The organism is Streptomyces sp. NBC_01306, from assembly GCF_026340465.1.
In the GTDB taxonomy this organism is placed as follows: Bacteria; Actinomycetota; Actinomycetes; order Streptomycetales; family Streptomycetaceae; genus Streptomyces.
The window spans coordinates 226,370-273,879 of sequence record NZ_JAPEPC010000003.1 but is presented as its reverse complement, the minus strand read 5'-3'; the positions used below and the strand labels follow the sequence as shown (position 1 = coordinate 273,879).

47 protein-coding genes and 8 pseudogenes (1 of these 55 cut by a window edge) are annotated in these 47,510 nt (G+C 68.0%); 24 read left to right on the top strand and 31 right to left on the bottom strand.

The window, feature by feature from the left end; all coding sequences use genetic code 11:
* Positions 1-1,098 precede the first annotated feature (1,098 nt).
* Positions 1,099-3,762: a DEAD/DEAH box helicase gene (locus tag OG385_RS37010; protein WP_266860508.1), complete on the top strand. Its 2,664-nt coding sequence runs from the start codon at positions 1,099-1,101 to the stop codon at positions 3,760-3,762.
* A 56-nt stretch (positions 3,763-3,818) separates the two neighbouring features.
* On the opposite strand, the gene OG385_RS37005 is transcribed toward OG385_RS37010, so the two are convergent.
* The 3 genes from OG385_RS37005 to OG385_RS36995 all read right to left on the bottom strand — a co-directional run bounded on the left by OG385_RS37005 (position 3,819) and on the right by OG385_RS36995 (position 6,048).
* Positions 3,819-4,430 (bottom strand): hypothetical protein, encoded by a 612-nt coding sequence (locus OG385_RS37005; protein WP_266860507.1) that lies wholly within the window; start codon positions 4,428-4,430, stop codon positions 3,819-3,821.
* Between the two features lie 188 nt (positions 4,431-4,618).
* The gene (locus OG385_RS37000) at positions 4,619-5,827 is read right to left on the bottom strand and encodes an IS701 family transposase (protein ID WP_266860505.1); all 1,209 of its coding nucleotides are present in this window, start codon (positions 5,825-5,827) and stop codon (positions 4,619-4,621) included.
* Positions 5,828-5,859: 32 nt separating this feature from the next.
* Positions 5,860-6,048: a hypothetical protein gene (locus tag OG385_RS36995; RefSeq protein ID WP_266860503.1), complete on the bottom strand. Its 189-nt coding sequence runs from the start codon at positions 6,046-6,048 to the stop codon at positions 5,860-5,862.
* 297 nt (positions 6,049-6,345) lie between these two features.
* Between OG385_RS36995 and OG385_RS36990 the strand changes: the two genes are divergently transcribed.
* From OG385_RS36990 to OG385_RS36965, 6 genes and pseudogenes are all read left to right on the top strand, one after another.
* Positions 6,346-7,347 carry a helix-turn-helix domain-containing protein gene (locus tag OG385_RS36990; RefSeq protein WP_266860501.1) on the top strand — a complete coding sequence of 334 codons (1,002 nt, stop codon included), beginning with the start codon at positions 6,346-6,348 and terminating at the stop codon, positions 7,345-7,347.
* Between the two features lie 27 nt (positions 7,348-7,374).
* Positions 7,375-7,639, top strand: a pseudogene (locus OG385_RS36985) (helicase); the annotation flags it as partial.
* 19 nt (positions 7,640-7,658) lie between these two features.
* The gene (locus OG385_RS36980; RefSeq protein ID WP_266860499.1) at positions 7,659-7,835 is read left to right on the top strand and encodes a hypothetical protein; all 177 of its coding nucleotides are present in this window, start codon (positions 7,659-7,661) and stop codon (positions 7,833-7,835) included.
* Between the two features lie 520 nt (positions 7,836-8,355).
* Entirely contained in the window at positions 8,356-9,252 is an 897-nt protein-coding gene (locus tag OG385_RS36975) for a hypothetical protein (protein WP_266860497.1), read from the top strand.
* Positions 9,253-9,418: 166 nt separating this feature from the next.
* A complete protein-coding gene (locus tag OG385_RS36970; RefSeq protein WP_266860495.1) occupies positions 9,419-9,661 on the top strand; it encodes a hypothetical protein in 243 nt (80 codons plus the stop codon).
* A 651-nt stretch (positions 9,662-10,312) separates the two neighbouring features.
* Positions 10,313-10,516: a terminal protein Tpg-like protein gene (locus tag OG385_RS36965; protein ID WP_266860493.1), complete on the top strand. Its 204-nt coding sequence runs from the start codon at positions 10,313-10,315 to the stop codon at positions 10,514-10,516.
* 38 nt (positions 10,517-10,554) lie between these two features.
* On the opposite strand, the gene OG385_RS36960 is transcribed toward OG385_RS36965, so the two are convergent.
* The 5 genes and pseudogenes from OG385_RS36960 to OG385_RS36940 form a co-directional block, all read right to left on the bottom strand.
* Positions 10,555-11,664 carry a hypothetical protein gene (locus OG385_RS36960; protein ID WP_266860491.1) on the bottom strand — a complete coding sequence of 370 codons (1,110 nt, stop codon included), beginning with the start codon at positions 11,662-11,664 and terminating at the stop codon, positions 10,555-10,557.
* A 13-nt stretch (positions 11,665-11,677) separates the two neighbouring features.
* Positions 11,678-12,070 carry an ATP-binding protein gene (locus tag OG385_RS36955; protein WP_266860489.1) on the bottom strand — a complete coding sequence of 131 codons (393 nt, stop codon included), beginning with the start codon at positions 12,068-12,070 and terminating at the stop codon, positions 11,678-11,680.
* 353 nt (positions 12,071-12,423) lie between these two features.
* Complete coding sequence (locus OG385_RS36950) at positions 12,424-12,699, bottom strand: hypothetical protein (protein WP_266861334.1); 276 nt, start codon at positions 12,697-12,699, stop codon at positions 12,424-12,426.
* A 193-nt stretch (positions 12,700-12,892) separates the two neighbouring features.
* Positions 12,893-13,246 (bottom strand): annotated as a pseudogene (locus OG385_RS36945) (transposase); the annotation flags it as partial.
* On the bottom strand, positions 13,197-13,634 hold the full coding sequence (locus tag OG385_RS36940; protein ID WP_266860488.1) for a hypothetical protein: 438 nt from the start codon (positions 13,632-13,634) through the stop codon (positions 13,197-13,199). The pseudogene OG385_RS36945 and the gene OG385_RS36940, both read right to left, overlap by 50 nt.
* A 1,172-nt stretch (positions 13,635-14,806) precedes the next feature.
* On the opposite strand from OG385_RS36940, the gene OG385_RS36935 reads away from it, so the two are divergent.
* A complete protein-coding gene (locus tag OG385_RS36935) occupies positions 14,807-15,043 on the top strand; it encodes a hypothetical protein (protein WP_266862480.1) in 237 nt (78 codons plus the stop codon).
* A gap of 96 nt (positions 15,044-15,139) precedes the next feature.
* Here OG385_RS36935 and OG385_RS37500 read toward each other — a convergent pair.
* The 5 genes and pseudogenes from OG385_RS37500 to OG385_RS36920 form a co-directional block, all read right to left on the bottom strand.
* Positions 15,140-15,319: pseudogene (locus OG385_RS37500) on the bottom strand (MmgE/PrpD family protein); the annotation flags it as partial.
* 335 nt (positions 15,320-15,654) lie between these two features.
* Positions 15,655-15,987, bottom strand: a complete 333-nt coding sequence (locus tag OG385_RS36930) for a hypothetical protein (protein ID WP_266862479.1) — start codon at positions 15,985-15,987, stop codon at positions 15,655-15,657.
* A 130-nt stretch (positions 15,988-16,117) separates the two neighbouring features.
* Entirely contained in the window at positions 16,118-16,600 is a 483-nt protein-coding gene (locus OG385_RS36925) for a hypothetical protein (RefSeq protein ID WP_266862478.1), read from the bottom strand.
* Positions 16,601-16,779: 179 nt separating this feature from the next.
* Positions 16,780-16,908: pseudogene (locus OG385_RS37445) on the bottom strand (TetR family transcriptional regulator); the annotation flags it as partial.
* Between the two features lie 2 nt (positions 16,909-16,910).
* Positions 16,911-17,303, bottom strand: coding sequence for a helix-turn-helix domain-containing protein (locus OG385_RS36920; protein WP_266862477.1), 393 nt, complete (start codon positions 17,301-17,303; stop codon positions 16,911-16,913).
* A 158-nt stretch (positions 17,304-17,461) separates the two neighbouring features.
* Between OG385_RS36920 and OG385_RS36915 the strand changes: the two genes are divergently transcribed.
* From OG385_RS36915 to OG385_RS36905, 3 genes are all read left to right on the top strand, one after another.
* Positions 17,462-18,421, top strand: coding sequence for an NADPH:quinone oxidoreductase family protein (locus tag OG385_RS36915; RefSeq protein WP_266862476.1), 960 nt, complete (start codon positions 17,462-17,464; stop codon positions 18,419-18,421).
* A 734-nt stretch (positions 18,422-19,155) separates the two neighbouring features.
* Positions 19,156-20,064 (top strand): Ku protein, encoded by a 909-nt coding sequence (locus OG385_RS36910; protein ID WP_266862475.1) that lies wholly within the window; start codon positions 19,156-19,158, stop codon positions 20,062-20,064.
* A gap of 495 nt (positions 20,065-20,559) precedes the next feature.
* Entirely contained in the window at positions 20,560-21,096 is a 537-nt protein-coding gene (locus OG385_RS36905; RefSeq protein WP_266862474.1) for a GNAT family N-acetyltransferase, read from the top strand.
* 348 nt (positions 21,097-21,444) lie between these two features.
* Here OG385_RS36905 and OG385_RS36900 read toward each other — a convergent pair whose 3' ends face one another.
* The 4 genes from OG385_RS36900 to OG385_RS36885 form a co-directional block, all read right to left on the bottom strand.
* Positions 21,445-21,597: a hypothetical protein gene (locus tag OG385_RS36900; RefSeq protein ID WP_266862473.1), complete on the bottom strand. Its 153-nt coding sequence runs from the start codon at positions 21,595-21,597 to the stop codon at positions 21,445-21,447.
* A gap of 233 nt (positions 21,598-21,830) precedes the next feature.
* A complete protein-coding gene (locus tag OG385_RS36895; RefSeq protein WP_266862472.1) occupies positions 21,831-22,106 on the bottom strand; it encodes a hypothetical protein in 276 nt (91 codons plus the stop codon).
* A 118-nt stretch (positions 22,107-22,224) separates the two neighbouring features.
* Positions 22,225-22,773, bottom strand: coding sequence for a hypothetical protein (locus tag OG385_RS36890; RefSeq protein ID WP_266862471.1), 549 nt, complete (start codon positions 22,771-22,773; stop codon positions 22,225-22,227).
* Between the two features lie 159 nt (positions 22,774-22,932).
* On the bottom strand, positions 22,933-23,139 hold the full coding sequence (locus tag OG385_RS36885; RefSeq protein ID WP_266862470.1) for a hypothetical protein: 207 nt from the start codon (positions 23,137-23,139) through the stop codon (positions 22,933-22,935).
* A 738-nt stretch (positions 23,140-23,877) separates the two neighbouring features.
* Between OG385_RS36885 and OG385_RS36880 the strand changes: the two genes are divergently transcribed.
* Positions 23,878-24,120 (top strand): hypothetical protein, encoded by a 243-nt coding sequence (locus OG385_RS36880; RefSeq protein ID WP_266862469.1) that lies wholly within the window; start codon positions 23,878-23,880, stop codon positions 24,118-24,120.
* Positions 24,121-24,178: 58 nt separating this feature from the next.
* On the opposite strand, the gene OG385_RS36875 is transcribed toward OG385_RS36880, so the two are convergent.
* The 4 genes from OG385_RS36875 to add all read right to left on the bottom strand — a co-directional run bounded on the left by OG385_RS36875 (position 24,179) and on the right by add (position 27,939).
* Positions 24,179-24,658 carry a VOC family protein gene (locus OG385_RS36875; protein ID WP_266862468.1) on the bottom strand — a complete coding sequence of 160 codons (480 nt, stop codon included), beginning with the start codon at positions 24,656-24,658 and terminating at the stop codon, positions 24,179-24,181.
* A 307-nt stretch (positions 24,659-24,965) separates the two neighbouring features.
* A complete protein-coding gene (locus OG385_RS36870) occupies positions 24,966-25,409 on the bottom strand; it encodes a cupin domain-containing protein (RefSeq protein ID WP_266862467.1) in 444 nt (147 codons plus the stop codon).
* A complete protein-coding gene (locus tag OG385_RS36865; RefSeq protein ID WP_266862466.1) occupies positions 25,406-26,842 on the bottom strand; it encodes an APC family permease in 1,437 nt (478 codons plus the stop codon). The genes OG385_RS36870 and OG385_RS36865 overlap by 4 nt, the downstream gene beginning before the upstream one ends.
* Positions 26,839-27,939, bottom strand: a complete 1,101-nt coding sequence (gene add / locus OG385_RS36860) for an adenosine deaminase (RefSeq protein ID WP_266862465.1) — start codon at positions 27,937-27,939, stop codon at positions 26,839-26,841. Before add ends, OG385_RS36865 begins: the two co-directional genes overlap by 4 nt.
* 225 nt (positions 27,940-28,164) lie before the next feature.
* Here add and OG385_RS36855 point away from each other — a divergent pair, with 225 nt between their 5' ends.
* From OG385_RS36855 to OG385_RS36845, 3 genes and pseudogenes are all read left to right on the top strand, one after another.
* The gene (locus OG385_RS36855) at positions 28,165-28,752 is read left to right on the top strand and encodes a TetR/AcrR family transcriptional regulator (RefSeq protein WP_266862463.1); all 588 of its coding nucleotides are present in this window, start codon (positions 28,165-28,167) and stop codon (positions 28,750-28,752) included.
* 650 nt (positions 28,753-29,402) lie between these two features.
* Positions 29,403-29,552 (top strand): annotated as a pseudogene (locus OG385_RS36850) (response regulator); the annotation flags it as partial.
* 295 nt (positions 29,553-29,847) lie between these two features.
* Positions 29,848-30,021, top strand: coding sequence for a hypothetical protein (locus OG385_RS36845; RefSeq protein ID WP_266862513.1), 174 nt, complete (start codon positions 29,848-29,850; stop codon positions 30,019-30,021).
* Between the two features lie 4 nt (positions 30,022-30,025).
* Here the strand turns inward: OG385_RS36845 and OG385_RS36840 are convergent, their stop codons facing one another.
* The gene (locus OG385_RS36840) at positions 30,026-31,081 is read right to left on the bottom strand and encodes a B12-binding domain-containing protein (protein WP_266862461.1); all 1,056 of its coding nucleotides are present in this window, start codon (positions 31,079-31,081) and stop codon (positions 30,026-30,028) included.
* A complete protein-coding gene (locus OG385_RS36835; RefSeq protein WP_266862459.1) occupies positions 31,078-32,679 on the bottom strand; it encodes a PP2C family protein-serine/threonine phosphatase in 1,602 nt (533 codons plus the stop codon). Before OG385_RS36835 ends, OG385_RS36840 begins: the two co-directional genes overlap by 4 nt.
* Before the next feature lie 174 nt (positions 32,680-32,853).
* Here OG385_RS36835 and OG385_RS36830 point away from each other — a divergent pair, with 174 nt between their 5' ends.
* Both OG385_RS36830 and OG385_RS36825 read left to right on the top strand, forming a co-directional pair.
* Positions 32,854-33,051 (top strand): hypothetical protein, encoded by a 198-nt coding sequence (locus OG385_RS36830; RefSeq protein ID WP_266862458.1) that lies wholly within the window; start codon positions 32,854-32,856, stop codon positions 33,049-33,051.
* A 193-nt stretch (positions 33,052-33,244) separates the two neighbouring features.
* Positions 33,245-36,282 (top strand): annotated as a pseudogene (locus tag OG385_RS36825) (Tn3 family transposase).
* Positions 36,283-36,354: 72 nt separating this feature from the next.
* Here the strand turns inward: OG385_RS36825 and OG385_RS36820 are convergent.
* On the bottom strand, positions 36,355-36,945 hold the full coding sequence (locus OG385_RS36820; RefSeq protein ID WP_266862456.1) for a helix-turn-helix domain-containing protein: 591 nt from the start codon (positions 36,943-36,945) through the stop codon (positions 36,355-36,357).
* A 109-nt stretch (positions 36,946-37,054) separates the two neighbouring features.
* Here OG385_RS36820 and OG385_RS36815 point away from each other — a divergent pair, with 109 nt between their 5' ends.
* A complete protein-coding gene (locus OG385_RS36815) occupies positions 37,055-37,990 on the top strand; it encodes a S9 family peptidase (RefSeq protein WP_266862455.1) in 936 nt (311 codons plus the stop codon).
* Between the two features lie 134 nt (positions 37,991-38,124).
* Here the strand turns inward: OG385_RS36815 and OG385_RS36810 are convergent.
* Positions 38,125-38,289 (bottom strand): annotated as a pseudogene (locus OG385_RS36810) (site-specific integrase); the annotation flags it as partial.
* Between the two features lie 1,236 nt (positions 38,290-39,525).
* On the bottom strand, positions 39,526-39,846 hold the full coding sequence (locus tag OG385_RS36805; RefSeq protein ID WP_266862453.1) for a helix-turn-helix transcriptional regulator: 321 nt from the start codon (positions 39,844-39,846) through the stop codon (positions 39,526-39,528).
* Between the two features lie 155 nt (positions 39,847-40,001).
* Between OG385_RS36805 and OG385_RS36800 the strand changes: the two genes are divergently transcribed.
* The 3 genes and pseudogenes from OG385_RS36800 to OG385_RS36790 all read left to right on the top strand — a co-directional run bounded on the left by OG385_RS36800 (position 40,002) and on the right by OG385_RS36790 (position 41,775).
* Positions 40,002-40,607: a bifunctional 2-polyprenyl-6-hydroxyphenol methylase/3-demethylubiquinol 3-O-methyltransferase UbiG gene (locus OG385_RS36800; protein ID WP_266862451.1), complete on the top strand. Its 606-nt coding sequence runs from the start codon at positions 40,002-40,004 to the stop codon at positions 40,605-40,607.
* A gap of 58 nt (positions 40,608-40,665) precedes the next feature.
* Positions 40,666-41,175: pseudogene (locus OG385_RS36795) on the top strand (lasso peptide biosynthesis B2 protein); the annotation flags it as partial.
* A gap of 45 nt (positions 41,176-41,220) precedes the next feature.
* The gene (locus OG385_RS36790; RefSeq protein WP_266862509.1) at positions 41,221-41,775 is read left to right on the top strand and encodes a GNAT family N-acetyltransferase; all 555 of its coding nucleotides are present in this window, start codon (positions 41,221-41,223) and stop codon (positions 41,773-41,775) included.
* 131 nt (positions 41,776-41,906) lie between these two features.
* Here OG385_RS36790 and OG385_RS36785 read toward each other — a convergent pair whose 3' ends face one another.
* The gene (locus tag OG385_RS36785; protein ID WP_266862449.1) at positions 41,907-42,500 is read right to left on the bottom strand and encodes a hypothetical protein; all 594 of its coding nucleotides are present in this window, start codon (positions 42,498-42,500) and stop codon (positions 41,907-41,909) included.
* On the opposite strand from OG385_RS36785, the gene OG385_RS36780 reads away from it, so the two are divergent.
* Together OG385_RS36780 and OG385_RS36775 are read left to right on the top strand one after the other, a co-directional pair.
* A complete protein-coding gene (locus tag OG385_RS36780; RefSeq protein WP_266862447.1) occupies positions 42,490-43,101 on the top strand; it encodes a hypothetical protein in 612 nt (203 codons plus the stop codon). The two genes, OG385_RS36785 and OG385_RS36780, sit on opposite strands and share 11 nt — an antisense overlap.
* Positions 43,102-43,228: 127 nt before the next feature.
* Entirely contained in the window at positions 43,229-43,636 is a 408-nt protein-coding gene (locus OG385_RS36775; RefSeq protein ID WP_266862446.1) for a hypothetical protein, read from the top strand.
* A gap of 40 nt (positions 43,637-43,676) precedes the next feature.
* On the opposite strand, the gene OG385_RS36770 is transcribed toward OG385_RS36775, so the two are convergent.
* The 4 genes from OG385_RS36770 to OG385_RS36755 all read right to left on the bottom strand — a co-directional run bounded on the left by OG385_RS36770 (position 43,677) and on the right by OG385_RS36755 (position 46,805).
* Positions 43,677-45,140, bottom strand: coding sequence for an amidase (locus OG385_RS36770; protein ID WP_266862444.1), 1,464 nt, complete (start codon positions 45,138-45,140; stop codon positions 43,677-43,679).
* A gap of 67 nt (positions 45,141-45,207) precedes the next feature.
* Positions 45,208-45,465 (bottom strand): hypothetical protein, encoded by a 258-nt coding sequence (locus tag OG385_RS36765; RefSeq protein WP_266862442.1) that lies wholly within the window; start codon positions 45,463-45,465, stop codon positions 45,208-45,210.
* Between the two features lie 153 nt (positions 45,466-45,618).
* Positions 45,619-46,044 carry a Rid family hydrolase gene (locus OG385_RS36760; protein WP_266862440.1) on the bottom strand — a complete coding sequence of 142 codons (426 nt, stop codon included), beginning with the start codon at positions 46,042-46,044 and terminating at the stop codon, positions 45,619-45,621.
* Between the two features lie 62 nt (positions 46,045-46,106).
* A complete protein-coding gene (locus tag OG385_RS36755) occupies positions 46,107-46,805 on the bottom strand; it encodes an HD domain-containing protein (RefSeq protein ID WP_266862438.1) in 699 nt (232 codons plus the stop codon).
* 72 nt (positions 46,806-46,877) lie between these two features.
* On the opposite strand from OG385_RS36755, the gene OG385_RS36750 reads away from it, so the two are divergent.
* Positions 46,878-47,510, top strand: the 5' portion of a protein-coding gene (locus OG385_RS36750; protein WP_266862436.1) for a GlxA family transcriptional regulator. It continues 312 nt past the right edge of the window; 633 of the gene's 945 nt are visible here — the first part of the coding sequence; it begins with the start codon at positions 46,878-46,880; the stop codon falls past the right edge of the window.

Sequence of the window (47,510 nt, the reverse complement as noted above, 5' to 3'; positions counted from 1 at the left end):
AACCACCGCGCTGCGCGCGGTGGCTGCGCTTCCGCTCCGCGGAAGCGCGAGCGGGACGCTCCGCGTCCTGCTCAACTGGGCTGCTGCGCAGCCCAGTTGCTGCCCCGTCCGCTGCGCTCCCGGGGCAGCGGGACTGTGTCCCGTAGCAGGCTTTCGCTTCGCTCTAGCCTGGCAGGCAGGTCCGCTGCGCTCCCCTGCCTGAACGGTCCTTCCGGCTGCACCTCCAGAACCGAGGCCCGCTAACGCGGGCCAGTCTGGCTACGGAAGAGGGGTATCGCGCGGACCTTTCAGCGTCGTCTTTTGAAATAACCGTGCTGATGCAGCTTGTAGATGATCACTGGGGCCAAGATGAGCCACACGGCCAGGAAGGCCCGTTTGAACCATGGATGGCCGTCCGGCCTGGCGCCCTGGGTCAGCTCTGAGGCGGCCACACTGAGTCGAGTCATGCTTCTCCAGTGCCCAGCCAACAGGCCAACACGCAGCCTCTGTATCCGAGTTGTGGAGGTTGGGGCTTGCGATGCACTCCGGTTTCCAGTAGGGGTCGCTCGTTCGTGAAGGTTCCCGTGTGGTGGCTGCATCAAACTGATTCAGCATGTAACGTTGGTAGAAATACAGGACACCTCCCCTCGTCGGGGAACCTCCCTGAAATTCCGAGAGGAACGACCACAGATGGCCTGGCGCCACGAACCTACCGGACCCGATTCCGCGCTGAGCAGCCATTCTTTGGGCCGGGTGAGTCGGTATCAGAGGGCGGGCGCCAAAGCCCGGTTGAGGCTGTTCGCGCTCTTGGCCGCCCACGGCGTGCCCGCGAGCGAGGCGGATGACCTGGTGGCCGCGCTGGAGGCTGAAGAGCGGTCGCGAGGGCGCAGCGCGAGGTGGCGAAACTGGAAGGCATGGCGTCGCGCTCGTGTGGCTCGGTGTTCGAGGACGGCTGCGACGATGCGGTACCGGCCGTGAGCGAGGCCTTGGTGGGCATCGTGGACCACGGTTGGTCGCGGTGTGGTGGCCGGTCGGCCGGCGCCGTTGAACTGGCCGTACACATCGCGGAACGAGGCCCTCTGAAAGACCACGGAATTCAGCGCTCGGGGAGGCAAGGAAATGTCAGCGATTCAGCTCAAGGAACACCAGGTAGATCAGCGCTCCGTGTTTCGCAGGTGGGTGGGATTCCCTGCAAGGTCATCTGTGCCCCCGCAGGGTGCCCGGGGAACGATCGTGTCAGCGACCGGTTCAGGCAAGACGATCACGGCCGCCGCGTGCGCGCTGGAGAGCTTCGCAGACGACCGGATCCTCGTGACCGTGCCGACCCTGGACCTGCTCGCGCAGACCGCCCAGGCGTGGCGCCTGGTGGGCCACCGGGCCCCGATGGTCGCGGTGTGCTCGCTGGAGAACGACGCGGTACTGAACGAGCTGGGCGTGCGCACCACCACCAACCCGATCCAGCTCGCCCTGTGGGCAGGGCACGGACCGGTCATCGTGCTCGCCACGTACGCCTCTCTTGTGGACCGCGAGGACATCGACGCACCGAAAGGCCAGCGGAAGATTCGCGGGCCACTGGAGACCGCTCTGGCGGGCGGAGAGCGACTGTACGGCCAGCGCATGGCGGGCTTCGACCTCGCGATCGTGGACGAGGCGCACGGCACCGCTGGTGATCTTGGTCGTCCGTGGGCGGCGATCCATGACAACGCCCGCATCCCCGCCGACTTCCGGCTCTACCTCACCGCGACCCCGCGCATCCTCGCCGCGGCCCGCCCGCAGAAGGGCGCGGACGGCCAGAAGGCGGAGATCGCATCCATGGCCGACGACCCGGAGGGCACGTACGGCGCGTGGCTCGCGGAGCTGGGTCTGAGCGAGGCGATCGAGCGGGAGATCCTCGCCGGGTTCGAGATCGACGTGCTGGAGATCCGCGACCCCTCCCCCGTTCTCGGGGAGTCCGAGGAGGCCCGGCGGGGCCGGCGCCTGGCGCTCCTGCAGACCGCCCTGCTGGAGCACGCGGCGGCGTACAACCTCCGTACGGTCATGACGTTCCACCAGAAGGTGGAGGAGGCCGCCGCGTTCGCGGAAAAGCTGCCGGAGACCGCTGCCGAGCTGTACGTCAACGACGCGTCCGACGCCGACCTGGCCGCCGCTGACAAGCTGCCGAAGTCGTCGATCGACGCGGAGTTCTACGAGCTGGAAGCCGGCCGCCACGTACCCCCAGACCGCGTGTGGTCGGCGTGGCTGTGCGGCGACCACCTCGTCAGTGAGCGGCGCGAGGCTCTGCGGCAGTTCGCCAACGGCATCGACGCGGCCGGGCGCCGGGTGCACCGGGCGTTCCTCGCCAGCGTTCGCGTCCTCGGTGAGGGCGTGGACATCACCGGCGAGCGGGGCGTGGAGGCCGTGTGCTTCGCGGACACCCGCGGATCGCAGGTGGAGATCGTGCAGAACATCGGCCGGGCGCTGAGGCTCAACAAGGACGGCTCCACCAAGGTCGCCAGGATCATCGTGCCGGTGTTCTTGGAGCCCGGCGAGGACCCCACCGACATGGTCGCCAGCGCCAGTTTCCGCCCCCTTGTAGCGGTCCTCCAAGGACTCCGCAGTCATGATGAGCGTCTGGTCGAGCAGCTCGCCTCCCGCGCCCTCACCAGCGGAAAGCGCAAGGTCCACGTCCGGCGTGACGAGGACGGCCGGATCGTCGGGGCCGGCGGCGCGGGCGACGGCGAGGACCAGGACGACGACACGCAGGCCGCCGCCGAAGCCGCCCTGCTCCACTTCTCCAGCCCGCGCGACGCGGCGACGATCGTGGCGTTCCTCCGTACGCGGGTGTACCGGCCGGAGTCGCTGGTGTGGCTGGAGGGATACCAGGCCCTCATCCGGTGGCGGGCAGAGAACGAGATCACCGGCGTCCACGCCGTGCCCTACGACGTCGAGGTCGAGGTGGGGGTCACGAAGGATTTCCCGCTTGGCCGATGGGTCCACCAGCAGCGGAAGGCGCTACGGGCCGGGGAGCTGGAGGAGCGGCGCAAGACCCTGCTGGACGCACCCGAAGCCGGGATGGTCTGGGAGCCGGGCGAGGAAGCGTGGGAGAACAAGCTCGCCACGCTGCGGTCCTACCGGCGGGCCATGGGGCACCTTGCTCCGCGTCAGGACGCAGTGTGGGGCGAGGGCGAGGCGATGGTGCCAGTCGGGCAGCACATGGCGAACCTGCGGCGCAAGGGCGGCCTGGGGAAGGACACGGAGCGGGCGGCGGAGCGCGCGAAGCATCTGACCGCGATCGACCCGGACTGGAACTGCCCGTGGCCGCTGGACTGGCAACGCCACTACCGGGTACTCGCCGACCTCGTCGACGCCGACGGCGTTCTGCCTGCCATCGAACCCGGGGTGCTGTTCGAAGGCGACGACCTGGGCAAGTGGCTGGAGCGGCAGAAGAACCCCGGCACCTGGGCGCAGCTGTCGACCAAGCAGCAGGAACGGTTGTCGAAGCTGGGCGTACAGCCCATCCAGGCGTCGCCTCCCGCCCCGGCAGCCACTCGTACGACCAAGGGCCCGACCAGGGCCCAGCAGGCGTTCCAGCGCGGCGTACAGGCCCTCACACAGTGGGTCGAGCGGGAAGGCGCGGATCGGCCTGTGCCGCGCGGTCATGGCGAGCAGATCGCGGTCGACGGTGAGGCGGAGCCGGTGCCGGTGAAGCTGGGCGTATGGCTCTCCAACACCAAGACCCGGCGGGACAAGCTCGCCCAGGAGCAGCTGGACGCGCTGCGAGAGCTGGGCGTCGGCTGGGCGTAGAGCCGGTCTTTGGGGCGGCTGCCAGCGCTCGCCCCAAAGACCGGCTCTGCTGCAGATCAGTAAAGCCCGATCGCGTCCACGATGATGGCCGGACCGGCGATATGGGAGTGAACGTCCTCAGTGGGGAGATCCAGGTTGAAGTGGCTGACCAGCTCTCGCACGTGATCGTCTACGTCGAGCATCATGAAGCGCCGCATCATGTGTTCCCAGTCGTGGAGGAGCCACTGTTCGGCGCTGAGGTATCCATCGCTGCCCCCTGGAATCAACCTGCTAACGCTTCCCAGAACGCGGAGTTCTCCTTCGATACGGTTCGCTGAAGCCTCGCCCAGGAAGTGGTCCGGCGGCACATTGATGTAGACCTTCTGCGGCAGGTTCGACCCGGTCAGTTCCAGGAGGGTTGGAATGGGGAGGAGCTCGTTCCGGAGGTACACCTGCTGCAACTGCTCGGCGAACGGCAAATCTGCAATCTCGAGATTGCGGAGGCTGTCCAGGTCGGCCTCTACGGTGTCCATCAGCCGACGAAGGATGAAGAACATCTTCCCTGCCAGGCTGGCCGCGGTGATCCTCGTCGTTCCCTCGATCTGGACCAGATCGTCCCTGACGAGGGGAGTTTCGCCGTCCGGGTCGACTTTGACCGCGCCAGCGTCGTTGATCAGCGCATCGATCAACTTGCTGAAGGTGGCCTTCTGCTTGGGGGCAAGACTGTAGGTGGATTGGAACTCAACGTCGGCCCCCCTAGTAGGGCTTTGTTAGGTGGTGTCGTAGGTCTGCCATGGGGTGGGTTGTCGGCAGGTGGGGCAGGTTCCGGTCCAGGTGGCTAACAGGTGTTGGAGGAGTGCCAGGGCCTGGTAGAGGGTCAGGCCCTGGCAGGGGCTTTTGGGGAGGACCGCTGTTCGGTCAGGAAGAGGTGGGCGGCGGTGACGAGGGTGACGTGGCGGTGCCAGCCGGTGAACGAGCGGCCCTCGAAATGGTCGAGTCCGAGCGTCGTTTTCAGCTCGCGGTAGTCGTGTTCGATGTGCCACCGTAGTTTCGCGAGGCGGACGAGATCCCGGGCCGGAATGTCGGCCGGAAGGTTGGAAATCCAGTACTTGACCGGCTCGTTCTCCCCTTCGGGCCACTGCGCGATCAACCACCGAAGAGCGATGGCACCGTCCGGGGCGGGTTTCGGGCGGCGGCCGGCGAGGCGGACGCGCAGGAACACGAAGCGGGCGGACACGGCTGCTTTGGAGCCCTTGCGCCAGGTGACCGTGACCGCTCGTGCACGTCCGGCGGCCAGGACGTGTTCGCGCAGGCTGATGGGCCGGGTCCGGTAGCGGGCCAGCGGACGCGGTCCGAGCCCGCCGTAGGGCGGCTGGTGTGGCACGGCCGATTCGGTATGGGCGGTCATCTCGCCCTTGACCCGCAGGGCGTAGGCGAGGCCGCGGTCCTCCAGGCCGTGGCGGAAGTCGGCGTTCGCTCCGTAGCCGGCGTCCGCGACCAGCACCGCGGGCCGCAACCCCAAGGCCGCCAGTTCGTCGAGCATGTCCAGCGCGAGCCGCCACTTCGGCCGGTGCTGTTGCTCATCAGGAATGCGGCAGCGGGCCCGACGGCCGGCAGCTTCGGCCCCGTCCCAGCTGCCGGGCAGGAACAGACGCCAGGACAGTGGGCACGACGCGGTGTCGGACGCGGCGTGGACGCTGACCCCGATCTGGCAGTTCCCGACCTTGCCCAGGGTGCCGGAGTACTGCCTGGCCACCCCGGGCGAGGACGTCCCGTCCTTCGGGAACCCGGTGTCGTCCACCACCCACACCTGCGGACGCACCACCGCCACCGCCCGGCGGGCCAATCCGGCACGAACCGTGTCCACCGGCCAGGTCGACGACGTCATGAACTGCTGCAACTGCTGATGGTCCACCCCGAGTCGCCCGGCCATCGGCTGCATCGACTTCCGACGCCCGTCCAGCAACAGACCCCGCAGATACAGCCCGCCCTTCACCCGCTGATCAGCACGCGCCAAAGGCGCGAACACCTCCCCAGCGAACTCCTCCAACCGACCCCGGCACGCCGCGAGTTCATTCGCCCTCATACCAGCAGGAAACCACCAACGCGCCCACTTGCCTAGAGACGTAACAAAGCCCTACTAGAGCCTTCCAGCGCGAACGCGCCCACGCCAGCCTTGCCGCCGCCGGTCTGCCTCCGAATGGACTTCTCGACGATCTCGGCTTGGTGAGGAATCTCGATTTCGTAGTACTCCGCCTGCGACAGCAGGGTCTCAGTGTCGAGGTAGATCGGTGATAGCAGCGCCATGCACAGAAGTGTCTCAGTGCCCTCTGACACTCCGGCCCGTGCGCGCTCCAGTGCGACCAGCGGAGCTCTGAGCGCGGAGAGCCGACGGTTCGCGCGCGCCGGCACTGGGGGAACGATCTCCCAGGTGAGGGCACCACCACAGCCGAGCAGGCTGCACCGGAGTTCCTGGTGAACTTGAACATGATCGCCAGGTGGATCGAGGGGTGCTCCGCGGAGACCGCGCCCTGCTTCCTACCTGAAGACCACATCTGAGCAAGTGGCCTTGATCGTGAACAGGGCCTGGGGACGCCGGCGCGGGTGGATGCTTTGCCGGTGACAAACATTGATGAGGTACGCCGGGCCCTGGAGGAGTCCAGGTTCGATGTTCTGCTGGGGCTGGAGGAGTCGAGCTGGCTGGACGTCAAGAGCGGGATCTACCACCTGGGCAATCCGGAGCACGAACAGGAACTCCTCAAGGACGTGGCCGGCTTCGCCAACACTTCCACCGGTGGACTGCTGGTAGTCGGCTTCAAGACCGAGCAGCCCCACGATGTCGAGATCGTTTCCGAGCTCAATCCCGTGCCGCGGAAGCTCGTCGACCTCGACCGGCACCGCAAGCTGATCGACGGAAAGCTGATACCCACGGTGCGAGGTCTGAGCGTCAACTGGATCGGCTGCGGTGAAGAAAAGGGCGTACTGGTCATCGACATCCCAGCCCAGCCGCCCGCTTCCCAGCCTCTCGTAGTACCGGGTCCGACCAAGGGCGCACCACCCGATTCGGTCGCCGTACCGATGCGGCGAGGAGACCGCACCATATGGCTCCCCCGGGCACAGATCCAGGCGCTGCTCGCCACAGGGTGGGCGGTGACCGGTGCACCTGCTGAACCAGCAGCCTCGCGCACTGCGGACCGTGCGAAGAGCGGCCGCGTCTTCGACGCGCTTCTTCCCGATGCCCGATGGATCAAGGTACTGGCCGAAGGAGCCCCGCTGTATCGGGTGCCCACCTGGCTGGCGGGCGCCGTCTACGACGCGTACGACACGCTCACAGTCGACGTCGTGGACTTCATCGACGCGGAGGCGGCTGAAGAGCACCAGGCCCTGGTAGAAGCGCTGGGTGATCTCCACGCTGAGTTCATCGGGACCTTCCCGCCTGGCGGGGTGAGCGGCTACAAGTACACGGAAGTACCAGCCGAATGGAAGGGCACAGACCCCGCTCGCTACTACAAGGCGCTTGAAGACTTGTCGACGGCGAGGCAGAGGTTCCTGGACCTGTACAGGCAGTTGAGCAACATACTGACCAGAAAAGGGTTGCTGTCCTGACGGCCCTGGGCTGTCCCCCGAGGCAGGGAGCGCCACTACCGGGTGCTCGCCGATCTGGTCGATGCCGACGGCGTTCTGCCCTACATCGCGCCGGGCGTCGTCTTCGAGGGCGACGACGTGGGCAAGTGGCGGTGGCAGCAGAGGCCGGGCACACGGGCGCAGATCCTCCCCGAGCAGCGGGAGCAGCTGGGCGTCAAGCCGCTTGAGGCGCCGTCTCCCGCCCCCGGCGGCCACGCGTACGGCGAAAGGGGGCCCGAGCAAAGCGGAGCAGGCGCTCCAGCGGGGTCTGGCGGATGAACGAACTGATGCGCATGGCATACGCAGGCGGTCTGGTGAACCACAACTCCCGCGAAAAGTGGCAAGCGGACGAAATCGCCTCCGCTGTCGTGGACATCGAACTCCGTACTGCCGACCGCCCCGACCCCGCCCGCCGCAGTCAGCTCGCGGCCCGTTCCGGCGAAGCCGCTGCTGGAGCGGGGCCACCATGACGATTGCGAGAAGGAGTTGTACGAGGGCGGCACCTGCACCTGCGACCTCGTCGAGCCTTCGGGCCGCCCTCCGAACGGGACGACTACTGAACCTTTCTCTTGACTGCGCCCTTCTCACCACGCTGGACCCCGGGCCCATCTTTCAGGCCCGGGGTCTCGTGCCGTCGGGTTCGGGACGGGTGCAGTCGTTCGGATCGCGTAGGCCACATACAGCCACGGAAAGAGACGTCACCGGTGACCGGATCGAACGGGACTCGCCGCCGTGTTCTGCCATGTGCGCAGTCACGGCGTGAACTATCCAAGAGTTCGGCTCCAGAACATCAAAGATCACCATCTGAAGCGTTAAAGGTTCCAGGTGCAAAGTAAGCGCCTGCCTGCGGCTTCGGGCACCAATGGTTTCCTATCGGGGTCATCTGTTATCCCATGTTTTCCGATAGCCCGGTCTGAACGGGAGGCGGCCAAGCGGCCGCATCGGAATTCGGCACCCGCTTCGTATGACCGATCGGTGAACATGGACTCCGTGAACACCGAACTGACCGTGCTGAAGCGGGACATGGCCGTGAGCCAGGACGACACGATACGGATGCTGCTGGAGCAGTCCAAGCGCACCGGCCGTGCCGTCCTCATCCGGCGTGCCTTCGTCCAGGATGCCGATCCCGGCCTCCGTCTGGTCACGCGGCCCGGCCCGTTCTCCAAGATGCTGCGCAGTAACGAGCGGCTGGACCTTTTCCTCCTGATCCACTGCGTCACCGCGCGCGCCGACTGGGGTGTCGCTCACCGGTCCGAGACCTGGGGCCGCGCCGCGGGGATCTCCTTCGCCACCAATGGAACGGCAAGCGCCGCGGTCTCCCGGCACCTGCACAAGCTCAAGGAACTGAAGCTGATCAGCACCGAGCCTTACGGCCGGATGACGAAGATCACCAAGTTGCTCGAGGACGGCTCCGGCGACCCGTACACGCTGCCGTCGGGCGACAAGGAGGGCTCCCGCAAGAGCACCTACTTCAAGGTGCCGTTCGCGTACTGGGAGCAGCGCTACTACCGGTCGCTCTCGATGCCGGCGAAGACGATGCTGCTCATCCTCATGAGCCAGCGCAGCCCGTCCTTCGCCCTGCACAAGGCCAGGGAGTACGCGCTCTGGTACGGGGTCTCCCCGTCAACGGTCGGGCGCGGCATCGAGGAGCTGAAGAAAAAGCGCCTGCTGTACGAGTTCCTCTCCGAGCAGCAGTTGGACGGCTTCTCCGTCCTCGGGCAGAGCACGCATGTCCGCTGGGCTCTCGCCGCGCCGTTCGACCTGAACGTCAACAAGACGGAGCGCGAGGCGGCAGAGGCCGCCTGGACTCCTGAGGGCGTCGCCCGCACCGCGCTGCGGATCGGCACCCGTATCCCCGCGCTCTCGGGGGCCACGATTCCGCAGTGAGCACCGCCGGGGCGCTACGGCCCTCGGCCCCACGACTCCCGGCCCGGCACACCTGGGTCGGGCGCGGCGCAGGACGCCGCCCCGAAACGGGCGACGGCCCCCTGTTCCAGCAGGGAGCCGCCCAGTGAAGAAACCGACAGTCACTCCCCAAGGAGGCACCATCAGCATGCTCAACGAGGCTAAAGGCACCGACCCGCCGACGTCGACCCGGCATCACCAGGGCAACGGCAAGCTGTGCCCCATCCGGTCCGAGATCCGGACCCGGCTGCGGCAACTGCTGGACGGCGGCCGCCACCGTTGCCTGCGCGCCCTCGCCCGTACGGCGGGCTACGGCGTCCTCCGCGGCTCCGCCGGCGCCGTGGGCGCGAGCGGGACCGGGTGGATCATCTGGTGGATCCAGCAGCGCTGAGTCGGCGCACCCACTGATCCCGTCGTACACCGCCGCTGGCGACCCCGGACTCAGCACCGGGGCCGGGGCCGTCAGCGGCGCGGCGGCACCAAAAGAAAGCCGGGTCGGAACCCGCGCGGGAGCCCGGCACGGCAACGACGCACACACGCGGCTGCTGCTAGTCGTCGGCTCCAGCTCTCTCGTAGCCGACGTCCGCCAATCCTGTCCCGAAGATGTTGGAACTGGCGGGCAGCGCCAAGCGGTGTGGGAGAACTGTCGCTGCGGGGAGCATGCCTTGTCGGGTTGGCCGGTGGGAGAGGTGGACGTGGGACAGATCGAGCAGGGGCTGGGGCGTGCGTTGCGCACCCGTCCCGTTCCCTCAAGTACCGGGGCCCGCCTGCGGTTTCTGCTTATGCACCAGGGTTCCACCCGGAGGGTAGACGCCGTACTGGGGGTGTCGCAGCGCACCGTGCAACGGTGGGCTGCGAAGAAGCCGGGAGCGCGCCGCCCGCCGGGTCCGCTGCAGGTCCGGGCGATCGAGGAAGCGGTCCTGGCTCGGTGGCAGCCCCGAGTACGGGCCCGCCGGCGTGCCCAGGCAGAGGCGGACGGCTTCGTCTTCCATACCCGGGCGCGATTCGGGTTTGCCGCGCCGGCTCCTCGGACGATCCGCGGGTGCGATGGATCACGCAGGACCTGCCGGGAGAAGTAGCCCGGGAACTGTTCGCCGCTCGGGATGCCGGCGCGGGCGAGCAGCAGCAGACGGTGATACTCGCCCGCGCGTTGGGGCACTCCTACTTTCGCGAGTGGGGCCGCCGGGCCCACGGGCTGCACATCGCTTTCAGCGACGTCGAGTTCGCCGACTTCTCGATCGGCTGAGCCTGGCCCGTCGCGTAACAGCGTCAGGGTGCTCAGCGTCATGGGGACCTGGCGTGGCTTGTCGGCATGGCTTCGTACCTCTCGGCTTCCTGCCGCTCGCGCCAGTCCCACTCCACACGGCTGACCGGGCCTTTGCGGCGGACCGCGGGTGGCTGGGGTGGGCGCAGTCTGGCCGTCTCCGCCACGCGCAGCAGGTGCGTACGGTCGCCTGGCGCGGCGAGCAGTTCTTGGTCTTCGCCGGATGCGAGCCGCGTGAAGCAGACCGTGGCCCGTAGGAAAGTGCCTGCCCAGTCGGGTACGGGGTAGGCGGCGCAGCCGTCGGTGTAGCGGGTGCGGTCGTGCAGGGCGAGCGTGGCCGCGGCGTCGTCGTAGTCGCGGGGGCGGGCGGTGGCGAGTTGCTGGAGGGAGGCGCCGGTGAACAGTGCGGAGGCGATAGCTGCGGCCAAGCGGGGGTGCGCGGTTGCCGCGTGCAGCCGGTGGGCGACTTGCTGGGCGGTGTGTGCGGTGAGAGGCACGGGTGGTGGGCGGTGCCGGAAGGCGATCGGGGGCGGCGTGCACGGGTCGGCGCAGGGGCGGGGGCTGTCGTAGGAGACGAGGCGGTCCAGTGCGGGCAGGGTGAGCCAGCGGTCTGCCGGCCCGGCGGGTTTGTCTGCGGGCGGGGGTTCGGTGATAGGCGTGCCGTAGTAGTGGCGGCGGGCTGCCTCGAAGTCGGTGGTGACGGAGTAGTCGGCCGTCCGCAGGGCCTGGTGCAGAGCGGCGGGAAGGTGTGGACGGCGGTGGCAGACCAGGGTCAGGTGGATACCGGTGAGGGTCTGTAGCTGGAGGAGGCGCATCGTGCGGCGATTGGTGAGGCGGTGGGCGCGCAAGACGGTCAGCCGGCTCACGGACAGAGCGGTCATCCAGGCCGTGGCGGCTTCCCACGCGGGCTGACGGCCGGCAGGGAAGCGGCCCGGGAGCAGTGGCGGCTTTCCCAGAGCGGCGAGAAGGTCGTGGGCAAGGCCGGTTTCACTGGTGGTGCCCGGTCCGGGGTGCAGGGTGACCCGGCCGGACGGCGGATGGTGGGCGGCCAGGGCAGTGTGCGTGTGGAGCACGTCGTCATGGCGGTCGATGACCACGGTGACAGGCGACGGTGGCGCGGCGAGCGGCATGGCGGTGCGGTGGTCAGGCGAGGCGGCTGAAGGCCCAGCGCAGCAGTTCCTGGTCGACGCGAGGGCGGCCGGTGCGTGCCAGGGCGGTGCGGGTGTGGGCGGTCAACTGGGCCCAGGCGCGGAAGTTGCCGTGCGCGGCATGCTGGTCGGCGAAGGTGATGTCCTCGGGATCGGCGTCGGCCCAGACCGGGTGGAACAGCGGGATGACGTCGAGGACCTCGCTGGGAGTGAGGCGGGTGAAGTGCTGCCAGATGAAGATCCGGGAGGAGAGCATCGGCTCGCGGCGCAGCACGGTGTGGCAGCCCTCGCCGCCGACGAAGACGACCGCGAAGCGGGTGGCGGGCTCGTCCCACAGGTAGCGGAAGTACTCGAACGCCTCCCCGTTGAGCCACTGGGCCTCGTCCACGAGGAAGGTACGGGGGCGCTCGGCCAGGCGTTCTTCAGCAGGCGGTCAAACTCGCTGGGGTGGCGGGGCGGCTCGCCGGGCAAGTCAAGGGCGGTGAACAGCTCGTAGCGCACCGCTCGGGCGGTGGGGCGGGCGCGGAAGGTGACCCGGCGGACATCCTCGTCCGGCTCGAGTGCGCGCAGGCAGGTGTTGACCGCGAGAGTCTTGCCGAAGCCGGCACCGCCGTGGATGGATACACATCATGGCCCGCGCAGCGACGGTGTCGGCGATGTTCTCCCGGGCGGTGAGCAGGGCGCGGGTGGTAACCACGGAGGCATCGGGCAGGTCGACGTACTGGTAGGTGGCCGCGGTCATCAGACGTCTCCGTCTTCATCAGTGGTGGGACGTGCGGCCGGCCCGTCGCGGCGGTCCGGGGCGGCTTCTTCATCGCTGCCGGACGGGAGCGGGACGGGCTGGCCTGGTGTGGTCAGCGCGGTCAGGGAAGCAGGAGTGCGCCACCCGGCCGGAGGCGCGGTCGGCGGGATGAGGTCCGGCAGCGCCTCCGGCAGGTCGGTGTCGGTGGCCTGGGCGAGTTCGGCCCCGGCCTGTGCACCGGTCAGGGCGCCGAGCCGCCGAAGGGGCTCGGCCATGGGTAGCGGCGGCGTAGCACTCGCGCTGGGAGGCTTCCAGGTCGTTCTTCAGGCGGCGGGCACGAGCGGCCCGGGTTCTTCGTACGGCGCTGATCTGCTCCTCGGTGGCCTGGTCGGCCAGGTCCGCTGGGCCGAGGTAGCGGCCGGTGGCTGCGTGGTAGACCTCGATGCGGTGGTCGTGGTGGGGCATGAAACGGACCCGGACCTGGATGCCAGCCTGGCCAGTCATCCACGACCCCACATAGTCGCGTCTCCTGAAGCGGATGCCGCGGGTGGTCAGCGAGCGGGTACCGGCGTCCTCCAGGGTGAACGTCCACAGATCCGCGGCCGGCACGTCCCGCAGCGGGGTCGGATCGTCCTGCCACGCTTCAAGCGGGGTCCTGCCCCGCAAAGGTGCGGGCTGATGTTCGGTGTTCCACCACCGTGTCCAGTCCAGCAACCGGGCGGTGAAGTCCTCGAAGCTGAGCAGCACCTCGCCCTTCGGGCGGGTGAGGCGTTTACCGGGGCGCGGCTGGCGGGCGTAGCCGGGCAGCGCGGCCAGGAACATGCTCTCCACCGCACGGTTCAGGCCCTCCACGGTGACCTTGAGGTGGGGGGGTGTAGACGGGCAGGCCCTCCACGGTGACCTTGAGGTGGGGGGTGTAGACGGGCAGGTCCTCCACGGTGACGTCCAGGAGATCGAACGCGGCGGTCACCGTCCGGGACAGGAAGTCCTTGCCGCGGTCCACCCGTACCTTCTCGGGCACGCCGCCGAACGGACCGTAGGGGTCCTCGCGCAGCACCGCGGAACGCAGCGCCGCGAGGACCGATTCCCGGGAGGGATGTACCGGGGTGACCGCCACCCCCGTGATCGCGTTGGTGGCGCAGTCGGTGAACCACGTGATCCACGGCCTGCGGGCGGTGCCCTCGACATCGACCAGGACGGGGGCCTGCATGTGGTCGGTCTCCCACACGTGGTTGCGCCAGCCCCGCGGTCGGGCCGGGAACACATCATGCTTACGTGCCTCGCGTTCACCGCCCGCGAGCCCGGCCCGCCCCCCGGCGTCAGATCCCGACGGATCGCCCGGTGCAAGGTCGGGACCGACGGAGGCGGCTCCCCCTCGCCCCTGGCCGCGCGAGCAGTCATCTCGCGATGAACGGCGGCAACGTTCCCCCTCCACAGCCCGAGCAGGGCACGGACCTCCTCAGTGACAGTGAACCTCCCGTAGTACCGGGCCCGCTCTCCCGGCGCCGCAGCCACGGTCTCGTCCTTCTCAGCAGCGGCCAGCCACCGCCAACCGCCCGCTCCCGCACTCCCAACGCATCCGCCACTGACCTCACATGCCCGGTGGTGAGCTTGCCCTTCTGGCGCAGAGCCAGCAGCCGGCGCACCGCCGGCCCGCGCAAGGCCCGAACCGATTCAGTCGGCAAAGCAGCGCCCACGCCGCCGCCCGACCCCTTCGGCAGCTGGAGCCGTCCTTCCTGATCCACCCCACGATCACACCAACGCCCGCCGGCCAGCGGATCAGAACTCACGAAACTGACACAGCGTCACCCTCACACGATAACGCTCCACGACAACGATGCCCCGTGGATCTCTCACCTCCAGGACAGCGACCCCTCAGCCCCGAAACAACCCACGACCAGCATCAACACCCTCAAGCCCCGCTGTCTCCCACTCCACTGACACAAAACCGAGAGAACGCACATGCACTCCTGACCGGCACCACTGACCCCGGCATCCTCCCGCCCGTCGGCGTCAGCGCAGCGTTCTCCGCAACCGGCACGGCTGTCTCCTCGACGTCAGCACCCCCGACCCGGTCCGCGACTTGCCGCGTGGCGAAGTCGGCACGATCCGTTGAACGCCCTTGAGCGGGTCAAGAAGTCCATGCCTTAATCACTGACAATTTCTGACTTTTCGCCCCGAAGTGGTGAAGGGCTGCCAAGTCCTGTTTCGCAAGCGTCTGCCTATCCCCCCTTGTCAGGGGCTTGTAACAAGGGTCCTGGGGGCTTTGGGGCGCGTAGTGCCTGTGTGTTCAACTGACGAATGTCCGAAGATCTTCGGGCGCAACGTTGACCTGACGCGGTTGGCCGGTCCCGGTCCGGCCCCTTGCTTGAGGAGAGATGTATGAAGTCGTGGCGTAAGCGAATGACCTACGGTGCCGCTGTTGCTGCCGCTCTGGTCGCGATTCCGCTGGCGGCCGGTTCCGCCTCGGCCGCGAGCTGGCACGACATCGCCGGTGGTCCCGAGATGTACCCCAACATGGCCGCGTGCAAGGCGGACATCCCCCGGGCGAAGAAGCAGTACCAGGACGCCACCTGTGTCGACAACAAGGGGCGCATCTCCCTCTGGGTGCTGTACTGATGGCGTAGCAGCGCCCGATGGACGCGCACAGCCCCGCCGCTCCGTTCGCCGGGACGGTGGGGCCGCCGTTCGTGAGCGTGCGCCGGCGGGTCCGGTGAAGCCGGCCCCGGCGAGTGTGGCGGCGGTGATGCCGAAGTGAGCGGCCCAGCCCGGATGGAGGCGCTTGAGTGAGGATCCGGCGAGTTCCAGAGTGCCTGCGGCCTGGGTGCCGCAGATGTCGAGTGCCGAGGTGATCGCCGAAGCGTCCAGGCCACGCAGTTTCCCGGCAACGGCCGCCGCCGCGAACGTGCACGGGTCTTCCCGCGCAGCCGGTCGTGGAACTCGTTAACCAGGCCCTTGTCCCGCCAGCGGCGCGGGTTCGATTCCCGTCACTCGCTCCATGACAAAGGCCCAGGTCATCGACCGGGGCCTTATTTGTTGTCTGGAGTTCTCTCAAGGCTCCCCGCCCTCTGCGTGCCCGAAGTAGCCTGAAGGGGACGGCTGTCGGGGTGTTCGCGGCCCAGTTCAGCGAGTGAGCAGCCGACGTCGGAGGAGCATCTCCGGAAACCGATCAATAGCGGTGCTGCTCACCGCAGTCGGAGGGCCCGGCCCGTCGGGGCATTGCCCACGTGCTACGTAAGGGCGTGAACCGGCCGGACGTTGCCGCGGAACCGACCGTCCGCTTGCCCCGCTTGCAGGTGGTCGAAGAAGTCCTCCCAGAAACCGGGTCGCTGCCACTCTTGGGGCGCCAGGGTCAGCCTGCCGTCGTTCAGCCCCGCGACCCAGCAGGTCGGCATCCGACCGGACACCACCTCGAACTTGGCCGCGTCCCACAGCCCAGGGGACTCGATCTCGTCTCGCCTCGCACTGCGGTCAGGAAGGCGGACCAGGGTCCGGTGTTGGGCGGCGAGCACTTCGAGGACCGGGTACTCCTCGCCGATCCGCACACCCGGGTGCTCGCTCACAACCGCCGAGGTCCCGGACCGGATGATTTTGGTGCATCGGACGATCACCGCTGCAGCCTACGCAGTGCCCGGTGCGCCGGCTCCCAGCCTGCGGACGACGACACGTGCAGCACGACATGGACCGGGGCGGTCAGGTGAAGTGTGGGTCAGCCAACAGCACTACCCGGTCCGCCTCGACATCGAAGCCGAGCACCGAGTGACCGGAGTCGATTTCCGGGGCGAACAGCACAGGTTTGCCCATGGCACGTCCGATCGCCCGCAGGAAGCCGCACAGCACGTTCAGTCGCGCCTGGCCCTGGAGCTCACGAAGGTCAGCGTCGAAGTCGATCGAGTCGGCCGCATAGGGGCGAAAGATCGCCAATACTCCCGGAACCAGCCAGATCCTCAGCATCACACTGGCCTCGACGCCCCAAGCCAGCATCTTCTCGGCCCGTGGAAGCCGCAGCACGGCGCCGTCTTCGGAGTACTCGCACGCCCAACCCCGCGATCGCACCAGGTCGAGCACCGCCTGCCAGTCATCGACGGAGGCATCAGCGATGCTCACGTCCGGCAGGGTGCCCATCAAATTGGGGTCGAAGAAGTTCTTGACGTCATCCCACAGCAAGTCAGGCATCAAGAATCACTGTCTGCTTTCCAGCGAGGCGAAGAGTTCAGCGCACTCGCTGGCGAAGGAGCAGAGCTGGTCCACGACCTGCGAGGACCGCTTCGGCAGTCAGCGCGTCCAGGTGGTGCACGAATGGAACACGGGGTGCACGTCCGGGACAACGAGTCAGACCCGCAGAAGCGCACGTTCAAGGCTGCCAGTGCGTGTGGTGCGAGCCCTTCCACGTCATCACGATGGCTTTCGGACCACTGGGCGTAGCCTCGCTTGAACGCGAGGGCTCCCAGTTCACCCGCGAGATGCGCGGTTGGGTCGGGAACGATCAGCTGTGACTCTCGGCGGGCTGGACGTTGGCGCGGGCGTCGTATTCCGCGCGGGCGTCGTCGATGTGCGCCAGGTGCTCGATGGTCCACTTCCGGAGGGGCGCGGTGGCTTCGTAGAGCATTCTGCCCATCGGGGTGAGCTCGTAGGTGACGTGAGGCGGCATGACGTTGTGGACGGTGCGGATCAGGATGCCGTCTCGTTCCAGGCTCCGCAGGGTCACGGTGAGCATGCGCTGGCTGATTCCGTCGACAGTTCGCTTCAGTTCGGTGAAACGGCGCGGCCCCAGATCGAGGCGGCACACGACCAGGAGCGACCACTTGTCCCCGACCATGCCGAGGACGACGCGGGCCCGGCCCGCGTCCTGCTGCGACTGGCTATCAGTCGGGGGCATCGTTACCTCCAGAGAACCGGGACACCAAAAAGTGCCTTATTGATCGGGATGTGGCTGGTACACCATGCTGGTCACGGTTCTTAAAGAGTACCGAGGCGCGAAAAGTAATTGTGCCGTTCCATCCTGTTGCCCCATCTCAGGAGCCCCCCATGCGTGCTATGCACATCACCACCCTCAAGGGTCCCGACGCCATAGAGCTCGTCGAAGTCGATGAACCGACAGTCGATGCCGAATCGGTCGTCATCGACGTGCACGTCGCCGGCGTGACCTTTCCGGAGGTTTCGCAGAGCCGCGGTGAGTACCACCTGCGGCGGACCCTTCCCTTCATCCCGGGCACCGAGGTCGCCGGAGTCGTCAGGTCCGCCCCCTCGGACAGCGGCCTGGGGGCAGGGCAGCGGGTCGCGGCCTTCCCCGGGGTCGGCGGATACGCCGAGACCGTGACCGCCCCGCCGACGGCGGTCTTCCCGCTCCCCGACAATGTGTCCTTCGACGCGGGCGCGGCCCTGCCCATGAACTATCTGACCATGCACTTCGCTCTGTTGCGCCGGGCGCAGATGAAGCCGGGTGAGACGGTTTTGGTGCACGGAGCAGCCGGCGGCGTCGGCACCGCCGCGGTGCAGTTGGCCGCCGCACTGGATGCCAGGGTGATCGCGGTCGTGTCCGCACCGGGAAAAATCGATACGGCGAAGGCTGCTGGCGCCGATGAGGTCGTCTTGGCCGACGCCTTCGAGGACGCGGTGCTGGAACTGACCGGAAGTCGCGGCGTTGACATCGTAGTGGACCCGGTCGGAGCCGGCCGGGTCTCTGGCTCGCTGCGCATTCTCGCGCGCGAGGGCCGCCTTCTGGTCGTCGGCTCAACGGGCGGCGACGTTGCCCAGACCAAGGTCGACAGCCTTATGCGTAACAACCTCAACGTCTCAGGAGTCGGCTGGGGCGCGTTCTGGGTGGAGCAGCCTTCCTATCTGCAGGAGCAATGGGCCGCGCTACTGCCTCTCCTACGGGCCGGCAAACTTCAGCCCGTGATTGGGCGGCGCTTCCCGCTTGAGCAGGCATCGCAAGCTCTGCTCGAACTCGACGAGCGCCGAGCGCAAGGGAAGGTGCTGCTGGACGTCCAGTGAGAGACCCGTGTTCTTTGCTGGTCAGCGGGGGTTGGTGTGATGTTCGGGTGGCGGTGCTCGTGCTGATTGGGAGCGTGATCGTTGACGCCTGGTCGTCTGTCATCGCTGCACTACGTTGGTCGCAAGGACAAGCAGGGACCGCAGGAGGGTGGTCGCGTGCCGGGCGTTCATGCGGAGCTTGGTCAGGATCTGCCAGGCCTTGAGGTTGGCGAAACCGTGTTCGTTCGCGGAGCGTGCCCGGCTTGCCAGGTGGTCCGCCGCTTCCACCTGACCCGCATGGAGCTCGGAGTCGCCGCGTGACGGCCTGCTCTCTTCATTAATCGCAGGACGGGCGGAGCGGGATGACGTTGCTGGGACAGGTTGGTCCTGGGCATCGGGTTGCCGGAGGATGAGGACGGCTGCCGCGAGAGCTATCTGCAGCGGGCGAGGCGGCGTCCGGGGGTGCGTGCCAGGATCCCCGGGGCGACGACCAAGTCATCACAGCGATCTCCCGGCTACGCGACCTCACTCACGGCGGCGATTACGCCTGGTACGTCGACATCGCCCACCTCACGGCCGACCGCCCCCTCGACGCCCCGTCAGCCGCACGGTGGCTCAACGGAGAGCAAGTCGCCCGCCAGCGCTGGCGAGACCTGGTCGGCACCCGCCGCGACCCGGGCGAGGATGAAGGCACGGACGCCCTGTCGCCCGTCGGCCCGGCCGACTGCGGCGTGTCCTTCTCTCCGGGAGGTCTCATGCCCCGCCCTGTGTGGTCCGGAGCGATCTCGTTTGGCCTGGTCACAATCCCTATTAGGGTGCTGCCCGCGACCGAGGACCACAACATCCACTTCCACCAGTACCACCTGGAGGACGAGGGCCGGGTCCGGAACCAGAAGACCTGCGAGATCGACGGCCAGGTCCTGTCGCAAGACGAAATCGGCAAGGGCTACGAGGTCGCGAAAGACCAGGTCGTACCGGTCAGCGATGACGAGCTGGACGAGATGCCGCTGCCGACGGCGAAGGCGATCGAGATCGTCGCGTTCACACCGGCCGACGGCATCGACCCCGTGCGGATGTCCGCCGGCTACTACCTCGAAGGCGACGGAGCCGTCGCCACAAAGCCCTACGTCCTGCTGCGCAAAGCGCTGCAGCGCTCCAGCAAAGTGGCCATCGCCAAGTTCGCGTGGCACGACCGCGAACGCCTGGGCATGCTCCGGGTGAAAGACGACGTCATCGTCCTGCAGTCCCTGAAATGGCCCGACAAGATCCGCGACGTCGCAGCGGCCGCCCCACCCGAGGTGGAGGTGGACGATGAGGAGATCGACCAGGCGGTCGAGCTGATGGAGTCGATGGGGCAGGACGACGTCAGCGGATACACCGACCACTACCGCGAAGCCGTCGAAGAACTCCTCGCCGCAAAGGCAGCTCACCGCGAGCCGAAGCCCCTGGACAGCGGAGAGGGCGAGGAGACCAAGGGCCGGGTCGTAGACCTCATGGCTGCTCTCAACGCGAGCGTTGAAGCCGCCGCCGCGGGCCGCTCGGACGGTGGACACGCGACCGTCCACGATCTGCCCGACCACACGGCTAAGAAGACCACGGGCACGAAGAAGAAGACCACAGCCAAGAAGACCACCGGGAAGAAGGCAGCTGGCCGAAAGCCGTAGAGCGCATAGAGCGGTAAGCCCAGGCGACTCCCTCTCTCGAAAGTCACCGCCAGCTGTGGCGTCTTGCCCACAGGTCCGCCGCACGATTCGATGTGGGCGGGCCGTGAACGCCCGGCCACGTGAAGCCCCCCGCAGCTCTTCACCCAGGACCGGCCAGAAGCATCACCACGCACCACGCGTACGACACCGGCAAGGACACATCGCTTCGTTGGCTTCGTTGATGTCTAGGGACAGCGTTTGTCGACGGTTTCCGAAGGCAGTTAGTGATCAACGAGCTCGGAGATGTCGAGGACAAATGACGGCACTGCCGTGTCCGCGAAGCGGGATGTCGGCTTACAGATCAATGTCCCACCGGGTACAGCCGAACGTGCACAAGTCCAAGACGACGCTCAGGGATGGGGTCTCGGTTGTCCCGCAGTTCGAGCGCCCGTGATCGGCAGAGCGGACGGCGCCCCGTGGCACAACAGCGCGCCCGCCCGTGAGACGGTTGCTGTCATGACAGTTGGCGCGACTCCGGGCAGCGAGGTTGTACTCGAGACGAGTCGACTGCTGCTCAGACCTTGGCGGGTAGCCGAGGCTGTCGTTCAGCGTGAGCTGTGGACCGAACGTGATCCACGGGTGCCGCCGCACCGCCGAATCGACGCGGACGGACACCCCACGGTCGCGGAGCTTGAGGAGTCGATCCGCACCAACCGGTTGTGGTCGATCGGGTTGCTGGCGGTCGAACGGAAGGCCTCTCGTGACGTCATCGGATACTGCGGGCTGGTGGACAACGGGCGAATCGCGGTAGGGGAACCGGAACTGGCGTTCGAGCTGCTGCGCCGAGTGTGGCGTCAGGGATATGCGACCGAGGCCTCGTTGGCGGTTCTGGAATGGGCGAGATCGTCTGGGTACGAACGTCTGTGGGCCACGGTCTGGGACTGGAACACTGCTTCTCGCCGTGTGCTGGCCAAGGTCGGGTTCGCCGAGACCGATCGGAAGGAAGCGGACGCGGTGTACGGGACCACCCTGTTCACCACGAGACGGCTCTGACGCACCCGACGTTTGGCCTTGCGGACGGGGCTGTGCTCGTTGACTCGCAGCCGGCACGGGACGGCCAGCCGCCCGTCAGGGCGGCTGGCCGTCGAGGCAGTTAAGAGCATCCCGATGCTGCCCTGGCAAGAGCCGCCATGCCTCCCAACATCACCCGCCCGTGGATCGGGGCGCCTCCCAAACCCATCGACAACTGACTTCACTACTGCTCGATAAAGCCACTTCGTCTATGGCCGCCTGGGATTGGCCCCAATCGCCGAGCTGGTCGGGCCGATTACGGAAACAAGGGCGTGCACCGACCCGAGGGGCTGGTGCACGCCCTGCGACGCACAGTGGGGTGCGCGTCTGTCAGTCGAGCTCATTGTCGGCCGAGCCCTGCTGGCCTCCGTCAGGGGTACCCCCCACCTCCTCGGATACCTGCTGAGGTGTCTCGTCCTCCGTGGACTCGGCACGATCGGCCGACTTCTGCGCCTTGTCCTCCATCGGTTCGTGATTACCCATGCCCGGGACTCGCTTTCATGCGGAGGGTGATTGACGACACTGCTGACTTGCCCACTCCGGACACCAGTAGTCGGCCCGTAGACCCGCAGCCTCAGCCTCCAGGGCGGCGGGGCTCCACGTGACGACCGAGAAGCGGTCGGTCGTCACGCACTCGTGCTGCCGGTTACCAGCCTCGGAGATTGGTAGGAGTCTGTGATCGAGTGACCTGAGTTCCTGGCGCCGAATTGACCAGATCACTCTGTGTCGTCAATGAGGCCGAAGTCCTCGGTGAAGGCGTCCAAGAACTCTCGCCGCTCTGCGGACGGCTCGGTTGCCGCCAGCTGCTGGACGATCTCGGCGAGCGAGCCTCGCTGATCAGGCGTGAGCTGGTCGAAGGTGCCGGCTACGAAGTCGAGTTGCTTGGCGGCCGCGCGAGGTTCGCCGTCCTCGTCGATAGTGCTGTCGATGAACCGTGTGAGCTCGATGAGGAGCTTGGTCAGCGTCTGCACGAGGGGGTCGTTTCCGTTCATCGTTCTCCTCGGTGCGCTGGCCGCCGTCGTACCCCCGACGGTGGCGTGCGGAACACGCCCTCCGGGGCGTCGAGGAAGGCCTTGACGGTCGCCTCGACGCGGAGGTCTTGCGATGACGTCACCGGGCTGGCGGAGGCTCCGGCGGAGGGCTGGACCCATCGGGCCCGGCTTCGCTGGGAGTGGCGGCCGATGCGTCTTTCGCGGCAGTGTGCACGACCGGATGCCGGTGCCCGTGCACCGCGGCCCATACGACGGACACCACCAGGACCACCACCCCCAGCACTGTCAGACCGAACAGCACCTCGGACACCGAGCCGTCGGTCAGCTCCGCACGGTTCAGCCGACCGTCGTCCCATACGCCTCTGCTGAGCAGGGCGGCCGCCGTGAGCCCCGCGACGTCGGCGCTCAGGACCATGGAGAGGATCCATGTCTGGCTCACTCGCAGCCATCCGACCGTCAGGCCGCCGATGACCAGGCTCACGACGGACGTCGGCAATGACGCAGTCGCCCCGTCGATGTGGAACCGCGCGTCCAGCCAGGCGGCGGCACCCAGCGAAACCAAGGCGAAGAGAAGAGCGCCGGCGCACCGCCACGCCGACTCCAGGAGAGTCCGTGGAACGGGAAGCGGGTCGGTCGCCGGCTCGGCGGGAGGATCGGTGGGAGACATGCCGCCATGATGCCGTCCCGACAACGCGGGGCATCATCTTGCCCCAGTGCGATGGGCGAATCAGGACTGCCCGCAGCAACTCGACCGCAAACCGTACGGACTTGGTCTCCCACGGAGCAGTGCCCCTCCTTGCAGAGGGACACCACGAGGCCGACTGGATCATTGCGGGACTGTGGCCTCTCCGCCCAGTGCGACGGCAGCCGGCACGGCTGCATGGAGGCAGTCCAGGCCCTTGTCGGGGACCATGGCGGGACTGCCGGTGAGGGTGTACCACTCTTCGGCGCCGGTGTACTGGAGCATGACACTGGCGAGGCGGGCAGTGTGGACGGTGAGGTCGCCGGTGATGACGCCCACCTCATCCGTCATCGCACCGCCGGGCCCTGCGGTGACCTGGTCCTGGCACACGGTGGGTTCGGGGATCGGGTCCTACGGAGCACGGCCCCGACGATGCGGCGCTGGACCATCCGTCCGGTGTCCGTCACGAGTTGGCCGTCGGTCCACCCGTTCATCGCCGGGGAGCGCACAGGTGTACCCACCCACGCACGGATCAACGACACCACGACCTGAATGGTTCCGGCGGGTTACGAGGCAGCGCGTCTGGCTTCCGGCCATCTCACGCAAAAGGCACAGAGGGGGATCAGTAGCACGGCTCCCGTGCCGGTTCAGGGCGGTGAGGGAGACGCTCAACGCCCGTGTCCAGGGCGCCATACCTCACATGCGCGCGAATTAGCGAATTGCCCTTAATTGTAATCAAGCTGCGCCGTGTCGCGATTTTTGTTGATTGGTTAATTAATCATTTGGCGCGAATGCGCTTGTTGAGCATCCGCTATTACCCAAGGGTTAGGTCGTGGGTTGACCAGCCCAGAGTAAAATAATTCAAGGGGGAACTGCGAAAAACGGAATGAAGATCTCCGCGGCAGGATTAGCTGCCGCCCTGATCACGCTAGGTGCATCGACCGCGCCCACTGCAGCGCAGAGCGGCACGGCCACTTCCCGAGCTGCCGTAGAAGCAAAGCTGAAGGAAGTTGTCGGCTGTACTTTTACTGCGGAGGCCCCCGGGAAGCTGACCACGAGCACAATGGTCGGCGCCGGAAGGATCAAGACATGTACGACGCCGAAGCCCGGCTCGTGCCGCCTTCAAGTGAGCATCATGAAGGGCGTCAGCACCATAGCCCACAAGGACGGCGGGTGGGGGCCTGCAAGAAGACCCTTGGACCCACGCACAAGTGCTCAAACCTGGTGTCCAAGGTCGTGTACTACACCGAATCCATACTTCAGGTTGAGTACAAGGGCCAGCACGCCTCGAAAATCCTGCACAGCAAGAAGGAGACCGTGTACTGCGGTTAGCCGCAGCAACGCGGGTGCCGGCTCCTCTCATCAGAGGAGCCGGCACCCGCGTACTCGTTTACCGCTTAATCCCGGAGAACGATACTGAAACCCGGTCGCCGGTCCCCTCGGTCGCCGATTCATCCGCATCGTCGGAATCGTCTTCGAGCTTCTCCACTGCTTCGGCAACCTCACGGTCACTGGACTCAACGCAAAATTCGTTACCTTCAGGGTCGGCCATGACGACAACGCCAAGCCCGAAGGTCTCCATGGTCCAGCGCTTTTCGATGACAACAGCCCCAAGGCCCGTCAGCCTGGAAACCTCGTCTGCGAGCGACCCCTGCATGGGATTCAGCCACAGACGCGTCCGGCTTCGCGGGCGATCAGAGCCCCGCTCTTCAACAAGGTAGAGCGACATCGGATGTTCGTCCCCGGGAGACGCGATATGAACGCCGTCTGTGCCAGGGCCGATCGGAGCTTGCAGTACGCCGCTCCAAAACTTCCCCAGTTCCAGAGGATCAGAGCACTCGATTTCGACCACACGCATTGCTAGACCCATGCCATCACGGTAGCTGCGGAACGGTGGAGATGACCGAATCGGGCATACACAACAGGCCAGGGACTGTGGTTGCTCAGACTCGGTAGTGCTCCTGGCCGCCCGTTTCTTGTCGTCGAGGGGCTTGGGTGTGGCGGGTGATGGGGGCGACCGTGCATGCGTGGCGGCTAAGTTGGAGGGTGACGTGCTCGTAGTTCGGCTGGCGCGTCCGGCTCGGCCCGTTCCAGGGCAGCGCACGGGTCGGGCGAGGGTCGCCGGTCGGCGAAGTCGGGGGCCACGGTTGCGTCGACCGGTTCGCGGGGCGTGCGGCTCATGGCTGGGGGTCTTTCCCGGTGGGGTTCTGTGCGGTGTTGGTGTTGGAGAAGGGGCCGAGGGCGATGAAGACCTTCTGTGACTCTTCGATCGTGATCCAGGTGCCGCTGAATCCGCGGGGTACGAAGAATGCCTGTCCGGCGCCGAATTCGCGGCGCCCGCCTGCGTTGTCGACCAGGGCGATGCGGCCGGTGAGCATGACGCACACCTCGTCGTAGGGGTAGTCCAGGCGCAGGGTTCCGGGGGCGCCCTGCCAGGCGCCTCCGAAGAACCGGCCCTGGGCCTCGTCGCCGAAGACGCGCCACTCGGTCTCGGACCAGTTCTCGCTGGCGTCGCCGGCGGGCCACTGCGGGCGGACCTCCTCGCCTGCGCCGACGGTGATCTCGCGGATGTCCGCGGCGTTCACGTTCGTGTCCATGGCTGTGTTCATGTTGGTGTTCAACTCGGTTCTCCTGAGCGGCGCAGTCGGCGTACGTGTCGTCCTCGGGCCGCGCCGAAGATGAACGCGAGGATCAGGGGGATGCAGATGAGGGTGTTGCCGGCGATGCCCAGTCCGGTGAGCAGGTCGAGCCGGACGGTGACCAGGACCAGGACCCCGCTGAGCAGCAGGGCGGACAGGGCGGGGGCGATCCAGCGGTGCCACAGGCTCTCGCCGGTGACGTGCTTGCGGAAGAAGAGGACGGCGGCCACTGAGGTGCCGATCTGCAGGAGCAGGACGGCGAGCAGGGTGGGTGTGTTGGTCCAGATGACGACCTGCGTGTAGGGGTCGAACCGCAGCTGGGCGAAGACGGCGATGGCGATCACGGAGATCGCGGCTTGGGCGATGGCGGCGGTGGTGGGGCTGCCCGAGGTGGGTGAGGTGCGGGTGAACTTCTGCGGGACGAGGCCCTCTCGGGCCATGGTGTAGAGGTAGCGGGTGCCGGCGTTCTGCAGGGCGAGGACTCCGGCGAAGAAGCTGGTGACCACGAGGATCTGCATGACGTCGGTGCTGCGGCTGCCCACGAAGTCGCGGTTGATGTTGAAGATCACGTTGGTGGGGTCGCTGCTGACGGCGGATGCCAGGCGGGTGGGGCCGATGCCCATGAGGATGATCCAGGACATGAAGGCGTAGACGACGGTCAGCAGGCCGACCGCGATGTAGGTGGCGCGGGGTACGGTGCGGCGCGCGTCCCTGGCTTCCTCGCTGTAGATCGCGGTCTGCTCGAACCCGATGTAGACGATGAAGGTGAGTACGAGAAGTGGTCCGAGCGCGGACATGTGCCAGTGGGTGGGGTTGAACGAGGTCAGGGAGTAGCCTTCGGGCGCGCCGGTGGCGATGATCGCGACGGCCAGTACGAACAGGATCCCGACCTCGGCCAGCAGGAGCACTGCCAGGACGCGTGCGCCGATGTCGACCTTGCAGTAGGACAGCACGCCGACTGTGATGCCCAGGACCACTGCGCTGACGCCCCAGGGGACGTGGAGGCCGAGGAAGGTGTCCAGGGCGTTGGAGGCGAAGAGGCCCGCTGCGGCGCAGAAGCCGATCTGCCCCAGGGTGTAGCCGACGTAGGCGACCAGGGCGGCGCCGGAGCCGATGATCTCGCCCAGGCCCAGCCGGATGTAGGCGTAGAAGGCTCCGGCGTCCTGGACGTGGCGGCTCATCGCGGTGAATCCGACGGCGAACAGGGCGTAGACGATGCCGGCGATCAGGTAGCCGACCGGGGCGATGTTCCCGCTCAGGAGGAAGACCATGGGCAGGAAACCGGCGAGCACGGTCAGGGGTGCGGCTGCTGCGACGACGAAGAAGACCAGGTCCCTGGTCGAGATCGCGTTGGCACGCAGGCCCTGGCCGGAGCTGGTTTCTGCGGCGATGCCGGTGCCGGTGGATGCTGTCACCTGTGCGCTCCTTGCGGGGCGGTCAGCGCTGCCCCGGGCGTGGCGAACTCGGATTCCAGGGCCTGGATCTCGGTGTTGAACTGCCGTCGCAGGTCTCGCCGTTCGCCCTCATCGGCCCAGAGGTGGTCGATGGGGTCCAGAGCCAGTCGCTTCATCTGTTCGGTGTCCGCTCCGGCCGCGTGCCGGAAGGCGACGTAGTCCCGGTTCACCGAGGATCCGTCCAGTTGGGGGTCGTCGCTGTTGAGGGAGATGCTGAGGCCCTGGCGCCACATCTCGACGATCGGGTTCTGGGGTCCGGCGGGCCAGCCGTGGTAGAGGCTGGTGGACCAGCAGCAGGTGAAGTGCAGTCCGCTGTCCTTGGCGCGCTGCAGCAGGGCAGGCTCGGCGGCGATGAAGTAACCGTGGTCGATGCGGTCGCAACCCAGGGTCTCGATGCTGGTGGCGACGTTGCGGGGGAAGGCCCACTCGCCCGCGTGCGCGGTGCGCCGCAGTCTGTGCCGGCCCGCGAGTTCGTATGCCTCCTGGAATGCCTCGGGCGGCCCGAGTGCTTCGTTGGCGTCCATGCCGATGCCGACGATCTCGTCGCGTGGGTTGTCGATCACGTCGCGGACGAGCTGGGTGGCCACCGCGGGTGACTGCTCGCGGTTGATGGAGGCGATGAAGCGGCCCTTGACGCCGGTCTCGCGTTCCGCCTCGCGCATCCCCTCGATCAGTCCGTCCGCCATGTCTGCGTAGGGGGTGGTCCAGAAGGCCGCGTGCTGCGCGGGGTTGAAGAAGATCTCCATGTACTTGAGGTTGGAGGCCCGTGAGCTGTCCACCAGGGCCTCGTGAGCGACACGGGCGAAGTCGTCCCGGTCCTTGATACAGGAGATGACCGCGTCAAGAAGGTTCAGCGAGGCCACCGCGTGCGGCTGGTGACAGGGGTCGTAGACCCCCTCGGGGGTGGTGTCGGGCAGCGGGATGCCGTACTTGGCGGCCAGCTCGATCAGCGTGCCGGGGCGCAGCATTCCGGCGAGGTGGCAGTGGAGCTCGACTTTGGACAGGCGACGGGTGAACTCGTCGCTCTCTTCGGGGGTGAGGTGGGCCAGTCGGGACATGGGGTCCCCTTCATCGGGGCCGAGTGGTGCGACCGCAAGTGTTTTATATTGAACGTCTGGTATAAAAACAGTCCGTGGAGGAGCCCGTCAAGGGTTTCCGGTCGCCGGTTCCTCCCCGGACTGCAAGTTCCCGTTCACTTGGGCGGGGGGCACCGCGCCTGGCATCGTGTACCTGACCCAGGCGGCCCATCAGGGCATTCACGAGTACGGGGGACAGTCCGCAACATGCCGAAGATCATCAACCACGACGAACGCCGCGAGCAGGTGGCCGAGGCGACCTGGCGGGTCATCGCCAAGGTCGGCCTCGAAGGCGCGACGATCCGCATGATCGCGGGCGAGGCCGGCCACTCCACGGGGGCGGTCCACCACTACTTCGCCAACAAGGACGAGTTGATCCTCTTCGCGATGGACCTCACCTGGCAGCGTACCGACGAGCGCATGGCCCGCACATCACGGACCTCCACCGCACTCCAGGCACTGTCCACCACCGCGGCGGCGGTCCTGCCTTTGGATGAGGAACGCCGACAGGACGTCCTGGTCTGGCTCGCCTTCGCCGCCCGGGCCGTCAACGACCAGAACATGGCCACGGCCCACTGCGAGTACTACACCCGCGTCCGCCGGCGCTGGCGCGACCTGCTCACCGAGGGCATCACCGACGGGAGCGTCCGCGCGGACATCGACGTCGCCGCCGAGGCCAACATCCTGACCGGCCTCATCGACGGAGTCGCCCTGCAGGCCCTGTTCGAGCCCATGACGCCTGCTGAGATGACCGCCATCGTCGACCACCACATCCGTACTCTGGCTCGTGGGTGAGCCCCGGGTAGGCGCCACGTCGGCCAGCTGCATTCCCGTGTCTCGGGGGCGATGCGCTACTTGGCCACCATGGTCAAGTAGCCAGCTCAGTCACAGTCGCCGTGACAGTCCCACGCCGGGGGTGCTGTGCCCGCCTACCCCTCCACGGTCAGGTCTCCACGGCGCGGCGAACGGAGGCGAAGCATGGCTCGGACCGCAGGCCGAGGAACCGTTCCTGAACCCAAAATGGAACGGGATGTGTTCACCGCCCGCAGGCCCGGCGTCCGGGCGGTGCACCGTGGTGACGGCCGGGCGGCGAAGGATGCGGACCGCCGAGGCACCCAGACCGGTCGGCCCCCGCGGGAACGAACACTAGGGTGGTGTGCATCCACCGGACCTCCACCGGTGCAAGACCGGGCCGGTGGGTGATCTCCCGGTACGGCCCGGCCAACTGCTCCTGAAGGACAGCCGGGTCGAAAAGGATGTGCCAGTGCAGATCAGCGCGCCCCGCCGGCCACGCCTGCTTCCGCGATTCGACCTCTTCGAAGAAGTCCTCCACGAAATACCCCTCCCGTACGGCTGCTGAGCAGCCCAGGCTACTGATCAGACCAGCCCCTCCGTCAGCCTTTCAGCGCGGGCAGCACATGAGCAGATTCAGGCCCGCAGCCTCGACCGCGATGGGCGTGGACTCCGAACACTCCGCCCGCGGGTACGCAGCCGGCGCCGTCGACTACATCAGCAAGCCGTTCGACCCCTGGGCCCTGCGCGCCAAGGTCGCCGTGTTCACCTCCATCCCCCCTGAGCGGCGCACCCAGCAGTGAGGTCGCCGCACTCCGCGAAAGCCCGGATCACGGAATCCGGCGACCCGTGCCAGCCGGTCGGCCCTCACATCAAGGCACACTGACAGCTCTGTCGGTGTCACAGGGCCTTCTAGACTCGCGCCATGCATGACAACACCTGGTTCGATCACGAAACCCTCCAGGAGTGCGACGACGACCCTTTCGAGTTCACCGAGACGGAGCTCGGCTTCCTCGCAGCCCTGCGCGCGCGGGCAGCCACTTGGCGGGTTCCCTGGGCACCCAGTGGCGTCTCACGGCGGGCTCGTAGACGACCGTGGTGGACGGACATTCAGCGGCGAGTCCGAGGAGGGCCTGGCTGCTGGCCCTGTCACCGGCGCTGCCGGCCATCCCGGGTGCCTCGTCGGTGGCACACATCGAGGAGAACGTGGCGGCGGCCGGCTGGTGCTCGACGCGGGACACTCTGGCCGAGCTGGACGGCGCGGGATCCTGAGACCTCAGCCCGAGCCGTCGCCGGGCGGGCCGGCCAGCCACTTCTGGCCGGCGACGACGTGCGCGAGCGTCCGGGGCGAGTCGTGCAGCAGGGAAGCATAGGCAGCCACCACCGTGTCTAGATGATCGGGCGACGAGCAACGTGCCGAGCAGTAACCGCGGATGAAACCGAGACAGTCGGTGAAGATCCGCGGATCATCGACGAAGACCCCGGCAGCGAGTGAATCCGTCAGGTACCCCAGCTGCTCGACAGTGGCATCGAGCTGCGGATCCGCCGGGTCGGCCGCGAGGGCGGGTCCGTGGGGCAGACGCTCCAGCAGGCCCCGCAGCAGTGCCGGGCGCTGCTGGACGAGCCACGCGTAGGTCTCGGCGGACCGGTCGTCCACCGAGGGCCTGCCCGTCCGCCGAGGTGGCCACCCGGTGCGCAGCAGCTCCGCTGCGCTCCGGGCGTCGGGGGCGTATAGGTCCGCACCCAGGGTGCGGGCCCACATACCGGCAGGACCGAAGCCGGGCCCGCCGGCCAGAACGGGTACACCTGCCGTCCTGCACACCTCGAAGAGACGGTCCGCGAGCGGCAGGCGGACCGGCAGGGTGCAGGAGAGGGCCACCACGTCCGGTCCGTTCGAGTGCAGATCGGAGATCAGCCGGGCGGGAGGCACATGACCGCCGAGGAAGCGCACCTGGAAGCCGCGCAACCGCAGGACCTCGGAAAGGATGCGCGGAGCGAGGGTGTGCCACTCGCCGTCGCTGCAGGCGACGGCGATGTCACCCGTGGGGGCGTTGCCGTCCGGAGGGCGGACCGTGGCGATGGCGGTGACCACCTGCTGGCTGACGTGGGTGGCGGCGTGTTCCTGGGCCACGGTCCACTCGCCGGCCGCCCACCGGGAGCCCACCGCGATCTGGGCGGGGGCCACCAGATCGAGCAGTACCTCCTCCTCACTGAGGCCTTCCTCCACGAGGCGGACGGTCAGTGCGACGGCGGCCTCGTCGTCCGCTTCGGTCAGATGGTGGTCGAAGGCGGCCCGTACCTCGTCGGTGATCCCCGTTACGGCATCCGTCATCGGAGGCCCTCTCCTTCCCGGCCGTGCGGGGCCTGGATCGCCAGTACGGCGATGTCGTCGTGGGGGCGCCCGGCCAGCCACCGTGTGGTGAGAAGCTCCACGCGTTCGGTGACGGCTCCTGCCTGCATCCCCAGGCAGCCGGCGAGATCGCGGATGAGCCGCTCATCGCCGAACAGTGCGTCCCCGGTCGGGCCGCCGCGCGCCTCGGTCACCCCGTCGCTGTAGAGCAGCATCAGTTCACCGGGCTCCAGACGGGATTGCGTCAGTGCGAATTCCGCGTCGGGCAGGATGCCGAGCAGAGTGCCACCGACCGCCATCGCCTCCACCCGGCCGTCCCGGCGCAGCACCAGCGGCGGAAGGTGGCCACCACCGGCCGTCGTCACAGTAAGCCCGCCGTTCGGGGCCCGGTGGGCGGAACCCATCACCAGTGTGGTGAAACGGCTTCCAGCGTCGAGCAGAGCCCGGTTGAGCAGACGCAGGGTACCGAGCGGATCACGTTCCACCAGCGCCAGCGTCCGCAGGCTCTGCCGTACCTGGCCTGCGAGCAACGCGGCCTCAGCGCCCTTGCCGCGCACGTCGCCGAAGAAGAACTTGACGCCTCCGCCGTCCTCGGGGGCGACGTGATAGAAGTCCCCGCTGATGAGCAGCGCCTCCGCAGCCGGCCGGTAGGCCGCGCCGAGTGCGATGCCATCGACATCGGGCAGCGCACGAGGGGCCAGATCGGCCTGCATCACGGCGGTGATGCGTGTCTGCTGCGAGTAGAGAGAGGCAGTGGCGAGCGCAAGGCCGGCCCGTGCTGCGAACTGTTCGGCGAGCTCGATGTCCTGTTCGCCGAAGCGCGGCCGCTCAGGTCCCCGCACCAGAACGAGTGCACCTGCCGAAACCCCGTTGCCGGAGAGCGGGATCACCAGCGCCTCGCCGACTGCGTCCTGGCCTTGCAGCATAAGGGCGCCCACCTCGCCCAGCTCGTCCCGACGGCAGACAACCGCCCGGCGCTGGAGCCCGGTCAGTGCGTGCGCGACCCGTGACACCCGCAGCAGCGTCTCCGCCAGCATGTCCCCCGATCTGACGGTCCCGCCCGGCCCTGCCAGGTACCAGGTGGACCGCCGCCCGAGTACCGGAAGGACAGCGATTGCGGTGTCTGCCAGCACCGGCAGGGCGGCCTGAACCAGGGCGCGTACCGTGCGGCCATGATGCAGTGAGCCTCCCAGCCGAACGGCTGTCTCGTGGAGAAACGAAGAGCGTTCCCGCGCCGCCAGCAGGTCCCGCTCGCGGTCCCGGGCACCGCTGACATCGCGTACCAGCCAGACCACACCGCCGTTCCACGGCCGTCGGTAACCAGAAAGCGCGCGCCCGGCGACATCGCACTCGAACCGCTCCGCCAGCCGGGCGGTGGCCGTCGCCATCGGCCCGACCAGCTCCTGCCCCGTCCCCAGCCGCGGGAACAACTCTGCTGCGGGACCGTTGAACCCGCGTACGACGCCGTCCTCGTCGCACATCACCACCGCCTGATCCACCAGATCGAGCAGTCCCTGCGGTGGCTCGGCGCCGGGCCACCGTCCTGCCACCGTCCGCGACGACGCGCGATCGCTGCTCACGGAAGTGCCCGATACCGAGGTTGCGTCGGTGGGTTCGCCGTCCGTCATCGGCATCGGTCCGCATCGTCGGGTGTCACGGGCCGACGAGGGCGGCGGGCGGCCGTAGGCACCGGAGACGACGCCTTTGCCCGGCCACCGCCTTTGCCGACCGGCCGGCTGCCACGTCGCCACATAATGTCGTATGTCCTCTTTCTCGGCTCCCGCTTCCACCGTACGCACCTCTACCGGGTGGGGCATCGCCAACCGCGCTGGCGTGAGCCGGTCGATGACGAGCTGATCGGTATGGAGGACGACCTTCAAGAGGCGGCACGGCGATTCGCCTGCGCCGTTTCCCTCCGAGCCGCGGACTACCGCACGAACGGCTTCAGCTAGCAATGCGACGTCACCCTGTGTCTGGTCTGTCACCCGGAGGGGGCGGGGGCGGCCAGAAGTGAGGAAGGGGGTTGGGGAACATCCATGTCAGATCGTGCGCTAAGCTATCTCGGCGTTGATTGGCGCTTTGACCTGGGATGATTGCGTGTCGGAGCCTTCGTGGGTCGCTGTTGCCGATCTTCGGAGAGTTGTTGTGGCAGTCGAGTTTCCGTCAGGTGAGCAGGCTGGGTACGGGGCGTTTGTCGGGGCGCCGTCCCGAACCGAGTTGGAGCGGTACTTCTTCCTGGATGACACGGACTGGGAGGGGGTGCAAGCCAAGCGGCGCGCGCACAACCGGCTCGGGTACGCGGTCCAGCTCACGAGCGTGCGCTACTTGGGCCGGTTCCTGCCGGACCCGCGGCAGGTGCCGGAGGAGGTGGCCGAGTACCTGACCGAGCAGCTGGAGATCGAGGGCCCGTCGTGTCTGAGGGAGTACGGCGAGCGGGACGGGACGGCCCGCAGTCACGCCGGAGGTCCAGGAGGCCGGGGGCTGGAAGGACTTCGCTGAGGTCTCGGCTGAGCTGGGTGAGTGGCTCGATGCGCGGGCCTGGACGACCGGGGACGGGCCGAGGGCGTCGTTCGACGCGGCGGCCGGTTGGCTGCGCGAGCGGCGGGTGCTTCTTCCCGGGGCGAGCCGTCTGTCACGGATGGTGGGCAATGTCCGGGAGGCGGCGAACCAGCGCCTGTGGGACACCCTCTACGGGCTGCTGAACACCGGGCAGCGGACGGTGCTGGACTCGCTGCTGACGGTGCCGGCCGGTTCGCGGGTCTCGGAGCTGGACCGGCTGCGGCGCGGGCCGGTGCGGGTGTCGGGTCCGCAGCTGAAGTGGTCGCTGGATCGGGCGGAGGAGATCGCCGACCTGGGCATGGAGCTGGACGTGTCGGGGATACCGCCGCGCCGGCTGGCGGAGCTGTCGCAGTACGGGGTGGACGGCAAGGAGACGCTGCTCAAGCGCCACAACGACGCGCGGCGCCTGGAGACCCTGCCGGCCACCGCGGTGCACCTGACGACGAGGGCGGTCGATGACGCCCTGGACCTCCTGGAGGTGTTGATCGCCACCAAGCTGCTGGCCAGGGCAGAGAGGGAGACGGCCAAGGAAAGGATGAAGACCCTGCCGAGGGTCGAGCGGGCCGGGGCGAAACTGGCGACCGCGTTCCAGGTCGTCTTCGACACCACCTCCGAGCAGCTCGACCCCAACACCGGCGAGATCAGCGCCCCGAAGGTGGAAACGTTGGCGGCGATGTGGGAGCAGATTGAGGCGGTGGTGCCACGCAGCGAGCTGGCCGCCGCGATCGCCGCACTGTTCGAGCTGACGCCGCCGCTGGACTCCGATGCGGACCAGGCATGGCGGGCGATGCTGATCACCCGGTTCGGCACCGTGCGGCCGTTCCTGAAACTCCTGGTCAAGGTCGTGGACTTCGACGCGACTCCGGAGGGCGCCCCGGTGCTGGCCGCGCTGAAGTCACTGCCAGAGTTGATGGGCCGCAAGGAGGTGGGGCCTGGCGAGATGGACACCGAGCTGCTGGCGGGGTCGTGGCGGCGGCTGGTACTGGCCGCGCCGAACCTGGAGCCGGGGACGGTGGACTGGAAGGGGTACGTGTTCTGCGTGCTGGAGCACTTCCACCGCATGCTGCGCAGACGGGAGATCTTCGCGAAGAACTCCTCCAAGTGGGGCGACCCGCGGGCGAAGCTGCTGGCCGGCGAGGCATGGGAGCAGGCCAAGCCCACCGTGCTGGCGTCACTCGGCCTCCCCGAGGGGCCGATTGAGCACCTGGCGGCGCGGGCCGCGCTACTGGACGGCACCTACCGGGAGGTGGCGGGCCGGCTACCTGAGAACGCGCGGATCGCCTTCGACGATGACGGCCGCCTGCACTTCGCTGCGCTGGAGCCGGAGCCCGAACCGGCTTCCCTGCTGGACCTGCGGACGGCGGTGAACGCGATGCTGCCCCGCGTGGACCTGCCGGAGGTGTTCTCCTGGACGGGCGCGGACCAAGCGTTCACTTCGGTCACCGGCGGCGAGGCCCGGCTGAAAGACCTGCCCGTCACCATCGCGGCGCTGTTGGTGGCGCACGGCTGCAACGTCGGCTATACCCCGGTGATCAGCGGCACCGACGCGCTGAAGTACGGGCGGCTGTCCCCCGTGGATCAGACGTATCTGCGGCTGGCGACCTACCGGGCCGCCAACGCCACGCTGATCGCCACCCGGGCCGCGATTCCGCTTGCCAGTGCGCGGGGCGGCGGGCTGGTCGCCTCGGTCGACGGGATGCGGTTCGTGGTGCCGGTGCCGTCGGTGTACGCCCGGCCGAACCCGAAATTCTTCGGGCGCCGGGGCGGCGCAACCTGGCTCAACACGGTCAATGACCAGGCGGCCGGGCTCGGCGGGGAGGTCGTGGCCGGCACCCCGCGCGACTCGCTGTACGTGCTGGACGTCCTCTACGACCGCGACGGCGGCGAACGCCCCGACATGATCGTTACCGATACCGCCTCGTACTCCGACATTGTCTTCGGACTCCTCACCTTGGCGGGATTCACCTACGCGCCGCAGCTGGCCGACCTGCCGGACCAGAAGATGTGGCGCATCGACCGCAGCGCCGACTACGGCGCCTTCACCGGCGCGGCCCGCGGCCGTGTCGACCTGGTCCGGATCGAGCGGCACTGGGAGGACATCCTGCGGATCATCGGCTCCATCCACACCGGAGCCGTCCGCGCCTACGACATAATCCGGATGCTCTCGCGCGACGGCCGCCCCACCCCGCGGGGCGACGCGATCGCGCACTACGGACGGATCGCCAAGACGCTGCACATCCTGCGCCTGGCAGACGAACCCGCATACCGGCGAAAGATCAAAGTGCAGGCCAACCTCCAGGAGGGCCGCCACGCGCTCGCTCGGAAGATCTTCCACGGCAAGTCCGGACAGCTCTACCAGCGCTACCAGGACGGTATGGAAGACCAGATCGGCGCCCTCGGCCTGGTCCTCAACGCCCTCGTGCTGTTCAACACGAGGTACATGGACGCCGCCGTACAGCAGCTACGCGAGGACGGGTTCGACGTCCGCGACGAGGACGTGGCCCGCCTGTCCCCCGTTCGCGCGGCATCACGTCAACATGCTCGGCCGGTACTCGTTCCAGCTGCCCGACCTGCCTGGCGGCCTGCGCCCGCTGCGGGCCCCGGATACCACCGATGATGCGTAGGGAGGTGCATCAGCATTCTCGGTGGCGGAATTGGCCGCGCGACTTGGAATTCGGGGCAAACCGGGCACGGGTTCAGCTACAGGGTCCCGGGCTCCGGCCGCCCGTGGCGGTGTTATCGGTGCCGGTCCCGGTCGGCGGCGCTTCGACGGGGAAGAGGATCGGGCTGATCAGGTACTGCGTGCGGTCGGGTGATGGCTCGTTGGCCAGGTGGGGGGCGATCGCCTCCCGCATCCCGTCGATCATCCCGTGCAGTTCCCCAGGGCTGAGCCAGACGGCATGCTGCCGGTAGCCGACCAGGTCGGCTACCGGGTCGGCCGTGTCGCGGTCGAGATACGCGGTGAATTCGGCAGTCAGGACCGCCAGAGCGGCGGCGAATGCGCTGCGATGGTCGTCGAGCGAGAGCGAATTGGCCGTGTCCGTATTGATCCCCGCGCGGTCGCGGCGCAGCCGGTAGCGGCGCTCGACCGCACCGCGCACGCGTCGCTCCAGGGCGACTTCCAGGACCCCACCGGCTGCGAGCAGGTCGACGTGCCGGTAGACCGTGGCCTTCGAGACGTCCCGAATGCGGTCGCACAGCTCGGCGGTGGTCAGCTCCCTGCCTCCGCGCATCGCATGAACCACTCGCAACCGCACCGGGTGGGCCAAGAGTTCGAAGGCATCCATCTCGTAATGATCTCACGCCGTGCTACCGTTCGCATTCATTGAGAAAGGTTGTGATGGGATGCCTGACGGCACTGCGACAGAGTCCATGACCGGCTCAGAACTCGCTTGGATGCCACCGCCCTATGCCGAGCCCGGCCGCTTCAGCGAGCACGAGGTCACCGTCGGCACCGGCCCGCTCGCGGTGTCGGGCACGGTGAGCGTCCCCCGCGGGCAGGCTCCCGGCCCCGGCATGGTGCTGCTCGCCGGTGGTGGGCCGTTCGACCGCGACGAGACCAGCGGGCCGAACAAACCGCTCAAGGACCTGGCCTGGGGGCTCGCCAGCCGCGGGACGACAGTGCTGCGCTTCGACAAGGCGACCTACGCCCACCGCGATGTGGCCGCGGCATCGGACCTGACGATGACGCAGGAATACGTGCCGCATGCCGTCGACGCGGTTGGCCTGCTCCGTAGGCACCGCTCGGTGGACCCCGAGCGGGTCTTCGTCCTCGGCCACAGCATGGGCGGCAAGGTCGCCCCTGCCGTCGCCGTCGCCGCACCCACGGTGGCGGGCCTGGTGATCATGGCCGGTGACACGCAGCCGATGCACCACGCCGCTGTCCGCGTCGTCAGCTACCTCGCCGCCATGCTTCCCGACCAGGTCCCACCCGCGGTCATCGAGACCTTCCAGCGGCAGGCTGCCCTGGTCGACAGCGCGGAGCTCACGCCCTCGACCCCCGCAGCGGATCTGCCGTTCGGCCTGTCCGCGCCGTATTGGCTCGAACTGCGTGAATACGCCCCGGTCGCGATCGCGGCCGGACTCGGCAAGCCGATGCTCATCCTCCAAGGAGGACGCGACTACCAGGTCACCGTCGCCAACGACCTGGCTCGATGGCGGACGGGCCTGGCCGGCCGCCCGGAAGCCGATATCCGTGTCTACGAAGCCGACAACCACCTGTTCTTCCCCGGCGCAGGACCATCCACCCCCGCCGAATACGGAACCCCGCAGCATGTCGACCCTGCCGTCATCGCCGACATCGCCCATTGGCTGAGCCACGGCCAGGGATGAGCGTTCGCGGCGCCTGTGAGCCAGCGGTCAGCAGCCTCCAGGCGGGGCACCAGCACACTGCCGACCCCGCGCACCGAGGGATGTGCCCCGCTCGCCCTCGCGGCAGCGCCGACAGGCCGGATACCGCCGAACTGTTAACGTCGGCCGTCGCTCGGCGCGAGCAAACTCGTGACCTCGGCGATCGCCTCTGCGGAAGGGTGGCAATAGCGTCGGACGTTCTCCGCCTTCTTGTGCCGCGACTTGGCCATGAGCATCAGCAGGCTCGCCCCTCCCCCGCCGAGGTGGGTGCCGCAGCCACTGCAGGACGCGGTAGGGGTTGTCCGCGCCGGTCAGTACCGCGGCGAGGGGTTGGAGTGGCTGGGCCACGCTTGCGCCGTCCGCGGAGAGCAGATCGGTCACGCGGGCGGCCAGAGTGCAGCGGGGGCAGCGGCCGCCGGAGTGCAGGTCCGCCGGCTCACCGCAGGCCGAACACCGCTCGACCGGTTCGTCGGGGAACGAGCACGCCTTGCACAGGAGGGTTCCCCCGGCCGTCTGACCGACCAGGATGCGCAGTCGGTTGCACGACGCGCACGGTGCAGGGGTCGATAGGGCTGTTCTGTAGCAGGAGTTGCACACCGGCCCTCGCGGCCAGAAGACCTTGACCTTCGCGACCTGCCCGCACAGGGCACATGCGCACTCTTCGCGAGGGCGGCACGTGTCGGCAGTGGAACGGTCCCAGGCCACCGTTGATGTGGTGGCCCGAACCCTTTCACAGATGGCGCAGGCTTTCCCGTCTCGTTTGTAGCACCGGTCGCAGGTGTCCGGCCTGGTGCCATCGGCCCGGGCGACAATGGGAACGATCTGCCCGCAGACACCACACAGGCGGGCAGGGCTGGAGTAGCGGCCGCCGCAGACCGGCCCGTCAGAGGTCAGGGCGTTGACCCGGCGTACCCGCCCGCAACGGCAGCAGGTCCGAGTGTTCTTGGGAGCACAGGTCTGGCAGAGGTTGCTGCCGTCGGGAAGGCGCCGGTACGAGATCATCATCCGGTGGCAGTCGGCGCATTCCTCCTTGGCATCCGGCTCCTTGTTCCTGCACGGATTGCAGATGCCGCCCTCCGGTCGGCGGGCGTAGATGCCGGCCACTTTGCCGCAGCGGGCGCACGGCTTCTTGGCAGGTCGGCCGGTGCAGCGTGAACACAGCCGCCCCGCCGGTCCGTTGTTGGTGGGAAGAGGTTCGGTCCGTCCGCAGTTCCCGCAGGACACCAAGGCGACCTTGTCACCGTGGCAGACGGCGGTCAGCGCGGCCAGCAAACGCACCACGCAGGTCGGGCAGTCGCTGCTGGGGAGGCTCAGAGCGTCGGGCCTGTCGGACAGATATCGCACCAGGCGGAATGTGTCCGCACCACGCCATGCCCGGGCTTCCTCCGCCACGGCCTGCGCCTGTTCGGGGGCCAGGGATTCGCCCACCGCTGACCGCAGCAGCGTGACGATCTGCTCCTGGGCGGCAGCGAGTTCGGCGCGTAAGCGGAGCTGGTTTGGTGTCAGTGGCCTCACGGCTAGCCCGGGCGCCGGATCGTGGTCCGCCGTTCCTTCAGCGGCAGTGGCTCGGCCTGTCCGTCCGCGGTCTTCTTGACCTGTGCGTTGACCACCTGCGGCTTGATGAGATCGTTCGGCGTGCACTCGAAGATGTCGCACAGCGCGACCAGGGTGTCCATGCTCATCCGCTTGGGCGGCTGTGTCACCAAGCGGTAGACCTGCTCACGCGACAGGGGCACGCCACGTTCTGCGAGGAGCGGTACCAGGTCTGAGGTCTGGAACATCTGGTGCTCGGCCATCGTGGCCCGCAGACACCACTCGCAGCCCATCTTCTTGATCATTTAAGGTCCCAGTCGTCACCCAGCCGGCGCTTCAGCGAAGCTTCCAGGAGCTGGTTCCGGTACTCGTCAGAGACGCCTAATGGTGGAGTCGGGTATTGGAACTGTCCGAATGCCTGGAGATCAGGCCGTCGGGGACTGCTCGCTAGTCTGTACGAGTGATCGATCCAAAGCCCCTTGCCAGTACCGCCGGCTATGGCGAAGCCGCCGACGCGCTCGTCGAGCAGTACGAGAGCGTCTCCTTCGCCGACGTCCACCGCGACGTACTGCACCTGTTCCCCTCTCAGCCCAGCGCGATCCTCGACATCGGCGCGGGCAGTGGCCGCGATGCCGCCGCGCTGGCCGGTCAGGGGCACGTGGTCGTCGCCGCTGAGCCCACTGCGGAACTTCGCGCGCTGGGTCAACACATCCATGCCGACCGGGACATCGAGTGGGTCGACGACTCGCTGCCCGCGATGAGGGCGCTTCGCAGTCGCGGTCAGCGTTTCAACCTGATTCTTCTGACGGCCGTGTGGATGCATCTGGACGGACAGCAGCGGTCGTTGGCGATGGAGAGCGTCGCCGACATGCTTGCCTCCGAGGGACGTGTGGTCCTCTCCCTGCGGCATGGCCCCGTCCCGGCCGGGCGGCGGATGTTCAAGGTTTCGGCGCACGAGACGATCGAGCTCGCCCGGGGCCATGGTCTGAGTGTTGTGCACCTCAGCGAGCGTGAAGACCCGCATGGCCGGCAAGGCGTGCACTGGAGCTACTTGGGACTGGAATAGGAGACTGCCGCCGGCTGACGAGGCCCGCGACACGGGGCGGAATCGACCGTGACCGGGCATGATCAACTTGCCCCGTTCGGCTGGTGCGGTGGGCGCCCCGGTGCCGTGGAGGAAGGCGGTGGCGGCCAGTACGCCCAGTGCAAGCTGGGGCGGCATCGAGCGCCAGGCCGGTCTGCAACGCCCACCGCGCGCCTCGTTGCCCGTAACGCCTGCCGCTGCCGCTGCCGCTGCCCTGGCTCTCGTTTTCGCGATCAAGCACGCCGGACCAGCCGGCAAGACCATGCTCCGCATCATCCGGCTCGTCGCTATCGCCGCGTCAACCTCCCCCCGACCCGCCACACCCACAGCAGCCCTCGCCTCAGTCCACGCAGTCCGGGCAACGGCATGGTGGTCACCGGGCCGAACGGCCTGCTTGGAGGAGTCCGCTGCCGTCGTTGTGCTGCTGGCGGCACGCCGTCTCCAGGTCACCTGGTGCCACGGCATCGCCGCTGACCCGGTCCGGCTGCACGCCTGGGTGCAGACTGTTGAGAGCCCCGTTGCCGAACCGCCGTCCACCCGGGCCTACACACCCGTCCTCACCTCGGAGCCCGCCATCAGCACCCCTGAGCCGACCCTGTGGATCACCACCGAGACCTGCGCGCTCGGGCCCTACCGGCCCGACCTCGTGGAAACCTACTGGCGCTGGGAACAGGACCCCGCACTCCTGGTCGGCTACGGACGCCAAAGCCCCGAATCCCTGGAAGCGCGAACCGAGGGCATGGCCGCCCAGCTCCGCGGCAGCAACATCCGCTTCACCGTCTACGACACCACCAAGGACACCCCCATCCCGGCAGGCGTCACCACCCTGCTGCCGGACGACTCCGTGCGCACCGCCGAGTACATCGTCATGCTCGCCCCCGAGGCACGCGGACGTGGCCTGGGCACCCAGGCCACCAGACTGACCCTCGACTACGCCTTCCACATCACCAACCTGCGCATGGTCTGGCTCAAAGTCCTCGCCGCCAACACTGCCGGCATCCACGCCTACGAGCGGGCCGGATTCCAGCGCGCCGGCGCCCTGAGGCAGGCCGGGTACTGGCTCGGTGAAGTCTGCGACGAGGTACTCATGGACACACTCGCCGCCGACTTCACCGGACCATCAGCGATCAAGAACCTGCTACGCGGATAGCGCCCGGGCCAGCTCCTTCCGGCGTCGGTGTGGCGTCGTCCATGCGAGCCACCGTAGCGGCAGCGAGCGGCCGCGCGTTCAGGAGGCGGTGCCCTGTGTCCGTGGCCCTTGCCGCCTGACGCAGTGGATCTTCAGGTCTGCCGCGCTCCTCCACTCAGTGCTCTGCACGCTGCTCTCGGGTCCCGCCGGGAGAGGCCGTTTGTGCCCGGTGCCCGAAGCTGGAACTCTTTGGAAAGCTCGTCCACGCCGAGATCGCTGCGCATGGCAGCCCTCAGGTCGGACAGCAGGGCCCACGACATCTCCGTCTCCAATTCCAGCCTGCTGGGCTCACTGTCGTCGGGATGACCGCCTGCCAGCATCTCTTTCAGCAGACCGTAGGCGCTGTTGAGTTGATGGTTCCCCGACCTGGTTTCTCTCAGCACAGCAGCGGGCACGATCATCTGCGCTTCGGCGTAGCTGCCGCGATAGTCCAGACGCCGTTCCTCGAGCTGTTCGGCACATGTCCGGGTCTCTGCGTCATCCCGGGCACGCAGGGCATGCATGAGGTTGATCTGTGCGGTCTGGTACTGACGGGCCGTGGTGTTGAGCGAGATGTAGCAGGCCCGTCGCAGGTCGGTCAGTTCACGTCGAGCCGAGATCCGTGCTTCCTGCTGCCGGACTTGTTCGGCGTGAGCGCGGTCCTCGCGTTGCTGGCGGGCGGTCACTTCGAAGTTCGTGGCGGTCACCGGCGACGTGCACTGGGCCCAGGGCGACATGGACCGCGCCGCCGCGGCGTACGAAGCAGCCCGCAACGAAGCCGAAGACCACGGCGTCGCTGGCGAACGCGCCACCAGCCAGGCCCAGCGCGCGTTCGTCCTCGCCTTCACCGACCCGGGCCTTGCCGCGGACGAACTCGACCTCGCCCAGCAGCTGCTGACCGGACTCGACCTGCGCGCCACCGCCCTGACCACCCAGATCGCATCCCTAATCGCCGACGCCGGCAGCACCGGGGACCTGGAGAGCCGGGCCAGCACACTCCAGGCCGAGATCGGCTCCGCTGGCATCACCTCCGCCGAGATGACCCTCGAACTGGCGGTCTGCTTCCACCACGCCGTCCTCGACACCGCCGAAGTCACCACCGGAATCTCCCGGCTGCGCGACGTCACCCCGCAACGGCGACTACGCCTACTACGTCGACATCGCCTACTTCATGGCCGGCCGCCCCCTCAACGCCCCATCACCAGAACGGTGGCTCGACGGCGAGCAAGTTGCCCGCCAGCGCTGGCGGGGCCTGGTTACCACCCGCCGCGACTACTACAGCAACCTCTGACTGTGGTCAGAGTGTGAGGTCCAGGACCCGCACCGGCTCCCCCGCCCACCGGTAGCGGCCACGATCTGTCCCATCAGGGGCTTTTCGTCCTCCGGTACCCACGCCCCTTCCGGGCTCCAGCATGCTGGTGGCACACTCACGCATGTGGACGCGACACAGCGGGAGTCCGAGGCGGCGCGTTCGGCTTCACGCCGCAGGATGATCCTCCTTGCCCCCGTCTGGGGCCCGGTGTTCATCGTGGTCGGGGCCAAGGCCGTTCTGCAAGAAATGCTTGGCGCTGAGCGACCAGCCTCTGGAGGGACCGCCCCGCTGAAGGGCGGCCTCAGTCGATTCCCGCTGGTCATGACTGCGGGACTGACGATGGTCTTTGCTGCGGTGTTCTCGACTTGGCTGGCACTTGGCCTTCCACCGGAGGGCTTGGCTCGTATCCCGGTGGCCCTGGTGGCCGCCAGCCTTGCGAGTTCCCTCCTGTTCTTCCCGATGGTTCTGGTCGCAGCAGCCCTCGTCATGGGTGCTGTCGAGAAGAAGGCCCGACGGGCGTCGTCGGAGTAGAGATGCAGGCCGCCAACGACTGGTAGCGATACCGATTCGTTCAGTCGAAGGGCGGGGGGCGCTCCCCCGACCAGGGAGCGGCCTGTTCGAGTTGTGAGGCCAGCTGGATCAGCACGTCCTCCCGTCCGTAGGCGGCGACGAGTTGCACACCGATCGGCAGCCCGTCGTCGCTGCGGTACAGCGGGAGGGAGATGGCGGGCTGGCCGGTGACATTGAACGGCACCGTGAAGGCGATGCCCCCGCTCACGGCGGCCACCAGTTCCTCGGGGCTCTGCGCCGTGGGCGCGAGTTCGCCCAGCAACGCGGGCGGCGCGGGCAGCGTCGGCGTGAGCAGAACATCGACCTCCTCGTCCCAGAGCCCTGCCACGCCACGCGCCCACCGCTGCCACGCCTGGGTGCCGGAGAGCCACTGCGCGGCCGTGACCGAGCGGCCCACCTCGGCCAGCAGCCCGTTCATCGGTTCGAGGTCCGCCGGTTCGAGGCGCTCACCGACACGCTCCGACCACTGGTCGAGTTCCCAGGCCAGAACCGCCGCGAACATCGGCACCAGTGCCTCGAAGAGGGCCGGATCGTCCAGGCAGGCGGCGCTCGTCGGCTCAACGCGGTGGCCGAGCGAGTCGAGCAGGCGGGCTGCGTGCTCGACCGCCGCCACGCAGTCCTTGTGGGCCGGGATCGTCGCGCCCGGCGGAGTCGTACGGAACCCGATCCGCAGGACGCCGGGATCGGCGCCGACCTCCTCGCGGTAGGGCCGCAAGGCGGGAGGGGCGGTGTACGGGTCGCCGGACGAGGGCCCCGCCGTCGCGTCCAGCACGGCCGCGGTGTCGCGGACCGACCTGGTCAGCACGTGTTCGTGCGTCACCGGCCCCCAGTATTCGCCGTATGCGGGGCCCAGCGTGGTACGCGCCCGCGAGGGCTTGAGGCCGACGACTCCGCAGGCGCTGGCCGGCATTCGGATCGAGCCCGCCATGTCGTTGCCGTGTGCCACCGGGACCATGCCCGCGGCCACCGCGGCCGCGGATCCGCCGCTGGATCCCCCGGGGGAGCGGGTGAGGTCCCAGGGGTTCCTGGTCGCCCCGTGCGCGAGCGGTTCCGTGGTGGTGCTGGTGGCCAGTTCGGGAAGGTTCGTCTTCCCGCAGAACACGAATCCGGCCGCGCGGAAACGGGCCGCGAGGGCGGAGTCCTCAGGAGCTCGCCAGTCCCGGTCCCGCAGCGCGCGCATCCCACCGTAGGCGGGATCGCCCTCGGTGAGACAGAGGAAATCCTTGAGCAGCATGGGCACTCCGCGGAAAGGGCCGTCCGGCAGCCCGGGCGCACCCGCCGCGGCGAGAGCCTTCTCGAACAGCGGCGTGACCACGGCGTTGAGCCTGCGGTCGAGCCGCTCGATCCGCCCGATCGCCGCCTCCACGAGCTCCGTCGGCGACACCATCTTGCGGCGGACCAGGTCGGCTTGAGCCGTCGCGTCCAGCCATGCGAGTTCTTCCTCGGGTATCGAACTTCCCGTCATTTCCTACCCCTTCAGGCTGTGGTTGCTGTGTGTACCAGCGATGGTGCTACACACGTCAGGGACACCATCAACTGCCGGCCGCGACCGGTACGCGTCCCGCGTTCGAGGGCCCGCTCGACCCCACGCGGCCGCCGCCCTGTGCGGCCCGCTGCAGATGTCGTACCGTGGTCGCGGCCTCGGGCACGCCACACAGTGCGCCGACGCCGGACCCCAGCCCCGGGGCGACGGCGTTGGCACGGGTGCCGCGCTCGCGGTCGATGTCCAGCATCGCCGCGCCCAGCGCACCCAGGGCGCCGACGCCGCCGGCCGTGCTGAACACCACCATGGCGATGACCTGCGGCGAGGAAGGAGACGATGATCGACGCCAGCAGCACCAGGCCGGCGGGGCCGCCCGGACGTCGGACGGTCAAAGGGACGTCACCCGGTGGCGTCGTAGTCTTCATGACACACCTCACGGCACTGGCCCCGGAGCCTCGCTCTATCGGGCCGCGGCGTCGGGGTAGGCGGCGGTCGCCTGGATCTCGACGAGGAGTTCCGGACTGGCGAGGCCGCTGACCCCGATGATCGTCCAGGCGGGGTAGGGCGCCTTGACGAGGCGCTGCTTGGCCGCGAGGAAGCCGGGCATGTTCTGGCGGATGTCGACGTGGTAACTGGTCACGTCCACCAGGGCGCTGAGGTCGAGGTTCTCCAGTCGCAGGATCTCCTCGATGCGCCGGATGGCGATCTCGGTCTGCTCCTCGACGGTCTCCCCGGGAACGCCGTCGGGGCGGCGGCCGATCTGGCCGGAGATGAACAGGTGACCGTGCGAACGGATGGCGGCGGCGTGGCCGAAGCGCGCGAAGGCGCTGGTGGTCCCTCCGAAGACCGGCGAGTTGTCGGGGACCTCTACGGGGTAGCTGGTCATCGCGGTGTGTTCCTTTCTCTGTTCTCTGTCGTTCGTGTCGGTCGGGCGGTGGGCAGGGCCGGTCAGTTGCCCCATCGGGAGGAGCCGCAGGCGTGCTCCATCCGGGTCCGGCCGAATGCCTCGCGTTCGCGCAGGAATTCACCAGGTATCGCGTAACGCGGGCCGTTCTTCGGGTTCTTGGCGGCTTGAGCGACGATCGCGTCGGTGAGGGAGCGGACCATCTCCAACCGCGGATAGGCGGCGTGGACGACGTCAGCCTGCTCGTCGCTGAGGACGTCGGCGTAGGTGTTGCCCATCGGGCCGCCGAAGTCGAGCGCGACGCCTTCGCGGACGAGCACGCACAGCGTGCCGTGGCGCTCCGCGATGCCCGAGGAGGTGTGCAGGGCGATGGCCTGCCAGACCTCGTCCGCGTCCGCCTCGGACCGTCCGCGTTCGACGAGGAACTCGGCAGCCCGGTCGGCGCCCTCGACCTCGAACCGCTGGGTGTGCGGGCCGTCCGAAGCCACCCCGAGGTCGTGCATCGTGCACGCCGCGAACAGCAGGTCGTCTTCGTAGTCCCGGCCGGCGGCCAGTTCGAGACGCGCGGCCACGAGTCGGGCGAACAGGTAGGTGCGAATGCTGTGGTTGAACACCGAGGGCGATTCCACCGGCTTGATCAGCTGCACGACAGCACCCGTGAGCGGTGTGTCGGGCAGCGCGATCAGGTCGGTGGCCGCCTCGGGGGCCGCCTGATTGCGAGTCTTGCGGGTCGATCCGGTCATGTCCACCAGGCTGGCACGCACGCCCCTGGCCAGGTGAGTGGCAACCTTGCCTCTTATCGAAAGAATATTGCCATGACGACACACCGAGTCGCGGTCCTGGCTTTGGACGGCGTCACTCCACTCGACCTGGCCATCCCGGCACAGATCTTCAACACCCGCCCGGAGACCCCCTACGAGGTGACCGTGTGCGGGCTCGGCTCCAAGGTGGCGACCACCGCCGGCTTCTTTCTTGAGACCGAGGGTGGCCTGGACCAAGTACGCGCCGCCGACACTGTGATCGTGCCGGGGTACGAGCCGGGGAGCGAGCCGATGGTAAGGCCGTCGGAGGAGGTGCTCGACGCGCTGGTCCAGATGCGGGACCGGGGCCGCAGGGTGGTTTCGATCTGTACGGGCGCCTTCGCGCTGGCCGCGGCGGGCGTGCTGGACGGGCTGCACGCCACGACCCACTGGCAGCACATCGACGAGCTCGAACAGGACTTCCCGGCCGTCACGGTCGACCGCGACGTGCTCTACGTCGACGAGGGGGACGTCCTCACATCGGCCGGAGTGTGCTGCGGCATCGATCTGTGCCTGCACCTCGTACGTCGCGACCTGGGGGCGATCGTGGCCAACCGGATCGCCCGCGGCCTGGTGGCCGCACCGCACCGCGACGGCGGGCAGGCCCAGTACATACCAGCTTCGGTCCCCGTGGCCGGAGAGGAGTCG

Bases quoted from the DNA above. Each gene is read 5' to 3' on its own strand.
- OG385_RS37010 (WP_266860508.1), top strand. From the start codon at position 1,099: ATGTCAGCGATTCAGCTCAAGGAACACCAGGTAGATCAGCGCTCCGTG.
- OG385_RS37000 (WP_266860505.1), bottom strand. From the start codon at position 5,827: ATGAGGGCGAATGAACTCGCGGCGTGCCGGGGTCGGTTGGAGGAGTTC.
- OG385_RS36995 (WP_266860503.1), bottom strand. From the start codon at position 6,048: ATGGCGCTGCTATCACCGATCTACCTCGACACTGAGACCCTGCTGTCG.
- OG385_RS36980 (WP_266860499.1), top strand. From the start codon at position 7,659: ATGGCATACGCAGGCGGTCTGGTGAACCACAACTCCCGCGAAAAGTGG.
- OG385_RS36970 (WP_266860495.1), top strand. From the start codon at position 9,419: ATGCTCAACGAGGCTAAAGGCACCGACCCGCCGACGTCGACCCGGCAT.
- OG385_RS36960 (WP_266860491.1), bottom strand. From the start codon at position 11,664: ATGCCGCTCGCCGCGCCACCGTCGCCTGTCACCGTGGTCATCGACCGC.
- OG385_RS36950 (WP_266861334.1), bottom strand. From the start codon at position 12,699: ATGGCCGAGCCCCTTCGGCGGCTCGGCGCCCTGACCGGTGCACAGGCC.
- OG385_RS36940 (WP_266860488.1), bottom strand. From the start codon at position 13,634: ATGCAGGCCCCCGTCCTGGTCGATGTCGAGGGCACCGCCCGCAGGCCG.
- OG385_RS36935 (WP_266862480.1), top strand. From the start codon at position 14,807: ATGAAGTCGTGGCGTAAGCGAATGACCTACGGTGCCGCTGTTGCTGCC.
- OG385_RS36925 (WP_266862478.1), bottom strand. From the start codon at position 16,600: ATGCCTGACTTGCTGTGGGATGACGTCAAGAACTTCTTCGACCCCAAT.
- OG385_RS36920 (WP_266862477.1), bottom strand. From the start codon at position 17,303: ATGCCCCCGACTGATAGCCAGTCGCAGCAGGACGCGGGCCGGGCCCGC.
- OG385_RS36915 (WP_266862476.1), top strand. From the start codon at position 17,462: ATGCACATCACCACCCTCAAGGGTCCCGACGCCATAGAGCTCGTCGAA.
- OG385_RS36910 (WP_266862475.1), top strand. From the start codon at position 19,156: ATGCCCCGCCCTGTGTGGTCCGGAGCGATCTCGTTTGGCCTGGTCACA.
- OG385_RS36905 (WP_266862474.1), top strand. From the start codon at position 20,560: ATGACAGTTGGCGCGACTCCGGGCAGCGAGGTTGTACTCGAGACGAGT.
- OG385_RS36900 (WP_266862473.1), bottom strand. From the start codon at position 21,597: ATGGGTAATCACGAACCGATGGAGGACAAGGCGCAGAAGTCGGCCGAT.
- OG385_RS36895 (WP_266862472.1), bottom strand. From the start codon at position 22,106: ATGAACGGAAACGACCCCCTCGTGCAGACGCTGACCAAGCTCCTCATC.
- OG385_RS36890 (WP_266862471.1), bottom strand. From the start codon at position 22,773: ATGTCTCCCACCGATCCTCCCGCCGAGCCGGCGACCGACCCGCTTCCC.
- OG385_RS36885 (WP_266862470.1), bottom strand. From the start codon at position 23,139: ATGACGGATGAGGTGGGCGTCATCACCGGCGACCTCACCGTCCACACT.
- OG385_RS36880 (WP_266862469.1), top strand. From the start codon at position 23,878: ATGTACGACGCCGAAGCCCGGCTCGTGCCGCCTTCAAGTGAGCATCAT.
- OG385_RS36875 (WP_266862468.1), bottom strand. From the start codon at position 24,658: ATGGGTCTAGCAATGCGTGTGGTCGAAATCGAGTGCTCTGATCCTCTG.
- add (WP_266862465.1), bottom strand. From the start codon at position 27,939: ATGTCCCGACTGGCCCACCTCACCCCCGAAGAGAGCGACGAGTTCACC.
- OG385_RS36855 (WP_266862463.1), top strand. From the start codon at position 28,165: ATGCCGAAGATCATCAACCACGACGAACGCCGCGAGCAGGTGGCCGAG.
- OG385_RS36840 (WP_266862461.1), bottom strand. From the start codon at position 31,081: ATGACGGATGCCGTAACGGGGATCACCGACGAGGTACGGGCCGCCTTC.
- OG385_RS36830 (WP_266862458.1), top strand. From the start codon at position 32,854: ATGTCGTATGTCCTCTTTCTCGGCTCCCGCTTCCACCGTACGCACCTC.
- OG385_RS36820 (WP_266862456.1), bottom strand. From the start codon at position 36,945: ATGGATGCCTTCGAACTCTTGGCCCACCCGGTGCGGTTGCGAGTGGTT.
- OG385_RS36815 (WP_266862455.1), top strand. From the start codon at position 37,055: ATGCCACCGCCCTATGCCGAGCCCGGCCGCTTCAGCGAGCACGAGGTC.
- OG385_RS36805 (WP_266862453.1), bottom strand. From the start codon at position 39,846: ATGATCAAGAAGATGGGCTGCGAGTGGTGTCTGCGGGCCACGATGGCC.
- OG385_RS36770 (WP_266862444.1), bottom strand. From the start codon at position 45,140: ATGACGGGAAGTTCGATACCCGAGGAAGAACTCGCATGGCTGGACGCG.
- OG385_RS36765 (WP_266862442.1), bottom strand. From the start codon at position 45,465: ATGGTGGTGTTCAGCACGGCCGGCGGCGTCGGCGCCCTGGGTGCGCTG.
- OG385_RS36760 (WP_266862440.1), bottom strand. From the start codon at position 46,044: ATGACCAGCTACCCCGTAGAGGTCCCCGACAACTCGCCGGTCTTCGGA.
- OG385_RS36755 (WP_266862438.1), bottom strand. From the start codon at position 46,805: ATGACCGGATCGACCCGCAAGACTCGCAATCAGGCGGCCCCCGAGGCG.